General features: G+C 61.8%; 47 protein-coding genes and 1 pseudogene (2 of these 48 running past the window's edge). 29 read left to right on the plus strand and 19 right to left on the minus strand.

Features of this window, described 5'->3' with window-relative positions; all coding sequences use genetic code 11:
• On the minus strand, window positions 1-580 hold the beginning of the coding sequence (locus tag LMTR13_RS10905) for a branched-chain amino acid ABC transporter substrate-binding protein (RefSeq protein WP_065727876.1). The gene continues 656 nt to the left of window position 1, outside the view; 580 of the gene's 1,236 nt are visible here — the first part of the coding sequence; it begins with the start codon at window positions 578-580; the stop codon falls past the left edge of the window.
• A 317-nt stretch (window positions 581-897) separates the two neighbouring features.
• Here LMTR13_RS10905 and gmd point away from each other — a divergent pair, with 317 nt between their 5' ends.
• The 5 genes from gmd (at window position 898) to LMTR13_RS10930 (ending at window position 9,251) form a co-directional block, all read left to right on the plus strand.
• Window positions 898-1,983, plus strand: a complete 1,086-nt coding sequence (gene gmd, locus LMTR13_RS10910; RefSeq protein WP_065727877.1) for a GDP-mannose 4,6-dehydratase — start codon at window positions 898-900, stop codon at window positions 1,981-1,983.
• Window positions 1,964-2,917 carry a GDP-L-fucose synthase gene (gene fcl / locus LMTR13_RS10915; RefSeq protein WP_065727878.1) on the plus strand — a complete coding sequence of 318 codons (954 nt, stop codon included), beginning with the start codon at window positions 1,964-1,966 and terminating at the stop codon, window positions 2,915-2,917. The genes gmd and fcl overlap by 20 nt, the downstream gene beginning before the upstream one ends.
• 148 nt (window positions 2,918-3,065) lie before the next feature.
• Window positions 3,066-4,043 carry a Bug family tripartite tricarboxylate transporter substrate binding protein gene (locus tag LMTR13_RS10920; RefSeq protein WP_083219431.1) on the plus strand — a complete coding sequence of 326 codons (978 nt, stop codon included), beginning with the start codon at window positions 3,066-3,068 and terminating at the stop codon, window positions 4,041-4,043.
• A 165-nt stretch (window positions 4,044-4,208) separates the two neighbouring features.
• Window positions 4,209-5,612 carry an IS1182 family transposase gene (locus LMTR13_RS10925; RefSeq protein ID WP_065727880.1) on the plus strand — a complete coding sequence of 468 codons (1,404 nt, stop codon included), beginning with the start codon at window positions 4,209-4,211 and terminating at the stop codon, window positions 5,610-5,612.
• A 282-nt stretch (window positions 5,613-5,894) separates the two neighbouring features.
• Window positions 5,895-9,251 (plus strand): AAA family ATPase, encoded by a 3,357-nt coding sequence (locus tag LMTR13_RS10930; protein ID WP_065727881.1) that lies wholly within the window; start codon window positions 5,895-5,897, stop codon window positions 9,249-9,251.
• A gap of 27 nt (window positions 9,252-9,278) precedes the next feature.
• On the opposite strand, the gene LMTR13_RS10935 is transcribed toward LMTR13_RS10930, so the two are convergent.
• The 5 genes from LMTR13_RS10935 to LMTR13_RS10955 all read right to left on the minus strand — a co-directional run bounded on the left by LMTR13_RS10935 (window position 9,279) and on the right by LMTR13_RS10955 (window position 13,709).
• On the minus strand, window positions 9,279-10,571 hold the full coding sequence (locus LMTR13_RS10935; RefSeq protein WP_065732598.1) for a patatin-like phospholipase family protein: 1,293 nt from the start codon (window positions 10,569-10,571) through the stop codon (window positions 9,279-9,281).
• 98 nt (window positions 10,572-10,669) lie between these two features.
• Window positions 10,670-11,572: an encapsulin gene (locus LMTR13_RS10940; RefSeq protein ID WP_065727882.1), complete on the minus strand. Its 903-nt coding sequence runs from the start codon at window positions 11,570-11,572 to the stop codon at window positions 10,670-10,672.
• A 37-nt stretch (window positions 11,573-11,609) separates the two neighbouring features.
• Window positions 11,610-11,864 (minus strand): hypothetical protein, encoded by a 255-nt coding sequence (locus LMTR13_RS40550; protein ID WP_156795551.1) that lies wholly within the window; start codon window positions 11,862-11,864, stop codon window positions 11,610-11,612.
• 244 nt (window positions 11,865-12,108) lie between these two features.
• Window positions 12,109-12,423 (minus strand): patatin-like phospholipase family protein, encoded by a 315-nt coding sequence (locus LMTR13_RS10950; RefSeq protein ID WP_236843350.1) that lies wholly within the window; start codon window positions 12,421-12,423, stop codon window positions 12,109-12,111.
• Between the two features lie 440 nt (window positions 12,424-12,863).
• Window positions 12,864-13,709 (minus strand): uroporphyrinogen-III synthase, encoded by an 846-nt coding sequence (locus LMTR13_RS10955; protein ID WP_065732599.1) that lies wholly within the window; start codon window positions 13,707-13,709, stop codon window positions 12,864-12,866.
• A gap of 143 nt (window positions 13,710-13,852) precedes the next feature.
• On the opposite strand from LMTR13_RS10955, the gene purU reads away from it, so the two are divergent.
• Entirely contained in the window at window positions 13,853-14,716 is an 864-nt protein-coding gene (gene purU, locus LMTR13_RS10960) for a formyltetrahydrofolate deformylase (RefSeq protein WP_065727885.1), read from the plus strand.
• On the opposite strand, the gene LMTR13_RS10965 is transcribed toward purU, so the two are convergent.
• Window positions 14,713-14,991: a hypothetical protein gene (locus tag LMTR13_RS10965; RefSeq protein ID WP_065727886.1), complete on the minus strand. Its 279-nt coding sequence runs from the start codon at window positions 14,989-14,991 to the stop codon at window positions 14,713-14,715. The genes purU and LMTR13_RS10965 overlap by 4 nt on opposite strands.
• A gap of 395 nt (window positions 14,992-15,386) precedes the next feature.
• Here LMTR13_RS10965 and LMTR13_RS10970 point away from each other — a divergent pair, with 395 nt between their 5' ends.
• The 11 genes from LMTR13_RS10970 to LMTR13_RS41630 all read left to right on the plus strand — a co-directional run bounded on the left by LMTR13_RS10970 (window position 15,387) and on the right by LMTR13_RS41630 (window position 27,497).
• Entirely contained in the window at window positions 15,387-16,511 is a 1,125-nt protein-coding gene (locus LMTR13_RS10970) for an ABC transporter substrate-binding protein (protein ID WP_418219791.1), read from the plus strand.
• Between the two features lie 150 nt (window positions 16,512-16,661).
• A complete protein-coding gene (locus LMTR13_RS10975; RefSeq protein WP_065727887.1) occupies window positions 16,662-17,531 on the plus strand; it encodes a branched-chain amino acid ABC transporter permease in 870 nt (289 codons plus the stop codon).
• Between the two features lie 7 nt (window positions 17,532-17,538).
• Entirely contained in the window at window positions 17,539-18,570 is a 1,032-nt protein-coding gene (locus LMTR13_RS10980; protein WP_065727888.1) for a branched-chain amino acid ABC transporter permease, read from the plus strand.
• Window positions 18,567-19,319: an ABC transporter ATP-binding protein gene (locus LMTR13_RS10985; RefSeq protein WP_065727889.1), complete on the plus strand. Its 753-nt coding sequence runs from the start codon at window positions 18,567-18,569 to the stop codon at window positions 19,317-19,319. Before LMTR13_RS10980 ends, LMTR13_RS10985 begins: the two co-directional genes overlap by 4 nt.
• On the plus strand, window positions 19,312-20,028 hold the full coding sequence (locus tag LMTR13_RS10990; RefSeq protein ID WP_065727890.1) for an ABC transporter ATP-binding protein: 717 nt from the start codon (window positions 19,312-19,314) through the stop codon (window positions 20,026-20,028). The genes LMTR13_RS10985 and LMTR13_RS10990 overlap by 8 nt, the downstream gene beginning before the upstream one ends.
• A gap of 18 nt (window positions 20,029-20,046) precedes the next feature.
• Window positions 20,047-21,168 (plus strand): cobalamin-independent methionine synthase II family protein, encoded by a 1,122-nt coding sequence (locus LMTR13_RS10995; protein WP_065727891.1) that lies wholly within the window; start codon window positions 20,047-20,049, stop codon window positions 21,166-21,168.
• A gap of 158 nt (window positions 21,169-21,326) precedes the next feature.
• A complete protein-coding gene (locus tag LMTR13_RS11000; protein ID WP_065727892.1) occupies window positions 21,327-22,679 on the plus strand; it encodes a hypothetical protein in 1,353 nt (450 codons plus the stop codon).
• 60 nt (window positions 22,680-22,739) lie between these two features.
• Window positions 22,740-23,933, plus strand: coding sequence for a methionine adenosyltransferase (metK, locus tag LMTR13_RS11005; protein ID WP_065727893.1), 1,194 nt, complete (start codon window positions 22,740-22,742; stop codon window positions 23,931-23,933).
• Window positions 23,934-24,061: 128 nt separating this feature from the next.
• A complete protein-coding gene (gene ahcY, locus LMTR13_RS11010) occupies window positions 24,062-25,495 on the plus strand; it encodes an adenosylhomocysteinase (RefSeq protein ID WP_065727894.1) in 1,434 nt (477 codons plus the stop codon).
• Window positions 25,496-25,717: 222 nt separating this feature from the next.
• Window positions 25,718-27,184, plus strand: a complete 1,467-nt coding sequence (locus tag LMTR13_RS11015) for a flavin-containing monooxygenase (protein ID WP_065727895.1) — start codon at window positions 25,718-25,720, stop codon at window positions 27,182-27,184.
• A gap of 160 nt (window positions 27,185-27,344) precedes the next feature.
• Window positions 27,345-27,497, plus strand: coding sequence for a hypothetical protein (locus LMTR13_RS41630; RefSeq protein ID WP_197521069.1), 153 nt, complete (start codon window positions 27,345-27,347; stop codon window positions 27,495-27,497).
• 448 nt (window positions 27,498-27,945) lie between these two features.
• Here LMTR13_RS41630 and LMTR13_RS11025 read toward each other — a convergent pair whose 3' ends face one another.
• Window positions 27,946-29,043, minus strand: a complete 1,098-nt coding sequence (locus tag LMTR13_RS11025) for an IS4 family transposase (RefSeq protein WP_065727897.1) — start codon at window positions 29,041-29,043, stop codon at window positions 27,946-27,948.
• A 650-nt stretch (window positions 29,044-29,693) separates the two neighbouring features.
• Complete coding sequence (locus LMTR13_RS11030) at window positions 29,694-30,008, minus strand: EthD family reductase (RefSeq protein WP_057854156.1); 315 nt, start codon at window positions 30,006-30,008, stop codon at window positions 29,694-29,696.
• A 340-nt stretch (window positions 30,009-30,348) separates the two neighbouring features.
• Between LMTR13_RS11030 and LMTR13_RS11035 the strand changes: the two genes are divergently transcribed.
• Complete coding sequence (locus LMTR13_RS11035) at window positions 30,349-30,615, plus strand: hypothetical protein (protein ID WP_065727898.1); 267 nt, start codon at window positions 30,349-30,351, stop codon at window positions 30,613-30,615.
• A gap of 56 nt (window positions 30,616-30,671) precedes the next feature.
• Here the strand turns inward: LMTR13_RS11035 and LMTR13_RS11040 are convergent, their stop codons facing one another.
• Window positions 30,672-32,294: a GMC family oxidoreductase gene (locus LMTR13_RS11040; RefSeq protein ID WP_065727899.1), complete on the minus strand. Its 1,623-nt coding sequence runs from the start codon at window positions 32,292-32,294 to the stop codon at window positions 30,672-30,674.
• Between the two features lie 167 nt (window positions 32,295-32,461).
• Here LMTR13_RS11040 and LMTR13_RS11045 point away from each other — a divergent pair, with 167 nt between their 5' ends.
• Window positions 32,462-33,634 carry a M20 aminoacylase family protein gene (locus tag LMTR13_RS11045; protein WP_065727900.1) on the plus strand — a complete coding sequence of 391 codons (1,173 nt, stop codon included), beginning with the start codon at window positions 32,462-32,464 and terminating at the stop codon, window positions 33,632-33,634.
• 128 nt (window positions 33,635-33,762) lie between these two features.
• Here the strand turns inward: LMTR13_RS11045 and ppk2 are convergent, their stop codons facing one another.
• Window positions 33,763-34,689: a polyphosphate kinase 2 gene (gene ppk2 / locus LMTR13_RS11050; protein WP_065727901.1), complete on the minus strand. Its 927-nt coding sequence runs from the start codon at window positions 34,687-34,689 to the stop codon at window positions 33,763-33,765.
• A gap of 435 nt (window positions 34,690-35,124) precedes the next feature.
• Here ppk2 and LMTR13_RS11055 point away from each other — a divergent pair, with 435 nt between their 5' ends.
• Window positions 35,125-35,595: a VOC family protein gene (locus LMTR13_RS11055; RefSeq protein WP_065727902.1), complete on the plus strand. Its 471-nt coding sequence runs from the start codon at window positions 35,125-35,127 to the stop codon at window positions 35,593-35,595.
• A gap of 307 nt (window positions 35,596-35,902) precedes the next feature.
• Here LMTR13_RS11055 and LMTR13_RS11060 read toward each other — a convergent pair whose 3' ends face one another.
• The gene (locus tag LMTR13_RS11060) at window positions 35,903-37,291 is read right to left on the minus strand and encodes a UdgX family uracil-DNA binding protein (RefSeq protein WP_065727903.1); all 1,389 of its coding nucleotides are present in this window, start codon (window positions 37,289-37,291) and stop codon (window positions 35,903-35,905) included.
• A gap of 229 nt (window positions 37,292-37,520) precedes the next feature.
• On the opposite strand from LMTR13_RS11060, the gene LMTR13_RS11065 reads away from it, so the two are divergent.
• The 3 genes from LMTR13_RS11065 to LMTR13_RS11075 are packed head-to-tail and all read left to right on the plus strand — an operon-like array spanning window position 37,521 to window position 43,559.
• The gene (locus tag LMTR13_RS11065; RefSeq protein ID WP_065727904.1) at window positions 37,521-38,315 is read left to right on the plus strand and encodes an ImuA family protein; all 795 of its coding nucleotides are present in this window, start codon (window positions 37,521-37,523) and stop codon (window positions 38,313-38,315) included.
• Window positions 38,206-39,921: a Y-family DNA polymerase gene (locus LMTR13_RS11070; RefSeq protein ID WP_083218978.1), complete on the plus strand. Its 1,716-nt coding sequence runs from the start codon at window positions 38,206-38,208 to the stop codon at window positions 39,919-39,921. The genes LMTR13_RS11065 and LMTR13_RS11070 overlap by 110 nt, the downstream gene beginning before the upstream one ends.
• Entirely contained in the window at window positions 39,918-43,559 is a 3,642-nt protein-coding gene (locus LMTR13_RS11075; protein WP_065727905.1) for an error-prone DNA polymerase, read from the plus strand. The genes LMTR13_RS11070 and LMTR13_RS11075 overlap by 4 nt, the downstream gene beginning before the upstream one ends.
• Window positions 43,560-44,009: 450 nt before the next feature.
• Here the strand turns inward: LMTR13_RS11075 and LMTR13_RS11080 are convergent, their stop codons facing one another.
• Window positions 44,010-45,593, minus strand: coding sequence for a tetratricopeptide repeat protein (locus LMTR13_RS11080; protein ID WP_065727906.1), 1,584 nt, complete (start codon window positions 45,591-45,593; stop codon window positions 44,010-44,012).
• A 423-nt stretch (window positions 45,594-46,016) separates the two neighbouring features.
• Here LMTR13_RS11080 and LMTR13_RS11085 point away from each other — a divergent pair, with 423 nt between their 5' ends.
• Both LMTR13_RS11085 and LMTR13_RS11090 read left to right on the plus strand, forming a co-directional pair.
• Window positions 46,017-47,402 (plus strand): NfeD family protein, encoded by a 1,386-nt coding sequence (locus LMTR13_RS11085; RefSeq protein WP_065727907.1) that lies wholly within the window; start codon window positions 46,017-46,019, stop codon window positions 47,400-47,402.
• Between the two features lie 11 nt (window positions 47,403-47,413).
• Window positions 47,414-48,229 carry a slipin family protein gene (locus LMTR13_RS11090; protein WP_065732602.1) on the plus strand — a complete coding sequence of 272 codons (816 nt, stop codon included), beginning with the start codon at window positions 47,414-47,416 and terminating at the stop codon, window positions 48,227-48,229.
• A 640-nt stretch (window positions 48,230-48,869) separates the two neighbouring features.
• Here the strand turns inward: LMTR13_RS11090 and LMTR13_RS11095 are convergent.
• The 4 genes from LMTR13_RS11095 to LMTR13_RS11110 form a co-directional block, all read right to left on the minus strand.
• Window positions 48,870-49,301: an MgtC/SapB family protein gene (locus LMTR13_RS11095; protein ID WP_065727908.1), complete on the minus strand. Its 432-nt coding sequence runs from the start codon at window positions 49,299-49,301 to the stop codon at window positions 48,870-48,872.
• A gap of 93 nt (window positions 49,302-49,394) precedes the next feature.
• On the minus strand, window positions 49,395-50,312 hold the full coding sequence (locus LMTR13_RS11100; protein ID WP_065727909.1) for a hypothetical protein: 918 nt from the start codon (window positions 50,310-50,312) through the stop codon (window positions 49,395-49,397).
• A gap of 376 nt (window positions 50,313-50,688) precedes the next feature.
• Window positions 50,689-50,961: a PilZ domain-containing protein gene (locus tag LMTR13_RS11105; protein WP_065732603.1), complete on the minus strand. Its 273-nt coding sequence runs from the start codon at window positions 50,959-50,961 to the stop codon at window positions 50,689-50,691.
• A 170-nt stretch (window positions 50,962-51,131) separates the two neighbouring features.
• Window positions 51,132-51,902 carry an SDR family NAD(P)-dependent oxidoreductase gene (locus LMTR13_RS11110; protein WP_065727910.1) on the minus strand — a complete coding sequence of 257 codons (771 nt, stop codon included), beginning with the start codon at window positions 51,900-51,902 and terminating at the stop codon, window positions 51,132-51,134.
• 138 nt (window positions 51,903-52,040) lie between these two features.
• Here LMTR13_RS11110 and LMTR13_RS11115 point away from each other — a divergent pair, with 138 nt between their 5' ends.
• The 3 genes from LMTR13_RS11115 to LMTR13_RS11125 all read left to right on the plus strand — a co-directional run bounded on the left by LMTR13_RS11115 (window position 52,041) and on the right by LMTR13_RS11125 (window position 56,011).
• Entirely contained in the window at window positions 52,041-53,435 is a 1,395-nt protein-coding gene (locus LMTR13_RS11115) for a CoA transferase (protein WP_065727911.1), read from the plus strand.
• A gap of 181 nt (window positions 53,436-53,616) precedes the next feature.
• Complete coding sequence (locus LMTR13_RS11120) at window positions 53,617-55,083, plus strand: hypothetical protein (protein ID WP_236843351.1); 1,467 nt, start codon at window positions 53,617-53,619, stop codon at window positions 55,081-55,083.
• 16 nt (window positions 55,084-55,099) lie between these two features.
• The gene (locus tag LMTR13_RS11125; RefSeq protein WP_156795553.1) at window positions 55,100-56,011 is read left to right on the plus strand and encodes a methylenetetrahydrofolate reductase; all 912 of its coding nucleotides are present in this window, start codon (window positions 55,100-55,102) and stop codon (window positions 56,009-56,011) included.
• Here LMTR13_RS11125 and LMTR13_RS42375 read toward each other — a convergent pair.
• Window positions 55,999-56,168 (minus strand): annotated as a pseudogene (locus tag LMTR13_RS42375) (amidohydrolase family protein); the annotation flags it as partial. The gene LMTR13_RS11125 and the pseudogene LMTR13_RS42375 sit on opposite strands and share 13 nt — an antisense overlap.
• 58 nt (window positions 56,169-56,226) lie before the next feature.
• Window positions 56,227-56,790, minus strand: a complete 564-nt coding sequence (locus tag LMTR13_RS11130; RefSeq protein WP_065727913.1) for a P-loop NTPase family protein — start codon at window positions 56,788-56,790, stop codon at window positions 56,227-56,229.
• A 115-nt stretch (window positions 56,791-56,905) separates the two neighbouring features.
• On the opposite strand from LMTR13_RS11130, the gene LMTR13_RS11135 reads away from it, so the two are divergent.
• Window positions 56,906-57,671: the 5' end (the start) of an FAD-binding oxidoreductase gene (locus LMTR13_RS11135; RefSeq protein WP_065727914.1), read on the plus strand. 833 nt of this gene lie beyond the right edge of the window; 766 of the gene's 1,599 nt are visible here — the first part of the coding sequence; it begins with the start codon at window positions 56,906-56,908; its stop codon lies off the right edge, out of view.

A 57,671-nucleotide genomic window follows, 5' to 3' on the forward strand; every position in this document is an offset into this window, starting at 1 on the left:
CGGCGAGCATCGACTTGGCGGCGGTTCGGACGGAGTGGCCGAACGAGTAATCCTGATTGATCAGATAGACGTTCTTGATGGCGGTCGCGGTCTTCATGTAGTTGGTCAACGCCTCCATCTTGATGTCAGAGTTGGCATCCCAGCGGAAATGCCAGAAGCTGCATTTGTCGTTGGTGAGGACCGGATCGACCGCGGCATAGTTGAAGTACAGGACTTCCTTGCCCGGATTGCGCTCGTTGTATTTCGTGACGAAGTCCGACAGCGCGCCGGCGACCGAGGAGCCGTTGCCCTGGGTCAGGATCCGGATGCCTTGATCGATGGCCTTCTGGGCCTGGATCAGACTCTCCTGCGGATTGGTCTTGTTGTCGAAAGCGACGATTTCGACCTTCTTGCCGAGAACACCGCCCTTGGCGTTCAACTCCTCGGCCAGGAACTGAAAGGTCTTCAGGCCGATTTCGCCAATGCTGGCGCCGCCTCCCGACAACGGGTCGATGTAGGCGATCTTGACCGTTTCTTGCGCGATCGCAGCAGTGCCGAACATCGGCAGTGCGATGGCCGCAGCCATCATTAGTTTACGCATATCGTCTCTCCCTTTATTGGCTTTTCTTTGGTCTAGGGTGGGCTCGAATACCGAAATGGCCTGGATTTCAGCCGTTCGGCCATCAGTTTTCACGTGAGTCGATTGTGGTCCAAGGCTCCATCTCCCGCAAGCCCGATGACGTCTGGCCGGTTGCGGCCTCCCCCGGGACTAATTTGCTTGGGTGATGGGGGCATGATAGGGGCTGGGACCGTCCGGCTTGCGTCCATGGGACCGAAGTTGCCGGCCGGCCCAGCGCAATATTTTGGCGGTTTGTCGTGGTCGGGCGGCTCCTGGGTCCCCGCGTTGTTGGAGAAGAAATGGCAGTTCAGGATTCGAAACGACGCGTGGCGCTGATCACCGGCGTCACCGGGCAGGACGGCGCCTACCTGGCCGAATATTTGCTCGGCCTCGGCTATGAGGTCCATGGCATCAAGCGGCGGTCGTCCTCGTTCAACACGGCGCGGATCGATCACCTCTACCAGGACCCGCATGCCCGCAACGTGCCGTTCCTGCTGCATTACGGCGACATGACCGACTCGACCAACCTGATCCGGCTGATGCAGCAGATCAGGCCGTCCGAGATCTACAACCTCGCCGCCCAGAGCCATGTCGGCGTCAGCTTCGAAAGCCCGGAATATACCGCCAACGCCGATGCCATCGGCGTGCTGCGGCTGCTGGAAGCGATCCGGATTCTCGGCATGGAGAAGGAGACGCGGTTCTATCAAGCCTCGACCTCGGAGCTCTATGGCCTGGTCCAGGAGGTGCCGCAGAAGGAGACCACGCCGTTCTACCCGCGCTCGCCCTACGGCGTCGCCAAGCTGTACGGCTACTGGATCACGGTCAATTACCGCGAGGCCTACGGCATGTTTGCCAGCAACGGCATCCTGTTCAACCATGAGAGCCCGATCCGCGGCGAGACCTTCGTCACCCGCAAGATCACCCGCAGCGTCGCCCGCATTGAGGTTGGCCTCGACCAGGCGCTCTATCTCGGCAACCTCGCCGCCAAGCGCGACTGGGGTCATGCGCGGGATTATATCGAGGGCATGCACAAGATCCTGCAGGCGGACGCGCCCGACGATTTCGTGCTGGCGACCGGCGAGACCCGCTCGGTGCGCGAGTTCGTCGAGCTGGCGTTCGCCGAAGTCGGCCGTCGCATCGAATGGCACGGCCAGGGCGTCGACGAGACCGGGGTCGACCAAAAGTCCGGCAAGACCGTGGTGCGGATCGATCCCGACTATTTCCGGCCGACCGAGGTCGATCTTCTGGTCGGCGATGCCAGCAAGGCGCGCGAGAAACTCGGCTGGAAGCCCAAGACGTCGGTCACCGAATTGGTCAAGGAGATGGTCGCGAACGATCTGGCAGAAGCGCGGCGGGAGGTCGCCAATGGCAAGCCTGCCGTTTGAGCTGAGAGGCAAGACGGTCTACGTCGCCGGCCACCGCGGCATGGTCGGCGCTGCGCTGGTGCGCCGGCTGGCGCAGGAGGACGTCGAACTGCTGACGACGCCCCGCAATGAGGTCGACCTGCGCGATCAGGCCGCGGTCAACCGCTGGTTTGCCGCAAGGCGCCCGCAGGCGGTGTTTCTGGCCGCCGCCAAGGTCGGCGGCATCGTCGCCAACAACACGCTGCGCGCCGAATTCCTCTACGACAATCTGGCGATCGCTTCCAACGTGATCCATGCCGCGCATGTCCACGGCGCCGAGAAGCTGATGTTCTTAGGCTCGTCCTGCATCTACCCCAAACTGGCGCCGCAGCCGCTGCGCGAGGACTCGATGCTGACCGGGCCGCTGGAACCGACCAACGAGCCCTATGCGATTGCCAAGATCGCCGGGATCAAGATGGTGGAGGCCTATCGCAGCCAATACGGCGCCGACTTCATCAACGTGATGCCGACCAATCTGTACGGCCGCGGCGACAATTATCATCCCGAATACAGCCACGTCGTCGCCGCCCTGATCCGCCGCTTCCACGAGGCCAAGGTCGCCGGCGCCAAAGAGGTCGCGGTCTGGGGCACCGGCACGCCGCGGCGCGAATTTCTCTATGTCGACGACCTCGCGGATGCCTGCATCCATTTGATGAAGAACTATTCGGATAGCGAACTGGTCAACATCGGCACCGGCGAGGACATCACGATCGCCGAATTCGCCCGCGTGGTCGCGGCGACCGTCGGCTATACCGGCGAGATCGGCTTCGACACGTCGCGCCCGGACGGCACGCCGCGAAAACTGCTCGACGTCAGCCGGCTGGCAAAACTCGGCTGGCGCGCCAGCACGAAGCTCGACGACGGCATTCGTCTGGCCTATCAGGCGTTCCTGAGTGAGCACGCATTGAACGTCTAGCTCGCCGAACGAAAGCCCTGTCAGTCCGCGTTAATGCGAAGCATTTCGCCTCACCCTCACGAAAATCGGTATCCAATTTTCCCGATCATGCTTTAGGATACACGCGCCGAGCGGCCGGAAAGAGCCGCGTGTTGTCGGAGGAAGCATGATGAAATATCAGCGTCGCCAGTTCTTGCAGTTCGTCGCCGGTGCGGCTGCGCTCCACGTTACGTCAAGCATCGCAAGTGCACAGGCCTATCCATCACGACCGGTTCGCCTCGTAATCGGCTATACGCCCGGCGGCTCGGCGGATCTCACGTCGCGCCTGATGGGGCAATGGCTGTCGGAAAAGCTCGGGCAATCCTTCGTTATCGAGAACCGGCCAGGTGGTGGCACCAACATCGCCACCGAGCAGGTGCTGCGTGCCACGCCTGATGGCTACACGCTGCTGCTGGTGGCGCCGGCCAACGCCATCAACGCGACGCTCTACGACAAGCTGCCCTTCGATTTCATGAAGGAGATGGAGCCGATCGCCGGCCTCATTCGCTTTCCCAACGTCGTGGTGGTGCATCCCTCTCTGCCGATCAAGTCGATCCCCGAGCTGATCGCCTATGCCAAGGCCAATCCGGGCAAACTCAACATGGCATCGTCAGGCAACGGCTCGACGATCCACATGTCGGGCGAACTGTTCAAGATGCTGACCGGCATCAACATGCAGCACGTGCCCTACCGCGGCGGCGCTCCGGCCCTCACCGACATGCTCTCCGGCCAGATGCATGTCATGTTCGACAATCTTCCGACCTGCGCCGAGCACGTCAAATCTGGCAAGCTGCGCGGGCTTGCAGTCACCAGCACGACGCGCTCGGACGTACTGCCGGACCTGCCGCTGGTCGCCGATTTCCTCCCCGGCTACGAGGCAAGCGCCTGGTACGGCCTCGCAGCGCCCAAGGGCACGCCGCCGGAAATCATCGGTACCCTCAACAAGGCAGTGAACGAAATCCTCGCCGATCCCAAAGCAAAGACACGCTTCGCCGAGATCGGCGCCATCCTGCTGCCGGGCTCGCCCGCCGATTTCGGCAAGCTGGTAGCGGACGAGACCGAGAAGTGGGGCAAGGTGGTCAAGTTCGCCGGCGCGAAGGTGGATTAGGCGGTCATCCAACTGGCGGCGAGGTAAGCCAGTAGTGTCTGCGTGCAGGCACGGATCGGCCGCGCCGGATGTCCGCAGTAGACCCGATTGTGTTGCAAAACTCCCATTGAGGCGACTCGCGAACCGTGATTCCGTTGATGGAGAGGGCATCAGCGGGAGCGGCGCATGATGGGGCGGCGGGAGGATGGACAAGGACAGTTTTTCTATTCGTTTGATCTCGACAAGGTGGTCCCGCCCGATCATCTGGTGCGGCAGATCGACGGTCTGCTCGACCTGAGCTGGGTGCACAAGGAGTTGGCGCCCTATTACTCGCACACGGGGCGGCCCTCGATTGACCCGGTGCTGATGATCCGGATGCTGATCGTTGGCTACGTGTTTGCGCTCCGCTCGGAGCGCCGGCTATGCGCTGAAGTCCAGGTCAACCTGGCCTACAGGTGGTTCTGCAAGCTCGGCATTGAGGACAGGATTCCCGATCATTCTGTCTTCTCCCCTGCGCGGCATGAACGCTTCCGGGAGAGCGACGCTCTGCGTCGGGTCTTCGAGGGTGTCGTGGCAATGTGCATTGCGACCGGGCTGGTTGGGGGCGAAGCGTTCTCGATCGATGCGAGCCTGATCAAAGCGGATGTGGATAAGAAGAAGCGGATGCCCGGCGACCAGCCGATTGCATGGCCGAAGGTAGAGGAGGCATCTCATGCAGTTCGCGAGTACCTCGCCGCCCTCGATACCGCCCGCGGCGATGAAGACGGTAGTGGAGATGCTGGCGGTTCAGGCAAAGGCAGCGATCGACACAAGCCTCCAAAGGAAGTCTCGCTTACCGATCCGCAAGCGACATGGGTTGCGAGGCCAGGCCTGGACCCATTCTTTGCTTATGATGCGAACTACCTGATCGACAACAAGGCCGGCATTATCATCGATGCGGTGGGCACTCGGGCGAACCGAACCGTGGAGATTGCCATCACCCAGACCATGGTGGACCGTGTTGAACGCCGCTTCGATTTGCGGCCCCAGCGGCTCGCGGGCGATACGGTCTATGGCGCGGTCAGGCTGCTCAAATGGCTGGTGGATCGCAACATCGCACCGCACGTACCGGTGTGGGACAAGTCTGCACGTACAGATGGCACCTTCAGCCGGGCCGACTTCGTCTTCGATCAACAGCGTAACATCTATATTTGCCCAGGCGGTGCGGAACTGACCAGCACGGGCAATATCGATCAAGGCCACATCGTTTATTACAGGGCCAGCAAGAGCGACTGCTCGCAGTGTTCCCTGAAGCCAAAGTGCACGACCGCGACCGCGCGCAAAATCACCCGCGACCTCAACGAAGATGTGCGGGATCGTGTCCGCGCCTTGGCCGATACGGAAGCCTTCCAGCAGTCCCGCCGTGAGCGCAAGAAGGTCGAGATGCGATTTGCGCACATGAAGCGCATTTTCCGGCTCGACCGGTTCCGGCTGCGGGGCTTGAGTGGCGTCAGAGACGAAGTGCTACTGACAGCAACTGCGCAAAACCTGAGGCGGCTGGCCAAGCTTCTCTGCCATGCCCCGCCTCTGGCACAGGCCTGCCTCGCTTAGCCGCCTCGTCAAGCGTCGATAGCGTCAACAGGTCAGACAAAAGGGAGAGCTCACCCAACGAAACCCGTAAAATCCAAAAATCAGGAGCTGAAATCGAAACCAGCCGAGTTTTGCAACAGAATCGACCCCCTAACAGACATCGCGCTTGGCAGAGTCCACTTTTCGCCGGGGCCACTGCGTTACGCTGAACCAGACGTCCGGCGGTCGGCGCTTCCGTCGACAGATGTGCCTTCGCAAGGCTCTCCCATGTGCTATTCTCATTGTATACGCCATAGGTATACCATGACGGGTATTGCAGAGTGGCTAGCATCGATCGGTTTGAGCGAGTACACCGAGCGATTCCGCGAAAACGCCATCGACCTCTCAGTCGTTCGAGATCTCACGGAGCAGGATCTAAAGGACCTGGGTGTTCTGCTTGGGCATCGCCGCAAGATGCTGCGCGCGATCGCAGAACTTCAGGGAGAGGTTCCGCGAACACCTCGAACAGGCACCAAGCCGGCGTCGGCGGACAACGCCGCGCGGCGTCAACTTACAGTCATGTTTTGCGATCTGGTCGGCTCGTCGGCCCTTTCGGCTCGCCTTGATCTCGAGGACTTGCGGGCCGTAATGGGCGCCTATCACCGCTGCATCGCAGAGGTTGTCGCCCAGAATGACGGGGTTATCGCGCGGTACATGGGAGATGGCGTGCTCGCCTATTTCGGCTATCCTCAGGCGCACGAGGACGATGCCGAACAGGCGACACGCGCCGGGCTGGCGCTGGTCGATGCCGTGGCTAAGCTCCGGACGGACCCCGCCACCGAGCTGCAGGTTCGCGTTGGCATCGCTACCGGCATGGTGGTCGTGGGCGATTTGACCGGCGAAGGCTCGGCCCAAGAGCAGACGGTCATCGGCGAGACGCCGAACTTAGCTGCGCGCCTGCAGCAGTTCGCCAGTCCCGGTACCGTGCTGATTTCCGAGAGTACGCACCGACTCACTGATGGGCATTTCGAATACCGCGATCTCGGTCCTGTCGCGCTTAAAGGATGGGCGGAGCCAATACCAGCTTGGCAGGTCCTGGGAACGACCGAAGTGGAAAGCCGTTTCGAGGCACAGCACAAAACCCGATTGGCGCCGCCAATTGGGCGTGACGAGGAAATCGAGATGCTGTTGCGTCGCTGGCAGCACGCCAAGCGTGGCGAAGGTTGCGCCGTGATGCTCACCGGAGAGCCCGGTATCGGCAAGTCGCACATTGCTTTAGCGCTTGACGAGCGGCTCCACGCCGAACCGCACATCACGGTGCGCCAGTTCTGCTCGGCGCACCACACTAACAGTGCGCTGTATCCATTCATCCGCCAGCTCGAACGGGCTGCCCGGTTCGAGCGGAGCGACCCGCCGGCGGAGAAGTTCGCCAAGCTTGAAGCGCTGCTCGTGCGGTCCGGCGCTGATGCCGACCGCGTCGTGCTACCTCTGGCCAACCTTCTGTCGATACCACCCAGTGACCGTTACCGCATGCCAGAGCTGAGCCCGCAGAAGCGCAAGGAGATAACATTGGCGGCGTTTTTGACTCAGCTCAATGGCTTGGCGGCGCGACAGCCCGTGTTTGTCATTGTTGAGGATGTCCATTGGGCGGATCCGACGTCGCTGGAGCTGCTCACGATGACCTTGGAACAGGTACCGCGGCTTCGGGTGCTACTGCTCATCACCGCGAGGCCCGAGTTCGCGCCGCCCTGGCCAGGTCATGCACATGTGACGACGATCTCGCTCACGCGGCTGAACCGGCGCGACGGGGCGGCGTTAATCGAGCGCGTCACCGCCGGCAAAACGCTCCCCGGGGAGGTAATGGACCAGATCCTCGCCCGCACCGATGGCGTGCCCCTGTTCGTGGAGGAGCTGACCAAGACGGTGCTCGAAACCGGGCTGTTACATGAGCAGGACGATCACTACGTCCTCAACCGTCCTCTGCCCTCGATGGCGATTCCGACGACATTGCACGCATCGCTGATGGCGAGGCTCGATCGATTGGCTCCGGTGAGGGAGGTAGCTCAGATCGGCGCTGTGGTGGGTCGCGAGTTCTCCTACGAACTGCTGAGCGCCGTAGCTGGGTTGCCAAAAGAGAGACTTGAGGAGGCGCTTGCCCAGTTGGTTCGGTCGGAGTTGATATTCTGCCGGGGCGAGATACCCCAGGCGGTCTATACCTTCAAGCACGCGCTTGTGCGGGATGCTGCCTACTCGGGGCTCCTGAAGAGCCGACGCGCAGCGCTGCATGCCACAATCGCAGACGCCTTCGAGCAACGGTTCCCGGAAATCGTGGAGACTCAACCCGAAACTCTCGCGCATCATCTGACGGAGGCCGGGCTGTTCCAAAAGGCAGAGGCATATTGGCTGCAGGCCGGCAGGAAGGCCGCGATGCGCTCGGCCAACCTTGAGGCCATCGCGCATTTGCAACGAGGTATCGAGGCCTTGGGCCATCTGCCTGACAGCGCGCGAAAGGACAGGTTGGAACTTGACTTCCAATTCGCTCTCGGGCCCTGCCTGATCGCTACCCAAGGGCCGGCCTCGAACAAGGCGATGGCAACCTTCACCCGCGCGCGCGAGCTGTGCGAGCGCCTTGGAGACCCTCCCGAGCGACACCAGGTGATGTTCTGGTTGACCACGGCGAGCGTAATGCGCGGTGAGTTGCCGCTGGCCGAGGAAACGATCGCAGCCCTGCTCCAACTCGCCGAAGCGCGCGACGATCGACCGGCGTTGCTCAACGCGATGCGCGGGCAGGGGATGATCCGCCTTTTCATGGGACGTCTCACCGGTGCCCATGAAGCGATCGAACGGGCCTACGAAGCATTCGAGGCCAGCAGCGAGGAGGATAGGCTGGCGGCGCGTGCGGCCGGCCAGGATGCCGGCGTGGCCGATCTGGCGCTGATGTCGTGGGCCCTCTGGCTGCTCGGCCACGCCGATACGGCAATTATGCGAATGAACGCTGCCATTCAGCGTGCCAACGCCATCGGTCATCCGCATTCGCAGGCGTATGCTTGTTACTATGCATGCATTATTTACGCGCTTCGCGGCGAGTTCCTGACTGCGCAAGGTCATGCCGAACGCTGTATCGCCCTGTCGGAGGAGCATGGATTCCGGCAATGGCGCCTGGCGCGCGCCATTCGGGGCATATGCGTAGCGTCGCTCGATCCTTCACCCAGCGCACTCGGGGAGATCCGTGCCGCGCTGGACGAATATCGTAGCGCAGGTTATCAGCTGGCTACCACTGCGCTCGACGTGCTTTTGTGCCCGCCGTTGTTGATCGATCACGACTACGAGGCCGCGCTGGAATTGGTCGAGCACGGCCTCGCTACAACCAGCCGCAACAGCGAACGAATTTTGGAGGCCGAATTGTATCGGCTGAAGGCACGGGTGCTGGTCGTCCGCGGCCGACCAGACGTCGAAGCCGAAGCGCAGGCACTGCTCGACCAGGCATTAAGCACGGCAAGAAGCCAACACGCCAAGACGCTTGAACTTCGAGCCGCAACGGACCGTGCCGCGCTGTGGATCGATCAGGGCAGACGCGAGGAAGCGCTCAATTTCCTCGCGCCGATCTACGCCTCGTTCACGGAGGGCTTCGACACACAAGATCTAAAGCAGGCAGAGACTTTGCTCGACCGGTTGAGGTGACGTTACCTGGACTACAGCAATTTGGTCTTAGAGCTGCTGTTTACCTTGGCTTTGCAGAGCCGCTCGCTTTACATATTCATCATGTTTCTTGAGCAGCGCTAGCCATTCGTCCTTGTCTTTCTCTTCCGGATTTTCGTTTATAAAATATGGCTTGTTGTGCGGCTTTTCCTTTATCTCTCTGCCATACACTGCAATTGCTTGGTCCGCAGCGGCTTTCCCCAGCTTTCGCCCGTTATCCAGATTGCTGTGATTCCAGTTGAAATTGATGTGCCCCGGCACGTGAATCTCGACGACTGTGCCGTTCCATTCTTTCCCTGTTCCCGGATTGTCATACCGGACATGGTATTTGAACAGCTTGACGTCATCTTCGCCCACGGTTGCTGCAAACAATTGGCAAAGATTTGCCAAGGCATCATGAAGATTTTCCGGTTTTCGGATTTGCTTCGAATCGACGATCCTGCTCACCCATATTTCGTCTAGATTGGAGTGTTCCTCGAGTAAGCTCCAGAAGTTGACCGTATCGACCAAAGCTCCTTCGCAGTAGGTAACCCCGTCGATTTCTACGGTTCCCTCGACGAAGGGGAGAGCCGAACACGCACAAAGAGAGCGTGCATCGATAGAACCCTTGTACTCTTTCGTTTTTTTCATTTCACGATTGGAAAACAACGCGAGCTTCCGTTCGTCGAGATTCCACGCGTTGTGAAAGATGGCTGGCTTTCCTTGCTTTTCCAGCTCCGCGAAATTTATGCTCTTCATGAACTCGCTATCAGGATAGTTGATCCTGGACAGGCCGTTGACATTGGACAAGTACATCATCGATGTGAGGTAACGGACGAGGGGATTGGTCGCCATCGCTTGGTTGAGAATCCATCTATTGAAATCCCCTTCATCCAATTTTGTGAATTTCCTCTTTTGATACCGGTCAGGGAACTGATCGAAGAAAATCTTCATGGAGTCCTGGAAGACATCCATCATCTTGTAAGGGTCCCATAGGAAGTCTTTATAGTTTTCGCGGTCGGTGACGAAGTCATTCAGAGCCTTGATATTGCTGCGCCAATCCGGTCCGAAAACGGTGTTTATCGGAAAGCGCGCATAGCTTTCGTCGTCCCGAAAAACTCCATTCTTGAAGAATTGATAAGTCTTTTCGACCCTATCTTCGTTGTCACCCCACTGATTGTAAACAATGCCAACCCATGCGCCGATGCAGGACAATGCCCACACATCAAACGTTATATCGTTGTCGGCAAGAGCTTCCAGAACCCCGATGTGCAGCCCTGCTGCCGGCCCACCACCACCAAGCGCAATTGCTCTCTTCACCATTGGTTCCTCCATTTAATCTGTTGCGTGCCTCAATTTGAACGTTCTCCGATCGAGTTTTTGAACTACACGAGTTGTCGCTTGCACTGCGTTGTGTGGCGCTATGGTGGGAACAACAGCCGCACCGCGGCTTCCGGCTCCTTGCGACGCATCGCGAGCACGCCGTAGAGTCGGAAGCGGTACCGATCCTGCGCGGTCGTTTCGATGAAGCGCAGCGTTGGTTCTACAGCAACGACTCGGTCTGCAGGATCGCCTCCAACCGAAACAAGCACTCCTTCTTCCGCATCAAGCGCCGGGGAACGTCGAATGGGCGATGCCAAAAGAGGCTCTATCTGGTCCTTTGGAAGTACCAGAGCGGGTGCGTTCGGTGTGAGGGCGGCGATGAAAGCATCGCGTCCGAGAATCAGGTGATATGGCCCCATGTGTCCGGCTGCTTCCAAAATGACAATCGCTTCGGCTACAGCCGAAACGATGAGGGGGCCGTAACCGAATCCGCCCCCCGTAGCATTCACTAGCTGATGCGGCCGACGGCGCGGGCCGTAGGCGACATTGCGAGCACTACCAGCCAAGCCATCATAGTTCGCGCGGTCCTGCCCGCGTTGAATATCCGCGCGCCTTGGCAGAGCACGACCATCTGGCCGATAGCCGTTAGCAACGACTGCAAGGCCGCGAAGAAGTACCTCATCCTCGATGCGAGCAAAATCGCTCGCGGCGCGTCGAGCCAATGAAAGTGCGCGCGTGAGCTCGGGTTGCTGGACCTGCTGCTTATCCAAGAAGAACTGGACCGAGATCTCGGGTAGCGGGATCGTCGTCACGTCATCGATGGTGCGCGTCAGAGCGTCGATCCGATCAATGGCGACTGTCTTGTCGTTTGCACCGACTTTCGTCGTCGGAATCACTTGTTCCACGACCCGAACGCGTTTCACTTCCGATGCGACTGCCGCGTCGATGGCCCCCCACTGCTGCTGTGTCCAATCAACTCCCAATCGTTGAGCGTCACCCATTGTGTGCTCCTTCCTGGTCCGTCCAGAGCTATGGCTTTCACTTCTTGCCCTTCGCTTCGCCTTCCTTCTGACCAGACAGTTTCACGCGTTCTTCCTGGAGCTTCGTTTTCGCTGCTTCTTCATCGTCACAGGAATGCACGATCGTCCAGGTCCGGGGGACCCATCGCTCCCTGAAGGCCGTTTCGTCGGCTTCAAGCTCGTTCTCCGGCTCTTTATCTGGCGGTTTGCTGCCGTAAAAAATCTGGAGCTGATCTCTGTCCGTGCTCACAACGTAATATTTAAGGTTTGGCATGATAACTTGCTCCTACTCAGACGTAACGTTGACCTACAGCTCCAGGTAGCGCAGAACCTCGAAATGCTTTTGAGGATTCTTGCTCCGTCGATCAGGACGGCGGATGCTGTCCGCGTGATCAGCTCGATACGTTGATAGTCCTCCGACCTAAGCCTCTTCAGGGACATCGTTGGGTCTTCTTGCTTAGTCGGAAATGTACGGGTCCCAGAGGAAGCCTTTATAGTCGTCGCGGTCGGTGACGAAGTTATTCAGAGGCTTTATGTTGCTTGCGCCAAGCGGGCCCGAATACCGTATTGATCGGAAAGCGCTCATAGCTTTCGTCGTCCCGAAAAACGCCATTCTTGAAGAATTGATAGGTCAGCTCGGCCCTGTCTTTGTTTTCAACTTCATCGCCGAATTGATTGTAGACAATGCCAACCCAGGCGCCGATGCAGGACAATGCCCACACATCAAACGTTATCTTCGGCTTGATGTCGGCAGCGGCAATAGCTTCCAGAACCCCGATGTGCAGGCCGGCTGCGGGACCGCCGCCGCCGAGCGTAATCGCTCTCTTCACCATTGGTTCCTCCATCTAATTATCGTGTGGCTTATTCTCCGATCAGGTTTCTGAATTGCGTGAAGAGGAAGAGATTAATCGTTTTTGGGATCATTGGAAAGCGCGATGGACGTCGATGTTCGACGCTCTCCCGAACCTGGTGATCGCACTAGCGCACATCCGCCAAAGGGCCCGGGCCTGCGTACGTGCGCGTTAGTTTGGCGCCATCGTCCATTTGTGAGCCAGTTCACGTCAGATATTAATCGCTGACGGTAGTATGGAAGTAGCTGTAGTCAGTTCGTGACTTCCGTTATCGCGGGTAAGGTGGACCTTCCTTAGCCGTGTCGTCAGGTCAGCTAGCTTGGCACGTCCCGGACATGCGGAGATCAGCGCGTAATATCCGCTTTCAGCAGCAAAGCGGACGTTTTGCCGGTCGCGAGTAATCCAGATTATGGTTGAACTCGTCAGTTTCCCGCAGCCGCGCGCGGCGGATTCCTGCCAAGCTCTGCCGCCATCGCCGATATCAGCGGCCGCATGAAGAAGGCGTCCTCGGCCGGATAGATATCGGTGCGCAGGCCGTGGGATTTAAGTTCATCCGATACCGCCGGTCCGACGGAAGCGATCGGGGTGCGATCGAGCCCGGCGCGTAACCGGTCCTCGCAGCCGCGCGCGCGGGCGACTTCGATCAGGCGGCGGACCTGGCCGAGATTGGTCAGCGCGATCGCGTCGATGCGGCCAGCCGCCATCTCGTCGATCGCGCTGATGATGTTGGCGTCGGCGGCTTGCGCGTCGTAGACGTAAGGCAGCACGGTATCGACCTCGGCGCCTTGCGCTTTGACCGCGCCGATCAGTACGCTGTGATCCTTGTCGGGATAGAGTTGCAGGCCCACGCGATGGCCGCTGAGGTCTAGCCGCGACAGCATCTCGGCGACGCCTTCGGAGGTTGGCTTCTCCGTCGTCATCTGCGGCTCCAGCCCGATTTCGCGCAGCGCCTTGCCCGGCTTGGGCCCGCGGGCGAATTTGCGTGCCTTGCCGAGCGAGGCAATGAATTCCTGCTCGACGCCGATGCGCCGGACGACCTTCATCAGCCGGCGCAGGCCTTCGCCGGTCATCAGCACCAAATCGTCAAACGGCTTTTCGATCGACCGCCTGATCCAGGCTTCGATGGGCGCCGGATCCGGCGCGTCGTGGATGGTGAACATCGGACATTGCAGCACGTCGGCGCCCTGCTCGGTGAGCAGGCGGGAAAACTGCGCTTCCTCGCGCGTTTCCAGGATCAGGATGCGGTAACCGTTCAGTCTGTCAGCCATGATCTCGCTCCAACGCTTTCGCTTCGCGCTTTGTTCATCCTGACCCCGGTTTCCGGATTGGCGCAAGCGCCTCTGCGGTGATAGAGCAGGGCCGCAAATCCGAGGTTTCACCCTTCTGCCCGAATTGTAGCCAAGTCCGCGCCATGCCCGATCATCAATTCGTCCTGACCCTGTCCTGCCCGGATCGCCCCGGCATCGTTTCCGCGGTGTCGACCTTTCTGGCCCATAACGGTCAGAACATCCTGGACGCCCAGCAGTTCGACGACGTCGAGACCAAGAAATTCTTCATGCGGGTGGTGTTCACCGCCGCCGATCTCGCGGTCGAACTGCAGGCCTTGCAGACCGGTTTCACCGCGATCGCCGATCGCTTCGGCATGGAGTGGCAAATGCGCGACCGCGCTAGCCGGCGCCGGGTGATGCTGCTGGTCTCGAAGTCGGATCATTGCCTGGTCGATATCCTCTATCGCTGGCGCACCGGCGAACTCGAAATGATCCCGACCGCGATCGTGTCCAACCATCCGCGCGAGACCTATGGCTCGCTCGATTTCGGCGAGATCCCGTTCCACTATTTGCCGGTGACGAAGGAAACCAAGCGCGAGCAGGAAGAGGCGGTCTGGAAACTGGTGCAGGACACTGGGACCGATCTCGTCGTACTGGCCCGCTACATGCAGATACTGTCGGACGAAATGTCGGCAAAACTATCCGGGCGCTGCATCAATATCCACCATTCGTTCCTGCCGGGCTTCAAGGGCGCGCGGCCCTATCACCAGGCCCATGAGCGCGGCGTCAAGCTGATCGGCGCCACCGCGCATTACGTCACGCGCGACCTCGATGAAGGCCCGATCATCGACCAGGACGTCGAGCGCATCAGCCATCGCGATACGCCGGAAGATCTGTCGCGCAAGGGCCGCGACATCGAACGCCGCGTGCTGGCGCGCGCGATGCGCCATCACCTCGAGGATCGCGTCATCCTCAACGGCCGCAAGACCGTGGTGTTTATGGACTAGCGCGCCGCATCCTGGGACCCGGGAGCCGGGTTGGTCTCCTTGTCGCGCTCGGAAGCCGGCATCAGGCGTTTTCGCTCGCGCTCCCGCATGTACTCGTCATACTTCGCGGTTCCCGGGCGCGGCGGCGCGTCGGCGGGCAGGCCCCCGGCCCAGGCCGGAATGGCATCGCTGACGCCGGCTGAGACCTTCTCGTTGATGGTACCACAGCCGCTCAAGCCGCTGCCCGCGAGGGCAACGGTGGCGATCATGGCAATGTGGCGCGCGCTGGTCGGCATCGGCAGAAGGTTACGCCTTTGACGTTTAAGGATGATGGATTTAGGGCGCTGTCTTGGGGAACCGATGAGAGGCCGTTCTTTGTTGACAGGACTTCATTTGTACGATCGTACAAAATAGGCGGCAACCGCGGGACATGCGGTCAGCGACATCGGATCATATTATAGTACCATCGTGTCTTTCACGGCTATGGGCTTCATCGCTGCGACACGCCCATGGTCCGATTGACAAAAGGACGGTCAAGGACGCCATGTTGCCGTGCTACCCGGCGGAAAATTCTGGGTTATGGTGAGATCAAGGGCCGGGGACTCGGTTCGAGGCACAAGGCCGATCAGGGGGAGAGATGCTCATGTCTATTCGCAGTCAACTATTGCTGGCCGCAGCCTCGGTCGCCGCGATGCTGGCGCTTGCGCCGGCCCACGCCCAGGAAACAGTCAAGATCGGCCTGATCCTGCCGATGACCGGTGGCCAGGCATCGACCGGCAAGCAGATCGACAACGCGGTCAAGCTCTACATGCAGCAGAACGGCGATACCGTCGCCGGTAAGAAGATCGAAGTCATCCTCAAGGACGACGCAGCGGTTCCCGACAATACCAAGCGTCTCGCGCAGGAACTGATCGTCAACGACAAGGTCAATTTCATCGCGGGTTTTGGCGTGACCCCGGCAGCCCTTGCCGCCGCGCCGCTGGCGACGCAGGCCAAGGTTCCGGAAATCGTGATGGCGGCGGGCACCTCGATCATCACGGAGCGCTCGCCCTATATCGTCCGTACCTCCTTCACGCTGGCGCAGTCGTCGACCATCATCGGTGACTGGGCCGCCAAGAACGGCATCAAGAAGGTGGCGACGCTGACCTCCGACTACGCGCCCGGCAACGACGCTCTGAACTTCTTCAAGCAGAACTTCACCGCCGGTGGCGGCGAGATCGTCGAAGAGGTGAAGGTGCCGCTGCAAAACCCTGATTTCGCTCCGTTTCTGCAGCGCATGAAGGATGCCAAGCCCGATGCGGTGTTCGTGTTCGTGCCGGCGGGGCAGGGCGGCGGCTTCATGAAGCAGTATGCCGAGCGCGGGCTCGACAAGGCGGGCATCCGGGTGATTGGCCCCGGCGACGTGATGGATGACGACCTGCTCAACGGCATGGGCGACGCCGCGCTCGGCACCGTGACGGCGCATATGTACTCCGCCGCGCATCCGTCGGCCGCGAACAAGGAATTCGTCGCTGCCTACAAGAAGGCTTTCGGCCAGCGCCCGGGCTTCATGGCGGTGGGCGGCTATGACGGCATCCGCCTGATCTACGAGGCACTGAAGAAGACCGGCGGCAAGACCGACGGCGATGCGCTGGTCGCGGCGATGAAGGGCATGAAGTGGGAAAGCCCGCGCGGCCCGATCATGATCGATCCGGAAACCCGCGACATCGTGCAGAACATCTACATCCGCAAGGTCGAGAAGGTCGACGGCGAACTCTATAACGTCGAGTTCGCGACCTTCGAGGCGGTGAAAGATTCCGGCAAGACGAAGAAGTGACGGCAAAGCCGTCATTCCGGGGCGCGCAAAGCGCGAACGATGGTGCGCAATTGCGCACCTAAGAATCTCGAGGTTGTTGCAAAGAGATTCCGGGTTCAGCGCTGCTGCGCCGCCCCGGAATGACGAGTCCTAAAGGTTCTTCGGCGCCCCATGACCACGCTATTCACCATCCTGTTCGACGGTGTCGCCTACGGCATGCTGCTGTTCGTGCTCGCCTGCGGGCTGGCGGTGACGCTCGGGCTGATGAATTTCGTCAATCTCGCCCATGGCGCCTTCGCCATGACCGGCGGCTATATTTGCGCGGTGCTGGTGAACAATTCCGGCTGGCCGTTCTTCGCGGCGCTTCCGCTCGCCTTTGTCTCAGCCGCGGCGATAGGCGTGGCGCTGGAGCGCACGCTCTACCGCCACCTCTATACCCGCAGCCACCTCGACCAGGTGTTGTTCACGATCGGCCTCACCTTCATGTCGGTAGCGGCGGTCGATTACATCATGGGATCGTCGCGGATCTTCATCAAGCTGCCGGCGGCGCTGGAAGGCCAGTTCGATTTCTTCGGGGTCGGCATCGGCCGTTACCGCCTGATGATCATCGTGATCTGCGGCCTGCTCACGGTGGCGCTGCAACTGATCCTGTCGAAAACCCGTTTTGGCAGCCGCCTGCGCGCCGCGGTCGACGATCCGCGCGCGGCCAGCGGCCTCGGCATCAACGTGCCGCAGGTGTTTGCGTTCACTTTCGCTTTCGGCTGCGGCCTTGCCGGCCTCGGCGGCGCGCTGAGCGCCGAGATTCTCGGGCTCGATCCGTATTTCCCGCTGAAATTCATGATCTACTTTTTGATCGTGGTCACCGTCGGCGGCTCCTCCAGCATCACCGGGCCGTTCCTCGCTTCGCTTTTGCTCGGTATCGGCGACGTTGCCGGCAAATATTACGTGCCGAAGATGGGACCGTTCGTCATCTACACGATCATGATCGTGATCCTGATCTGGCGTCCGAACGGCCTGTTCGGCCGCGCCGCTGCGCGTTGAGTCCAAGATGACCGCAACCTCCGACGTCTCATCCCATGCCATCGCCCGCGCCCGCTGGCGCCCGGCCGAGATTGCGTTCTGGATTCTTGCCTTGTCCTGCGCGTTCCTGTTTCCGTCCCGTTATCTGATCATGACCGATATCTTGCGGCTGGCGTTGTTCACGCTGTCGCTCGATCTGATCCTCGGCTACGCCGGCATCGTCTCATTGGGGCATGCCGCGTTCTTTGGCGTTGGCGCCTATTCGGCGGGCTTGCTGGCGCTGCACGGCATCATCAACGAGCCGGTGATCGCGCTGGTCGTCGCCGGCCTCGTCGCCATGGTGCTCGGCTTCCTCACCAGTTTCCTTGTCATCCGCGGCGTCGACCTGACGCGGCTGATGGTGACGCTCGGCATTGCGCTGTTGCTCGAAGCGCTGGCGGAGCGCTTCTCCAACATCACCGGCGGCACCGACGGGCTGCAGGGCATCGAGATGCAGCCGATCCTCGGCCTGTTCGCGTTCGACATGTTCGGCAAGACCGGGTTCTTCTATTCGCTGATCGTGCTGTTCCTGCTGTTTCTGTTGGCGCGGCGGATCGTGAATTCGCCGTTCGGCCTGTCGCTGCGCGCAATCAAAAACAATCCGTTGCGGGCATCCGCGATCGGTGTGCCCGTCAACCGCCGCCTGATCGCGATCTATACGATCGCCGCGTTCTACGCCGGCATTGCCGGTGCGCTGTTCACCCAGACCACGGCGCTCGCCTCGCTCGACGTGTTCGCGTTCGAACGCTCGGCCGATCTGATGCTGGTGCTGGTGATCGGCGGCACCGGCTATCTCTATGGCGGGCTGATTGGCGCCGTCGTCTTCAAGATGCTGCAGGAACTGTTTCAGACCATCACGCCGCAATACTGGCTGTTCTGGATCGGCCTCGTTCTGGTGGTGATGGTGCTGGTCGGCCGCGAGCGCATCCATCGCTGGGTGCTTTGGGGGCCGAACCTCGTCATCCGTCAGGTCTTCGGACGCAAGGCCGTCGTTGCCGTTCCCGAGAGCGACGCGCCATGACGATCGCGCTGGAAACCAGGGGGCTGGAAAAATCCTTCGGCGGGTTGAGGGTCACGCGCGACCTGTCGCTGAAAGTAGAGCAGGGCGCCCGCCATGCCCTGATCGGGCCGAATGGCGCCGGCAAGACCACCGTCATCAATCTCCTGACCGGTGTGCTGAAGCCCAATGCCGGGCGGATATTGCTGGAAGGCAATGACATCACGGACCTTGCGGTTCACAAGCGGGTGCTCCGCGGGCTGTCGCGCACCTTCCAAATCAATCAGCTCTATGCCGATCTGACTCCGCTGGAAACCGTGGGGCTCGCGGTGTCCGAGCGGCTCGGCCGCGGCGGCGACTGGTGGCGCCGGATGGGTACGCGCGACGACGTCAACCAGGAGATCGCGGAAACGCTCGGGCGCTTTCATTTGCTCGACGTGATGAACGAGCGCACGGCGACGCTGCCTTATGGCAAGCAGCGCCTGCTCGAGATCGCAGTCGCGATTGCCACCAAACCGCGGGTGCTGCTGCTCGACGAGCCCGCCGCCGGCGTGCCCGAGAGCGAGCGCCACGATATTCTAGCGGCCGTCGCCGCCCTGCCGAGGGACGTCACAGTATTGCTGATCGAGCACGATATGGATCTGGTGTTTTCCTTTGCCGACCGGATTTCGGTGCTGGTCAATGGCGCCATGCTGGTGGAGGGACCACCGGATGAGGTGGCGCGGGATCCCCAGGTCAAGGCGGTTTATCTGGGCGAGGCGGTCCATGCCTGAGCTTCTCGCCATCGACGCCTTGCGCGCCGGCTACGGCGAAGCCGTGGTGCTGCCCTCGATGTCGCTGACGCTGGGCGAGGGCCAGGTGCTGGCGCTGCTGGGGCGCAACGGCACGGGCAAGACCACGCTGATCAATTCGATCGTCGGCATCACCCGACGCTTCGGCGGAACGATCGCGCTCGGTGGGCTGGATATCACCACGATGCGCCCGGACCAGCGGGCGCGGGCCGGGATCGGCTGGGTGCCGCAGGAACGCAATATCTTTCGCTCGCTGACGGTCGAGGAAAACATGACCGCCGTGGCCCAGCCCGGCCCATGGACCGTGGAAAAGGTCTACGAGATGTTTCCGCGGCTGAAGGAGCGCCGCAGCAATTTCGGCAACCAGCTCTCCGGCGGCGAGCAGCAGATGCTGGCGATCGGCCGCGCGCTGACCCTCAATCCCAAGGTGCTGCTGCTGGACGAGCCGACCGAGGGGCTCGCGCCCATCATCGTCGAGGAACTGCTGCGGGCGCTCGGCACCATCACCCGGGCCGGGGGCATCTGCTCTGTTATCGTCGAGCAGAACGCACAAAAGATTCTGGGGTTGGCCGATCGGGTTGTGATATTGGAACGCGGCGCAATCGTGCATGATGCGGCCAGCAGCGCGTTGAAAGCCGATCCCGCCGTGCTCGAACGCTATCTCGGCGTCGCTGGCGCCGTCGCGCATTAGATTTGATGGGAGTTGACCATGCAGAGAACAAAGCCACCGTTCCGCGCCGACGAAGTCGGCAGCCTGTTGCGGCCACAGCGCATCAAGGAAGCGCGCGCCAAGCTGGAGAAGGGTGAGATCACGGCGGAGGACCTGCGCAAGGCCGAAGACCTCGAGATCGAAAAGGTCGTGCACAAGCAGGCCTCTATCGGCCTCAAGCTCGCGACCGACGGCGAATTCCGCCGCTCCTGGTGGCATTTCGATTTTCTTAGCCAACTGACGGGGTGCGAACTCTTCCACCCCGAAACCGGCATTCAGTTCGCGGGCGTCGAGACCCGCCACGACGCCGTCCGCGTGATCGGCAAGCTCGATTTCCCCGACAACCATCCGATGCTGGATCACTTCCGCTTCCTGAAGAAGCATGCCGACACGGCGCACGTCACGCCGAAGATGACGATCCCGTCGCCGGCCGTGCTGCATTTTCGCGGCGGCCGCAAGTCGATCTCGAAGGAGGTCTACCCCGATCTCGAGGAATTCTTCCTCGACCTGGGGAAGACCTACCGCAAGGCGGTGAAGGCGTTCTACGACGCCGGCTGCCGTTACCTGCAGTTCGACGATACTGTCTGGGCCTATCTCTGCTCGCAGGACGAGCTGCAGAAGGCGCGCGAGCGCGGCGACAACCCCGACGGTCTGCAGGAAATCTATGCGCGCATCATCAACTATGCGCTGGCCGAGCGGCCGTCCGATATGGTGATCACCACCCATGTCTGCCGCGGCAATTTCCGCTCGACCTGGATTTCCTCGGGCGGTTACGAGCCGGTGGCGGAGACCATGCTCGCCGGCACCAATTACGACGGCTACTTCCTCGAATATGATTCCGACCGCGCCGGCGGCTTCGAGCCGCTGCGCTACCTGCCGAAGGGCAACAAAGTCGTGGTGGTCGGCGTCATTACCTCGAAATTCGGTGAGCTCGAAAAGAAGGACGACATCAAGCGCCGCCTCGAAGAGGCCGCCAAATTTGCTCCGCTCGACCAGCTCGCGGTCTCGCCGCAATGCGGCTTTGCTTCCACCGAGGAGGGCAACATCCTCTCCGAGGAAGAGCAGTGGGCGAAGCTGAGCCTCGCGGTGGAGGTGGCGAACGAGGTGTGGGGGAAGTCGTAGACACTCAGCCGTCATTGCGTGGAGCGTGAGCGGCGGGCGTTCGCCTCGCAACGACGGCGCTTGGGCCGGACAGGGATTCATTTCCCTCGGTGGGCAGATGGTGGTAGGACAACCGGGCCATCTCGTGCTGCCCACCGGTGCTTCCCAAACCCTCTGCCATGAAAAACGACCAGATCCTCAGCCAGATCACCGAATTCTGCCGCCAGGCCGACATGGCGGAGACGACGTTTGGCCGCCGGGCGGTCAACGACGGCAAGCTGGTGCACCGGCTGCGTGAGGGCAAGCGCATCACCATCGATACGCTGGACCGCATCCAGGCCTATATCGCGGCGTCCACCGGCGCGCTGCCGCCGCCGCGCGGCCTCGAAGTGCCGCCGGAAAAGCGCGACCCCAGGGGCAATTTCCGCTTCTTCGAGAACCGGCAGAAATACCTGCTGTTCGTCCATACCTGCAGCGAAAAGCGGGTGATTGCGGAGCGGGTGGCGCTGGAGCTCTCCAGCCTGCACCCACGGCCGCCGGCGCTGCGGGTATTCGATGCGGGCGTCGGCGACGGCACGGTGCTGGCAAGGGTGATGCGCTCGATGCACGGCCGCTTTCCCCATATGCCGTTCTACATCGCCGGCAAGGAATTGAGCCTGGAGGACGTCCGTCTCACGCTCGACAAGGTGCCGGACCGGCTGTTCGAGCACCCCGCGACCGTCGTCGTCCTGACCAACATGCATTACGCGGAGGCGCCCTGGCTGACGCCGGCTTCGCCTGCGGCAGCCGCGGGCATGCTCTGGCATGAGGTGGCTCTCCGGGGGGGCTCTTCGGGGGAATTCGAGACCCAGATCGCAGAACTGGGGCCGTTTCTGGAACAGAACTGGCGGGCCAATATCAGCCCCAAATCGGGCATGCCGATCTATGAGCGGCCGGTGGCGCTGGTGCTGTACCGGGAGGACCACCGGTTCCTGCTTGATTCGATCATCCCGCGGGCAGGCCGAACCGAGGCCAATTTCGACCTCGTGATCGCATCCCAGCCATACCGGGCGAAATCCTCTGTGAATTTCCGCGCCAAGCGGATTATCGCGCCATTGGCCCGGAGCTTGCGGGCAGGCGGCCGTTTGATTGGAATTCACTCCCACGGGCAGGATCCGGGCCTGGAAATCATCCAGGCGGTCTGGCCGGGAGAAAATCCTTTCGCCGTGAGCCGCCATGAGCTATTGCGCGCGGTGAAATACGAGCTGGGTTCGGCCGGGCGGGATCTTAACTTTAATGCCTATGCCGATAACCGTTCCATCTTCCGTTATGATATGGAAGCGCTGCCCAACGAGGTCACCGGCTCGATCGGAACCTCGACGGCCTTTGCAGCGTGGAACGCGGCGGTGTATGTCGCCCAGATCGAAGATGACCGGTTGACGGAAATGACTGAAAACAGCCGAACCCTCGATGCCACCAGAGAGGTTCTGCGCAAGCATAATGGGCTTTGGTTTTACGACGAATCCTACGTCATTTCGCGCCGTCGCGACTGACATTCCAGGATACACAACACAGACAGCCGCCGGGGTCCGGCGGGAACAAGGGGTTTGTTGATGCGCGCGTCCTATCTCTTCACCAGCGAGTCGGTTTCCGAGGGTCATCCGGACAAGGTTTGCGATCGAATCTCGGACGAGATCGTCGACCTGTTCTACCGGGAAGGTCCGAAGGCGGGCATCGATCCGTGGCAGATCCGTGCCGCCTGCGAAACGCTCGCAACCACCAACAAGGTGGTGATCGCCGGTGAAACCCGCGGCCCGGAATCGGTCACCAATGAGCAGATCGAAAGCACCGTGCGCGAGGCGATCAAGGACATCGGCTACGAGCAGGAGGGTTTTCACTGGAAGACCGCCGACATTGAAATCCTGCTGCATCCGCAATCCGCTGACATCGCGCAGGGCGTCGATGCCAAGCAGCCCAGCAACCAGGAAGAAGGCGCGGGCGATCAGGGCATCATGTTCGGCTACGCCACCAACGAAACGCCCGACCTGATGCCGGCGCCGATCTTCTACGCCCACAAGATCCTGCGGTTGATTTCCGAAGCCCGCCACTCCGGCCGCGAGAAGGTGCTGGGTCCGGACTCCAAGAGCCAGGTCACCGTGCAATACGAGAATGGCAAGCCGGTCGGCGTCCGCGAGATCGTGGTCTCGCACCAGCATCTGGTCGAGGACCTCACTTCCAGTCAGATCCGTGACATCGTCGAACCCTATGTCCGCGAAGCGCTGCCGAAGGAATGGATCAACGGCAAGACCATCTGGCACATCAACCCGACCGGAAAATTCTTCATCGGTGGTCCCGACGGCGATTCCGGTCTCACCGGCCGCAAGATCATCGTCGATACCTATGGCGGCGCAGCCCCGCATGGCGGCGGCGCCTTCTCCGGCAAGGACCCGACCAAGGTCGACCGTTCGGCTGCCTATGCCGCGCGCTACGTCGCCAAGAACATCGTCGCCGCCGGTCTCGCCGATCGCTGCACGCTGCAGCTTGCTTACGCGATCGGTGTGGCGCGTCCGCTGTCGATCTATATCGACACCCACGGTACCGGAAAGGTGCCGGAGGACCAGCTCGAGAAGGCGGCGGCGAAGGCAATGGATTTGACGCCGCGCGGCATCCGCACCCATCTCGATCTCAATCGCCCGATCTACGCGCGCACCGCGGCCTATGGTCATTTCGGCCGCACGCCCGACAATGAAGGCGGCTTCTCCTGGGAGAAGACCGATCTGGTCGAGCCGCTCAAGCGCGCGGTTTAGTTTTAACAGCGTCATTCCGGGGCACCGCGACAGCGGTGAACCCGGAATCTTTTTCCATGATTTCGAGATTCCGGGTTCGTGGCTCACGCGCGCCCCGGAATGACGAGCTCAACAGAGGGAAACTCCCCATGACCACCGCCGCCGCCAAGCAGCCCGCCTTCACCGACTACATCGTCAAGGACATCTCGCTCGCCGAGTTCGGCCGCAAGGAGATCTCGCTGGCCGAGACCGAGATGCCGGGCCTGATGGCGACGCGCGAGGAATACGGTCCGAAGCAACCGCTGAAGGGCGCCCGCATCGCCGGCTCCCTGCACATGACGATCCAGACCGCGGTCTTGATCGAGACGCTGGCCGCACTCGGCGCCGACATCCGCTGGGTGTCGTGCAACATCTATTCGACGCAGGACCATGCGGCTGCCGCGATCGCCGCCGCCGGCATTCCGGTGTTTGCGGTGAAGGGCGAGACGCTTGCCGAATACTGGGACTACACCGCAAAGCTGTTCGACTGGCACGGCGGCGGCACGCCCAACATGATCCTCGATGACGGCGGCGACGCCACCATGCTGGTGCATGCCGGCTACCGCGCCGAGCAGGGCGATACCGCCTTCCTCGACAAGCCGACTTCGGAGGAAGAGGAAATCTTCTATGCGCTCGTCAAGCGCCTCCTGAAGGAGAAGCCGAAGGGCTACTTCGCCGAGATCGCCAAGAACATCAAGGGCGTCTCGGAGGAGACCACCACGGGTGTGCACCGCCTCTACGACATGGCAAACAAGGGCACGCTCCTGTTCCCCGCCATCAACGTCAACGACAGCGTCACCAAGTCGAAATTCGATAATCTCTACGGCTGCCGCGAGTCGCTGGTCGACGGCATCCGCCGCGGCACCGACGTCATGATGTCCGGCAAGACCGCGATGGTCGCGGGCTTCGGCGACGTCGGCAAGGGCTCGGCCGCCTCGCTGCGCCAGGCCGGCTGCCGCGTCATGGTCTCCGAAGTCGATCCGATCTGCGCGCTGCAGGCGGCGATGGAAGGCTATGAAGTCGTCACCATGGAAGACGCCGCGCCCCGCGCCGACATCTTCGTCACCGCGACCGGCAACAAGGACATCATCACCATCGACCACATGCGCGCGATGAAGGATCGCGCCATCGTCTGCAACATCGGCCACTTCGACAACGAGATCCAGATCGCGGGCCTGCGTAACCTGAAATGGACCAACATCAAGCCGCAGGTCGACGAGATCGAATTCCCCGACAAGCACCGCATTATCTTGTTGTCGGAGGGCCGTCTGGTGAATCTCGGCAACGCCATGGGCCATCCGTCGTTCGTGATGTCGGCGTCCTTCACCAACCAGACGCTGGCGCAGATCGAGCTGTTCGCCAACAACAAGGACGGCAAGTACGAGAAGAGGGTCTACGTGCTGCCGAAGACGCTGGACGAGAAGGTGGCGCGGCTCCATCTCGCCAAGATCGGCGTCAAGCTGACCGAACTGCGCAAGGACCAGGCCGACTATATCGGCGTCAAGCCGGAAGGCCCGTTCAAGTCGGATCATTACCGCTACTGATTTCACGCAGGATGTGCCGTCGCGGGCGACGTCCTGAAGTAAACGCCAAGGCACTACCAAGCCCCGGAGCGATCCGGGGCTTTTTGCTGGCCGGTCGCACAACCTGCGATGGTTGAAATTCAACAGTAAATTCCGATACAGCCTGTATCGTCGCAGCAACCTGACAATGCGAGTTGCAATTTCTGCCTGCTGCCCATTACATCTGAAAGCAGGGAGATCGCCATGACCGATACGGCAGAGCATTTCGACGTCCTCATTGTCGGCGCGGGACTGTCCGGGATCGGCGCGGGGTATCACCTGCAGGAGAAGTGCCCGGGCAAGAGCTACGTGATCCTGGAGGGGCGCGACTGCATCGGCGGCACCTGGGATCTCTTCCGCTATCCCGGCATCCGCTCCGACTCCGACATGTACACGCTCGGCTATTCGTTCCGGCCGTGGACCGAGCCGAAGGCGATCGCCGACGGCCCGCGTATCCTGAACTACGTCCGCGAGACCGCAACCGACAACGGCATCGACAAGCACATCCGTTTCCACCACCGCGTCAATCGCGCGTCGTGGTCTTCGCCGGATTCGTGCTGGACGGTGGAAGCCGAACGCACCACAGGCGAGGGCGCAACCGAGATCGCGCGCTTCACCTGCAGTTTCCTGTTCATGTGCTCGGGCTACTACAAATACGAGGAGGGCTACACGCCGGAGTTTTCGGGCACCGCGGATTTCGCCGGCCAGATCGTACATCCGCAGAAATGGCCGGAGGATATCGACTATGCGGGAAAACGCGTGGTCGTGATCGGCTCGGGCGCCACCGCGGTGACGCTGGTGCCGGAAATGGCGAAGACCGCTGCGCACGTCACCATGCTGCAGCGTTCGCCGACCTACGTGGTGGCGCGGCCGGCGGAAGATGCGCTTGCCAACAAGCTGCGCCGGAATCTTTCCGCCAAGCTCGCCTATCACCTGATCCGCTGGCGCAATGTGCTGTTCGGCATGTATTTCTTCCAGCTCTGCCGGCGCAAGCCGGACCGCGCCAAGCAACTCATCCTCGGCGGAGTGAAGATGGCGCTGGGGCCGGAATACGACGTGGCCAAGCATTTTACGCCGCGCTACAATCCGTGGGAGCAGCGGCTGTGTCTGGTGCCCGACGGCGACCTGTTCAAGTCGATCCGCGACAAGCGCGCTTCCGTCGTCACCAACGAGATCGATACGTTCACCAGGCGCGGCATCAAGCTGAAGGACGGCAGCGAGCTCGAGGCCGACATCATCGTCACCGCGACCGGACTGATCCTGCAGGTGCTCGGGGGGCTTGAAGTCAGTGTCGACGGCCGCACGGTCGATTTCGCGCGCACGCTGAACTACAAGGGCATGATGTATTCGGACATCCCGAACATGGCGTCCGCGTTCGGCTACACCAACGCGTCGTGGACGCTGAAGTGCGATCTGACCTGCGAATATGTCTGCCGCCTCATCAACTACATGGACCGCAACGGCTACAAGCAATGCATGCCGCATAATGTCGACCCTGACGTCACCGAACTGCCGTCGCTCGATTTTTCCTCCGGCTACGTGCAGCGCTCGATCGCCAAACTGCCCAAGCAGGGCTCGAAGCGGCCGTGGCGGCTGTACCAGAACTACGCGCTCGACATCGTCACGCTCCGCTACGGCAAGATCGATGATGGCGTGATGCAGTATTCGTGAACTCGCATCGGCGGTGGCTGCGTCCGGACGGTTCCATGCGTTATTTCGCGTATACGTGTGTGAAGACGAATCGTCCAAAATGCCCTCACGGTTAACGCCGGATTAACCGGCGTGCCCCTACGCTGCGTGCCTTGCGGCACCTGACAGCATGAGGAAGCCCATGGACGCCCAGCGAATTGCCGTCGACGCTATCGTTGCGCTGACCGACTGCGACCGCGATGCGGCGGTCGCCTTCATCCGCAAGCTCTATCTCGCCGGCGTCCGCGACCCCAAGCGGCTCACGTTCAAGGGACTGCAGGCGCTGCGGGGGTGAGGCGGGGGCTCTGCAATTTCTGAATTGCGGTACCAACGCCGTCATCCCCCGCGAAGGCGGGGGATCCAGTACGCCGCTGGCTTCTCGGTTCAATCACTGGCGTCTCTGGGATACTGGATCGTCCGCTGGAGCCTGTCATCGGGCGCGCATTCGCGCGACCCGTTGGCGGACGATGACAACGGAGTATGACTTCGCGATCTCGCGACGCATGGCGCCCGAGCTTTGCTTTTTCTTTTCGCCCTCCGAAAACAGAGGGCGCAGGGAAGACCGCATAGGCGTTAAGGTAGCGCGAGCATCGATTGATACCGACGTTTTCGAGGAGGCTCGCGCAGGTGCCGCCCAAGCGCTCGTTTTCTGCGGCGGAAGCAACGGATGGTTGGTTGTGGAATGATCGCTTGTAGCAAGGATGCAACGAGTTGTTGCAGAATACGCCAAGCGCCAGGTGTCGTCAGGCGGCCTGCATCCAGCGGGGAGAGTCCTCGAAGTCGCGGGCAAGCGGCTCGAGCAGCAGGATGATCAAGAGGTGGGCCAGCAGGTAGGGCTTGGCGGAGCGCGGATCGGTTCCAGGTGGCGTCTTGAGACCAATCAGGCTCTTCAGTCGCTTGAAGCCAAGTTCGATGCGCCATCGCAGTCGATAGAGCGCGAGTACATCCTTGGTGGAGAACTCGTTCCGTGCGAGCGACGTGACCAGAATGACCCAATCCGCGGCTTCCAGAGTTTCTTTGGAGATGACGCGGTTTTCGTCTTGTGCGTCTCGCCGGGCTTTACGACGCGAAGCCGCGACTGCACCGGCGGGCTTCTTGACTGCGACCAGACGCATAGCCAGAGGCGCACCGTCCTTGCGTTTGATCCAAATCCTCCGATCGATCAGTCCGTGCGCCTTCGCCGCACGCAATTGGGCCATCAGATCGAACGGAAGGCCTTTGGCATCAAGCCAACGTGCGTTCTTCCAGCCCGCTCGGATCAAAACGTCTGCCCCGGCGTCGCGGACAGCGGCGATGCGGTCAGGTTGCAGATATGCGCGGTCAGCAATGCGGATCTCGTTCTTGACCACCGGTATCCGGTCAAACGTTTCGCCCTCTTGCTGATCTGTCAGCTCGAAGTGACCAAAGCGCTCATATGGCAGATCGAATGCACTATGAACGCGCCAAAGCTCACTGTTCCTGCGCGCAGCCGGTCCTGCCTGAGGCACTGTCGTCGCATCGATAATACGGATCAGGCGGCCTCGGCTCGCCTTCGGGGCTGCCGCAGCGAGCAAGCCCTCCACCAGCACTGCAAACCAATCGCCACATTGACGCAGGCGATAGAACAACGCCACGCTGCTGAGGTCGGCAAGGCCAACAGAAGCGGCCCACGCGGCTGTCGATCTCAACCCTCTTTCACCCAGACAATAGGCCAGCATCAGCCGAAGTAACGACACCGCATCTGGAATTTGGCGCCGCACGAAAGCCTTCGTCTGGCGCGCACTTATCTCAAGCTGCGCAGCCCCGCCGAGCTGCGTAACCACTCTCGTCCAGTCCTCGTTCAGAAGCGATTCGTCTGCCATCCCGTTTTGGAATCACACGTGATTCCAACACTCAAGAATAAACTTAACGCCTATGGGGAAGACCGGGTGCTTGCTGCACCCGCGGTCTCGTGTGCAATTGCGCATAGGAAGAACGCACACGAGCATACAGGTACAGCGGGAGCATCCCGGCCTTCCCTGCGCAATGGCCTTACGGCTTACTTCGTGCTCTTCCCGGAGAACGGCTCTTTTGCCTCCGTCGCCCCTGAGAAGCTTCGCTTCTTAAGGACTTAACGCCAGCACCGCGGCGCCCGAACCACACGACTTCGCCGTACGCTTCCGGCGCCTACGTCTTGCGCCTTCCGCGTCCATCGCATCTCACCGCACGTTCGTGACGATCGCGACCCGCCCCTCAATTGGGTGAGATGGGCGGAGTTATGCCGATGATTTGCTCTCGAAGTTAAGTGGAATATTTTTGTCGGAAGGGCTGGACAGACTTTTGGTGATTTGCCCGTCGTGCCAATTGGTCGCAGCCGCGCGTTGAAATTTCGCTTGGGCGCGAGGCAAATCAGCTCGCAGTCGGTAGGGTGGGCAAAGCGAAGCGTGCCCACCATCAAGGAACGCGCTCGATGACAAATGGTGGGCACGCTTCGCTTTGCCCACCCTACATCGCGAGCCGGGAGGCTGCGGCATCAGCCGACGACGACTTCGCTGATCTGGATGACCGGAGACTGATCGGTATAGTTCGGGATATCGGCCATGATCTCCTTGGCATGGGGCCCGAAGCCGGCCTGGAACGCCTCGACCGAGTCGCAGAAGATGTGACACATGCCGACATAGGTCGCTGGCGCGCCCGGCGCGCCGCCGGCCAGGCCCTTGTCGACCGTGTAGGACTTGCAGGCGTCGCCCATGCGCGCCTTCACGAGCGGCATATGCTTGTCGCGGTAGTAGTCGTGATCGAAGCGCCCGCCGGGCGTATTGGGATACATTACGCTGACCTTGATCATGGACGTGCCCTCCGATGCTCGCGTTCGCCGTTATTCTCCGGCAATGCCCGAAATCTGTGTCAGTTTTGCGGATCTTGCAACCGGAAGGCGGCGGGCCTTCATCTCATTCTGCCGCCGCACGTCTGCGCCGATAGTCCAGCGCGGGCAGGCCGGCCGATCGTTTCATTCGTAGGCAAATATTCTCCTGATGTGCCGGCGGGCGTATCTCGCGCGTTCACGCCATCGCGCGCTTTCAAGCACGGCTTTTCAAATCGCGGTGAGAGCCGTAGCACGGCTATCGGCTTTTGCGGTGCGATACCCAATTGGGTGGAGTGATTTCACGTTAAAGAGGATATCACCAATGACCAAATCTATCCCAACACTCGCCGCCGCATTTCTGATGACCGCTATCGCAACGCCCGTGTTCGCGCAAGCCGCGATCCAGGAGCCCGGCGCCTATTCCTTCTATCACCCCAATGCCGACGTGCTCAACGGCCGGCCGGCATACCGGTCGTTCAATCAGTCCAATGCGTATTACAATTCCAATGCCTATTACAACCAGGCTGTGCCCGCGCCCGAACCGCGGATGCGGCAGAGGTCGACGCGGCACTATCGCAGGGCGCAGTAGCGTGAGCGTGTAGCCCAGATGGTCCGTTGGGTCATCTGGGCTGCTTCGTCATGCAGCTATTTGCGTCTATCCTCCAGTATCATCGTCGCGCCTTTCTCCGCGATCATCGCTGTCGGCGTGTTGGTGTTGCCGGACGTAATCGTGGGCATCGCCGACGCGTCGGCGACGCGAAGGCCCGCGATGCCGTAGAACTGCAGCCGCTCGTCGACAACCGCCATCGGGTCGTTGGCGGTGCCCATCTTCGCGGTGCCGACGGGGTGGAAGATCGTGGTGCCGATATCGCCGGCGGCCTTTGCCAATGAGGCGTCGTCGTCGCCGACGCTGGGGCCGGGCAGGTATTCGACCGGGTGGTAGCGTTCGAGCCGCTTCTGCTTCATCAGCCGCCGCGTGGTGCGGATGGCGTCCGCGGCGACCTGGCGGTCATCGTCGGTCGAAAGATAGTTCGGCGCGATCGACGGCGCCTCGTCTGGCTTTGCCGAGCGGATGCGCACGGTGCCGCGCGAGGTTGGCTGCAGATTGCAGGCGCTCACGGTAATCGCGGGAAAGCGGTGCAGGGGATCGCCGAACTTGTCGAGCGACAGCGGCTGCACGTGAAACTGGATGTTGGCGCGTGCGCGGCGTGGATCGGAGCGCGTGAAGATGCCGAGCTGCGATGGCGCCATCGTCAGCGGCCCACGGCGGCGGAAGGCGTAATCGAGCCCCATCATGCCGCGCCGGACCAGCGACCAGTAGGTCTCGTTCAGCGTGCGGACGCCCTCGACCTTGTAGATCGCGCGCTGCTGCAGATGGTCCTGCAGGTTGCGCCCGACGCCCGGTCTGTCGAGCACGACATCGATGCCGAGCGGTGACAGCCAGTCGGCCGGTCCGATGCCGGAGCGGTGCAGCACCTGCGTCGAGCCGATCGATCCCGCGCACAATACGACTTCACCTTTGGTGCGGGCCTCGAACACCTCATTGCCCTGGATGAAGCGCACGCCGACGGCGCGGCCGTTCTCGATGATGAGCCGGTCGACCAGCACGTGCTTTTCCAGCCGCAGATTGGCGCGGCTCAGCACCGGCTTGAGAAAACCGCGCGCGGACGACCAGCGCCGGCCGCGCTTCTGGTTGACGTGGAAATAGCTGACGCCTTCATTGTCGCCAGTGTTGAAATCCGCAATGCGCCTGATGCCCATTTCCTCGGCGGCATCGCCGACCGCGTCGAGCACTTCCCACGACAGCCGCGGCGCCTCGATGCGCCAGCCGCCGCCAATGCCGTGATGTTCGCTTTCACCGAGAAAATGATCCTCCAGCCGTTTGAACAGCGGCTTGACGTCGTCATAGCCCCAGCCGGTCAGGCCGAGCTGCCGCCAGTGATCGTAATCGGCGGCCTGGCCTCGCATCGAAATCATCGCATTGATGGCGGAGCAGCCGCCGATCACCTTGCCGCGCGGATAGGCAAGGGAGCGACCGTTGAGACCGGGCTCCGGCTCGGTCCGAAACATCCAGTCCGAACGGGGATTGCCGATCGCGAAGAGATAGCCGACCGGGATGTGAAACCAGATCCAGTTGTCGTTGCCGCCGGCCTCCAGGATCAGCACGCGGTTTTTGGGATCGGCCGACAGCCGGTTGGCCATGATGCAGCCGGCTGTGCCAGCGCCCACCACGATATAATCGAAATCGCCTTCAAGCCGTTTCGGCATTGTCCGTTTCCACCCGTCCACGTCTTTCCGCCCTAATAGTCAGACGCCGATGGCCGGGACAAGCCCGGCATTGCCGGCGGGGCAGGATGTTCCTTGTGCGTCTTGGGTGGACCGCCGCTTGCATGCTACAGAGGTCTAACGTTCCAACCTGAGGTTCGAGAATTCCCATGCCCATCGTTAACCGCGTCGCCGATCTGCAACCCGATATTCAGGCCTGGCGCCGCGATATCCATGAAAATCCCGAATTGCTGTACGACGTGCACCGCACTGCAGCATTCGTGGCCGACCGCCTGCGCGAATTCGGCTGCGACGAGGTCGCCACCGGCCTTGGCCGCACCGGCGTCGTCGGCGTCATCAAGGGCAAGCAGCCCGGCAAGGGCGAGATCAAAGTGATCGGGCTCCGCGCCGACATGGATGCGCTGCCGATCGAAGAGGCAACCAACGTTCCTCATGCCTCCAAGACGCCGGGCCTGATGCATGCCTGCGGACATGATGGCCACACCGCGATGCTTTTGGGTGCAGCGCGGTACCTTGCCGAAACCAGGAATTTTGCCGGTGACGCGGTCGTGATCTTTCAGCCGGCCGAGGAGGGCGGGGCAGGCGCTGCCGCCATGATCCAGGACGGGCTGATGGACCGCTTCGGCATCGAGCAGGTCTACGGCATGCATAATGGGCCGGGAATTCCGGTCGGCTCCTTCGCCATCCGGACCGGCCCCGTGATGGCCGCGACCGACTCGATCGATATCAAGATCGAGGGGCTTGGCGGCCATGCCGCGCGCCCGAACAAATGCATCGATTCCGTGCTGGTCGGTTCGCAGCTCATTACCGCGCTGCAGTCGATCGTGTCGCGGACCATCGATCCCCTGGATTCGGCCGTGATCTCGATCTGCGAGTTCCATGCCGGCAATGCGCGGAACGTGATCCCGCAGACCGCCGAACTCCGCGGCACCGTGCGGACGCTGACACCGGAAGTGCGCGAAACGGTCGAGAAGCGGGTGCGTGAGGTGTGCGAGGGCGTAGCCAGGATGACCGGGGCGAAGATCGACCTCATTTACGAGCGCGGCTATCCCGTCACCAAGAATCACGCCGAGCAGACCGAGTTCGCCACGCGGGTTGCCAAGGAAGTGGCCGGCGCCCAGAACGTCCACGAGATGCCGCCGCTGATGGGTGCAGAAGATTTTGCATATATGCTGGAAGCACGTCCCGGCGCCTTCATTTTCTGCGGCAACGGCGACAGCGCAGGGCTCCACCATCCCGCCTACGATTTCAACGACGAGGCGATCGTGTACGGCACCTCGTACTGGATCAAGCTGGTCGAGAACAAGCTGGCGGCGTCGTAAGGGAGTACGTCACTTCAACTTCGATCGCACATGAAGTGCGAGGTCACATGAGGAAAGGCCTGTATCTCCAATGCAGGCCTTCATTATTTGCCGCTCGTTTCGACTGAGCATAGTCTTCGGTCCCGCGCTCAATAGCGCGACGGTACGTACATTTCGGGTGGAATCGGCCCGCGGCTATATTCCGGGTTGCGAACCCGCGGCGGCAGTACCACCGGCTCGCGCTTGATTTCCTGGTAGGGAACTTGTTCGAGCAGATGCGCGATGCAGTTCAGTCGTGCCTTCTTCTTGTCATCGGCCTCGACGAGGTACCAAGGAGCTTCCTGAATGTGGGTACGCTCCAGCATCGCTTCCTTGGCCTTGGTGTATTGCTCCCAGCGGCTGCGCGATTCGACATCCATCGGGCTGAGCTTCCACTGCTTGAGTGGATCATGGATCCGCATCATGAAGCGCAAATACTGCTCTTCGTCGGTGATGGAAAACCAGTACTTGATGAGGGTGATTCCGGAGCGCACGAGCATACGCTCGAATTCCGGCACTGACCGGAAGAATTCTTCGACGTCATCTTCGGTGCAGAAGCCCATCACTCGCTCGACGCCGGCGCGGTTGTACCAGCTACGGTCGAACAGCACGATCTCACCGCCGGCCGGCAAATGCGAAACGTAACGCTGGAAGTACCATTGGGTGCGCTCACGCTCGTTCGGCGCCGGCAGCGCCGCGACGCGGCAGACCCGCGGATTGAGCCTCTGGGTGATGCGCTTGATGACGCCGCCCTTGCCGGCGGAATCGCGCCCCTCGAAAATCACCACCACCTTGAGCTGGTGTTGCTGCACCCAGGTCTGCAGTTTTACCAGTTCACCCTGCAGACGGAATAATTCCTTGAAGTACACGCGGCGATCGATCGTCTCTTCTGCCGTATGGTCGGCAAATTCATTGGTCAGCGCATCGAGGCGATCGTCGTCGATCTCAAGTTCCAGTTCTTCATCGAAACTGTCCAGCATTTCCTCCCGAATCGGGTCGTGGATCAGCTTGGTGCCATTCGGGGGCTTTTTGGTCATGGCGGGCTCCGGCTGCAGAGCTGTTGGGTTCGCGTGATGTGTGAATGTTGGTGTCCTATCATCCTCTGTCAGGTACTTTGCGGAAAGCAGAAGGCCGCAGTTTGGTTCCGGTCTCCCGCTATCCGTCGGGCCTGCCACGGCAGCGTCCCGACCGCATCGCCGATGGCGTCAGAACAGGTTCGAGAACGGTACGTAGAGGCTCGCCGACAGCAGATCGCGCCGGCATCATGCCAGCAGGAGATTGCGAACCGTTAATGACAGTTAGGCTATCCCGGCCGCGTATGGCCAGGGATGCGCGCTGTCCGGGCCACAGGTGGTTCAGGGAAATTCCACAATATTTTTGATTGCCCCTGTCGGAACGCCGCCTCCTCCATCCGTCCTTGCCACAGAAGCGGCCGCGCGCCGGCCGGTAGCTGATGGAGAAAGGCAGCTTCGATGAAGGTCACACAGCATCTCTGGTTCGAAAAGGATATGGAGGCCGCGATCGGCTTCTACACCTCGCTGATCCGCGGCTCGTCAGTCCAGTGGGTCTCGTCGCTGCCGGCCGAGAGCCCGAGCGGCCCGCCCGGCAGCGTCAAGATCGCGGCCTTTACCCTGGGCGACCAGCGCTACATGGCGATCGAGGCGGGTCCCCTCGACCGGTTCAACCACAGTTTTTCGATCATGGTCGAATGCGACACGCAGGCGGAGATCGACCATTTGTGGGACGCCTTGAGGGAGGGCGGCAAGATCGAGCAATGCGGCTGGCTGCAGGACCGCTGGGGCCTCTCCTGGCAGATCGCGCCCAGACGGCTCGGCGAATTGATGAACGATCCCGACCCCGCAAAAGCCAAGCGTGTTGCCGAGGCCATGCTGAAGATGGTCAAGTTCGATATTGCAGAACTGGAGGCCGTGGCGAGAGCATGATCCGGAAAAGTGGGCACCGGTTTTTCGAAAAGATCATGCTCAAACAAAAAAGATAGAGCGAGATGACGATTCCAGGAAAAATCATCTCGCTCTAGCTAGGAAGAGGGTCGCGCGCTGCACGGCGCCGGGGCTGGAGGTAGGGAACCGCGCAGCGCGTCGACCATGTGGGAGCATCACAGCGTGAGCAGACGTCCCACATTCCCTTGAGAATGCGATTGTGTCTTTCATCAATTAATGGTTGCGGGCAGGATTGTCAATTTTTCCCGTTATATTTCACCAGAAATTGCGCCTGCCGGATTGGCGGAATTCAGGCCGCATGTGCTGATTTTCGCAGCACGCCGGCGGCGATTTTGAGATCCTGGACGAAGCGCCGGTATTCGCGCGCCTTGGCATCGGCGTCCGGCAATCGCAGCAGATAGGACGGGTGCACCGTGACCAGCGCCCTGGTGCCATCGGCGAGATCGATCGGGTGGCCGCGGTTCTTGTTGATCGGCGTGATTTTCCCGAACACGCTTTGCGCTGCGGTTGCGCCCATCGCCACCACCAGGTCGGGTTTGATCGCGGCCAGCTCGCGCTCGTACCACTGCCGGCAGGCCTTGATCTCAGGTGTGTTCGGCTTCTGGTGCAGGCGGACCTTTCCGCGCGGCACGAACTTGAAATGCTTCACAGCATTGGTGACGTAGACCGTGCGGCGGTCGATGCCGGCTTCTTCCAGCGCGCGGTCGAGCATTTGCCCCGCGGGTCCGACGAACGGCTTTCCGGCGAGATCTTCCTTGTCGCCAGGCTGCTCGCCGACCAGCATGATCCGCGCGGTTTGCCGGCCTTCGCCGAACACGGTTTGCGTCGCATTCTTGTAAAGAGGGCAGGCGCGGCAATCGGCGGCTTCTTCGCGCAGCGTCTCAATGTCGTCCTGAACTCTTCTGCGCACCATGGGCGGCTCCGGCCGTTTTGGCGCCTGATATGGTTCCGTAGCGTCGCGTTCCGCACGCTTGACTGCAGGCTTAATCATTGAACCCTCTTGCAGGTTCCTCGTCTTCACAGTCAGCCGTGCTGGATTGAAGATGCTGGCGTAATCGCGCCGCCAGATTTCGTCCAGCCGGTCCGCGCTGGGGGCTTCGCTTCTGCTGACGCCCGGCGTGAACGAGACGACATGGCCGTCCCAATGCGCGCAGAGATCAGGCGTCAGGATCGACCAGGGCATGTCGGCGAAACGGCGCGCGAAGAACGGGGCGGCCAGTTCGACGATGTGGTGCTCCGGCTCGAACCAGGCGACGAAGTGCGATTTCTGTTCGCGACCTATTTCGCGGAAGCGGACAAAGACATGCATCTTGTGCTCGTCGCGGCGCACGGACTTGGCCATCGCGGTGATTTCAGCCACGTCAGGATCGGTCGCGAGTTCAAGTAGATCGTGATGCGTTCGCAACCGCCATAGCAGGCGATAGAGCAGGGCGAAGCGCTCGGGGTTGCGATGCAGGATCGCAACCTCCGCCAGTTCAACGAATCTGGCCGGTACGTTGAAGGTGCCCTGTGGCGGTTCGAGCGGTGGCGCGGTCGGCTCGAACAGTTCGGGCTCATCATCATCATCAGCCACGCGCCAGCTCACGTCGGACGGTTTCACATCATTCAGCGCCAGCGTGCGGGCCGCTTTACGCCAGCCATCGAAATCAGTTTGGCTGTCGAGGGTGATGTGGTGCATGTGCTTACTCCACACTCTCCGCCGGCATCTCCGCGCAACGGCTTCGCCGTTGTCGCTGGGGAGTCGCGTATCACTTTGATTTCGCTCATGAATCGGCAAGGCGATCGATCTCGATTGACTCTGCCGGCGCTGTTAGCTTTATATTAGAACATATCATGAACAAATGAGCCAGCCGCGCGTTCACTTAGGGAAGAAGCGGTAAAGGCCAATTTTCTGAAAGGAACGGCGGATGAGCACCGCACGCACGAGCACGCTTGCGAGTTTGCGCGGAAGCATCGAGCGCCTGGAGGCGCATGGCGATGCGCATGACCTCAACAAGATTGCGCTTGGCCATAAGGCGGCGGATGCTGTGCTGCAGGGTGGGCTTGCGCTCGCAGCGGTGCATGAAGTGTTCGCCGAGGGACACCAGAGCGCGACCGCAACCGGCTTCATCGCAGGGCTGGCGGGAAGGGTATCGCCGCGCCGGCCGCTGGCCTGGGTGCGGCAGGATTTTTCGGAAATTGAATCGGGTGCGCTGTCGATGAGCGGGCTCGCCGAACTCGGGCTCGATCCGCGGCTGCTCGTCACCGTGCGCGCCACCGACACCGACGCTGCGTTGCGGACCGCCGCCGACGCGCTGGCCTGCGATGCGCTCGGCGCCGTGGTGCTGGAAGTCTGGGGGCAGGCGCGTCAGCTCGATCTCGTCGCCAGCCGCAAGCTCACGCTAGCCGCTCAAGCCTCCGGCGTCACCGCATTGCTGCTGCGGACAGCGGCGGAGCCGCGTCCCTCGACCGCGGAGACAAGATGGATCGTGCGTGCGGCGCATTCGCCGCCTGGATCACCGTCGCACGCGTGGGGCGCACCCGTCTTCGACGCGCAGCTCGTTCGTAACCGTCATGGCCCGGTCGGCCGCTGGATCATGGAATGGAATTGTGATGAGTGCCTGTTCAGTGAACCGTCGGCGTATCCTCAGCCTCTGGCTGCCACGCCTGCCCATCGACCGCATCAAGCGCAAGCTTTCGCCGGCCAGCGCCGCGCAAGCTGAAAATTCCAAGATCGTTTCAAGCGACGCTGCTCGCGACACGGCCGGTGCGCTCCCTCTCCCGCTTGCGGGGGAGGGCTGGGGTGGGGGTGCCGCCGCGAGTCGCACTCTCGAGATGACGCAAACCTACCCCTCCGTCGTCGTCGCCAAGCAGCACAATGCCATCCTGATCCACTCCCTCGACGATCTTGCCGTTCAGGCCGGTCTCTCGATCGGCCTGCCGCTCGCCAATGCGCGCGCGATCTGCCCCGAGCTGACGGTGTTCGACGCGGATGAAGTCGCCGATCGCAAGACGCTCGAAGACATCGCCGACTGGTGCGATCGCTTCACTCCGCTGGTGGCGCTCGATCTGCCGTACGGGCTCTATCTCGACATCACCGGCTGCGCCCATCTGTTCGGCGGCGAGCGTGCGTTGCTGCAGATCGTCAGCGGTGCGCTGAGCCGCCGCGGCTTTGCCGTCAGCGCCGCGATCGCGAGCACTGCGATCTGCGCCCGCACGCTGACGCGCCAGACTTCCGGAAAAATCGTTGCCGAGGGCGAGGAGGCCGAAGCCGTCGCTTCGCTGCCGGTATCCGCGCTCGGCGCCGGCGATGCCATCACCGCCGGCCTGCGCCGGGCTGGGCTAAAGGCCATCGGCGACGTCGCCTCGCGCGGGCGCTACGAAATCACGGCACGGTTCGGTGCGCCCTTCACGGCATTATTGCAGCAGGCGCTGGGGCAGGGCGACGCGCCGATCAGCCCGAGAAAACCGCTGCCGGATTACATCGTCGAGAAACGTTTTCCCGAGCCGGTCGCCACCGACACCGTAATCGCGATGAACCTGTCCGCGCTCGCCGGCATGCTGGTCACGGCGATGGACAGGCAGGGCAAGGGCGCGCGGCGGCTGGAGGCGAGCTTTTTCCGCACCGACGGCGCGGTGCGCACGATCTCGGTCGATACCGGACGTCCGGTGACGAAGCCAGAGATGATCGACCGCCTGTTCCGCGAGCGGCTCGATGCGCTCAACGATCCCCTCGACCCCGGCTTCGGTTTCGATCTCATCAGATTGTCCGCCAGCCGCACCGAAATCGTGGTGCAGCAGCAGCGCGACCTCGACGCCAACGTCCATGACAATGACGAACTGTCCGCACTGATCGACCGCATTGCTGCGCGCATCGGCGGAAAACGCGTCGTCGTGCATCTGCCGGAGGATACCCACATCCCCGAACGCGCGGTGCTGTCGGTGCCAGCGCAGCATCATCTGGCGGCAGCCGCCCAGGCCGCCTGGCCGGAGCGCATCGAGGGCGAGCCGCCGCTGCGCCCCTTGCGGCTGTTCGACAAGCCGGAGCCGATCAAAGTGCCATTCGCAACGGTGCCCGACGGCCCGCCGCATCAATTCACCTGGCGGCGCGTCACGCACGCGGTGGTGCGGGTGGAGGGACCTGAGCGCATCGCCATGGAATGGTGGAAACAAAATGGCGATGGCCCAACGCGGGACTATTTTCGTATCGAGGATGAAGCGGGCCTGCGTTTCTGGATCTTCCGCGACGGCTTCTATGAGAGCGAACCGGTGGACGAGGAAGGCGAACCCGCGCCAGTCCGGTGGTTCGTGCATGGATTGTTCGCATGAAAAGCCCTGTGCCCGACTATGCCGAAATCGGCATCACCACCAATTTCTCGTTCCTGCGCGGCGGCTCGGACCCGCGCGCCTATGTGCATCAGGCGAGCGAGCTTGGTATTCCCGTGATCGGCATCGCCGACCACAACACGCTGGCCGGCGTGGTGCGCGCCTGGAGCGAGCTCGACAACCCTGCCGTCACGCATAAACCAAAGCTTCTGATAGGCGCGCGGCTCGTCTTCATCGACGGCACGCCTGACATTCTGGTCTATCCGCGCGACCGCGCGGCTTACGGCCGGCTCTGCCAGTTGCTCACCCGCGGCAAGCGCGGCGACGACATCACGCGGATCGAAAAGGGCGAATGCCATCTGAAATGCGATGACCTCCTCGATTTCGCCGAGGGTCAGCTTCTGGTGCTGGCGCTGCCGCATCGTTTTGATGCGGCGAACGCGCAGGCAACGCTGGAGCGCCTGAAGAGTAGCCGCGCCGATGGCGTGTGGCTCGCCGCGAGCCTGCTCTACCGCGGCGACGACAAACGCCGGCTGGCGCGGCTGCATCGCTTGGCGCTTGCCGCCAAAGTCCCGCTGCTGGCGACCAACGAGGTGCTGTACCACCATCCCGCCCGCCGGCCGCTGCAGGACGTGCTGACCTGTATCCGGGAAAAGACCACGATCGATGCGATCGGCAGGCGGCTCGAAGCCAATGCCGAACGCTATCTCAAGCCTGCGCACGAAATGGCGCGGCTGTTTCGCGATCTGCCCGAGGCGATTGCGGAAACCATGCGCTTTGCGGAGCGCATTTTGTTTTCGCTCGACCAGCTCAAATACCAGTATCCGGACGAGCCGGTGCCGCCAGGCAAGACCGCGCAACAGCACCTGGAAGACCTGACCTGGGCCGGTGTCGACAAATATTTCGGTGGCGTAATCGACGACAAGCTGCGCGCCACGTTGCGGAAAGAGCTCGATCTGATCGCCGAGCTGAAATACGCGCATTATTTTCTTACCGTACACGACATCGTCCGCTACGCGCGCAGCCAGAACATCCTGTGCCAGGGCCGGGGCTCGGCGGCGAACTCCGCGGTCTGCTACGTGCTCGGCATCACCTCGGTCGATCCGACCAAGGTCGACCTCTTGTTCGAGCGCTTCATTTCCAAGGAGCGGCTGGAGCCGCCCGACATCGATGTCGATTTCGAGCATTCGCGGCGCGAGGAGGTGATGCAATATGTCTACCGCCGCTACGGCCGTCACCGCGCCGCGATCATTGCGACCGTCATCCATTATCGTCCGCGTAGCGCGATCCGCGACGTCGGCAAGGCGTTGGGGCTGACGGAAGACGTCACCGCAGCCCTCGCCGATACGGTGTGGGGAAGCTGGGGCAAGGGTCTCAACGAGATGCAGGTCCGGCAGGCCGGGCTGGACCCTGCGAATGCGATGGTCGAACTCGCGGTTGCGCTGGCCTCCGAGCTGATCGAATTCCCTCGCCATCTGTCGCAGCATGTCGGCGGCTACGTGTTGACGCAGGATAGGCTCGACACCTATGTGCCGATCGGCAACGCCGCGATGGACGACCGCACCTTCATCGAATGGGACAAGGACGACGTCGACGCGCTCAGCATGATGAAGGTCGACGTGCTGGCGCTGGGCATGCTGACCTGCATCCGCAAGAGTTTTGATCTGATCGCGGAGCATAAGGGTGAGCGCTGGGAGCTGGCGACGATTCCCCAGGACGAGAAGCCGGTCTACGACATGCTGTGCCGGGGTGAATCGCTCGGCGTCTTTCAGGTCGAAAGCCGCGCCCAGATGAACATGCTGCCGCGGTTGAAGCCGCGGACCTTTTACGATCTCGTCATCGAAGTCGCGATCGTCCGCCCGGGGCCGATCCAGGGCGACATGGTGCATCCCTATCTAAAACGCCGAAAAATGAAGCCTGAGGATATCCAGTATCCCTATCCAAAGGGCGGCAACAAGGATGAGCTGCGCAACGTTCTGCACAAAACCCTTGGCGTGCCGCTGTTCCAGGAACAGGCGATGCGTATCGCGATTGAGGCCGCGGAATTCACCTCGGAAGAAGCCAATGGGTTACGTCGTGCCATGGCGACGTTCCGCAACGTCGGCACCATCGGAAAATTCGAATCCAAGTTGATCGGCAATATGGTCCGGCGCGGCTACGATCTCGAATTCGCCAAAAACTGCTTTGAGCAGATCAAGGGTTTTGGCTCTTACGGCTTTCCGGAAAGCCACGCCGCAAGTTTTGCGCAACTCGTCTATGTCTCGTCATGGCTAAAGCATCACCATCCCGATGCCTTCTGCTGCGGCCTGCTGAATTCACAGCCGATGGGTTTTTACGCTCCCGCACAGATCGTCGGCGACGCCCGCAAGAACGGCGTCGAGGTGCGCGAGATCGACGTGTCCTACAGCTTTGCCCAGAATACATTGGAGGAGGGCGAGGGGAAGTACTGCGCCGTCCGTCTCGGCTTCCGCCAGATCGACGGGTTTCACTGGCTCGATGAGGACGAGGAGCGGTTGAAACGAATGCAGTCGTCGTTCCGGGGTGGTGCGTTAGCACCAGACCCGGAACCTCGAGATTCTCGGATGTGCAATTGCGCATCGGAGAATGACGTAACCAGCCGCACGGGGACAGTGCTCCCTCTCCCGCTTGCGGGGGAGGGCTGGGGTGGGGGTGCCGCCGCGAGTCACACTGCCCGTGTGGAGAGAGCTTCCCCCACCCGGATCGCATCTATCGATGCGATCCGACCTCAGAGCGAGCTTCGCTCGTCTCGGCCCCCGCAAGCGGGAGAGGTGAAGCATGCCCGCGGACCAGCCGTTGTGGAAGCAACCGACTGGGCCGACCGCATCATAGCCGCGCGAAACCGCCGGCCCTTCACCTCGCTGGAAGAATTCGCCCGCGACACCGGCCTGCCCAAGCGCGCGCTGATCCTGCTCGCCGACGCCGATGCCTTTCGCTCGATCGGGCTCGATCGTCGCGCAGCACTCTGGGCGGTGCGGCGGCTGCCCGACGACGTGCCGCTGCCGCTGTTTCAGGCCGCGATCGCCCGCGAGCAGCCCGACGAGAACGCCAAGCCACTGCCCCAGATGCCGCTGCCGGAGCAGGTGGTCGCCGATTACCAGACAATACGGCTGTCGCTGAAGGGCCATCCGATGGAATTTTTGCGCGAGCGGTTCACGAAGGAGCGCGTCGTCGCCTGCAAGGATGTCAATCACAAGAACGACAAGCGCCGCGTCCGCTGCGCCGGCGTGGTGCTGGTGCGGCAGCGGCCAGGCAGCGCCAAGGGCGTCGTCTTCATGACGCTGGAGGACGAGACCGGCATCGCCAACATCGTGGTGTGGCCCAAGGTGATGGAGCAGTACCGGAAAGAGGTGATGGGTGCCCGCCTGATCCTGGTCGAGGGCTACATCCAGAGCAGCCCGGAAGAGGTGACGCATCTGGTGGCGCAGCGGATGTTCGACCGCTCCCCCGACCTGATCGGCCTCGCCAATGATGCGTCAAGCCGCAAGCATCCGGTGCCTGCAGGGCCCGCGCTGGTCGAGCCGCTCAACGACGACCGTCGCGACCACGCCGATACGCCTGCGCAAAAAATCCGCCACCCGCGCGACGTACGCATCCTGCCGCCGTCCCGCGATTTTCATTGACGTTGACGGCGTCGGTACTACGCGGCACGTGACGCCGGTCTTGCTATTTCACCCAGAGCTTGAGGGGAACGCCCTGTCGACCAGGACAGTTCATCGTACCGGTATATGAGTCTGATAATTGTCCGCTATAAGTGCACTCGACTCCGGCAACCGATATTGTTGCATTCAATCTTGACGATGAGGCGGATATTCGAAACCGCAGCGCACCTGTTTTCTCCTCCGGGCCATCCTGGGTACAGATGCCGACGTGCTTCATGGTCAACGGCCCGGCGTATTCCGTTGCCGAGCCGGGAGCCGTTTCCGTAACCGTTGCGGTCAACTCCCACTCGCCGAGATGACCTGAGTATCCGATCACCTGGAGCGGCTGGGCAGCACCGGCCGGTATCACTAGAATCCCCAACAGGATTGGCAGAAAGTATGCTTTCATAACGTGCTGCCCTGCCTTCCACCTCAGTGCTTTTGCAGGAAGGCCTGCGCCTCGGTAACTTCAGTGCGCTCCTTGTCGGCACCCTCGGCGATCGCGACGACCTTGCCGTAATACTCCCGCGCCTTGGTGAGGTCGCCGGACTTTTCGGCAGCCATGGCCGCACCCGCATAGGCCCCGAGTCGATTGGGCTCCTTCCTGAGCGTCGCGTCGAAAGCGGCGAACGCTTCCTTGGGCATGCCACGCTCAAGCAGCATGGAGCCGTACAACTCGCGCGCCGGCTTCGGAACGCCCGGAGTCACCGGATGCTTTTCTGTCTTGTCCTCGGCATTGGCGGCCGCGCTCATCGCGGCCAGCGCGTCGTCCTGCCTGCCTTCGGCATAGAGAACCCAGGCGGCCGCGACCTGCCTCTGGATCTCCGCCTGCTCCGACCAATAGGCGTCCTTTGCCGCACGCAACTTGTCGCGCAGCTCGACGAGCTTGGCGATGTCGGCCTTGGCGGCTTCGGGATCGCCCGAGCGGGCCGCCCCGAGCGCACGTACGCCATGGGTAATCGCCTGTACCTGAGCCAGCGGGCTGGGGCGGACCTGAAGATTCGCAGCCGCCTTCCAGTCGCCGCGTTCCACCGCGTAACGTGCCGGCGAGATCGCCAGCGCGTAAGGCCCGGGCAGGAAGGTCTCGGTAAAGCCGGTGATCGCCGTCATTTCGTTGATGATGGCCTTGGCTTTGTCGTCCTGCCCGAGCTGCAAGTAGGCATAGACCTGATAGTCCATGGCGTGCAACTGATCGTGGAGGTCTCCGGACTCTTTGGCCACGCGCGCGGCCTCGGCGTTCGATGCGATCGATTCAGTCCAATAGCCGACGCGGGTGAAAATGTGCGACGGCATATGCTGCGCATGGGGCGAAGCCGGCGCGATTTTGGCGTAGCGCCGCGCTGCATTGAGGCCTTTCTCGGCAATCGGCGGATAGTCGTAAAGATGGATCAGGTAATGCGAGACGCCGGGATGTTGCGGCTGACGTTCTGCAATCGGCTCCAGGATCGCGGCGCCCTTGAGCTGGCTGGCGTAGGTCTTGTCGGCAGGCGATGCCGAAGTATTGAGCGCGAGGGCATAATGGATCTGTGCCTCGTCGTCGCTGGGATAGCGCTGCGCCAGTTGCTCCATCGCCTTCGCATAGGCCTGAATGCGGGTACGGTGATCGACCTTCTCGTGGTCGGCATACATGACGGCGAGCGCGTCGATATAGTCACGCTCGCGTTGGGTCTTGACGCCGACGGCCTTGCCCTTCGCGATCATGGCCGCGCCATCGGCGAGATTCTTTGCGGGCGGCGAAACGTGGGGATTCCACAGCAAGCTTAGCGCGATGCCCCAATAGGCAATGCCGCATTCGGGGTCGGCCTTCAGCGTATCTTCGAACACCTTTTGCGAGGCGCGATACCAGAACGAGTGCTGATAGAGCATCCCCTGGTTAAAGAGCTTCTGCGCTTCCGGTTTGCACGATGTTTCGAAATTCACCGTACCGAGCTTGTCGTCTGATTGTGCCAATGCGGGGTGCGCGAGCGAAAATCCAGCCGCCGCTATGGCGGCAACCGCGAATGATGTTTTGTTCATGATAAAGCTCCAAGGCAGGATTAAATACCGACAGAGCACGCTCAGAGATTATGCGGATTTCATGAGGCCTGCCATGCTTTTCTATCTGGCACTGCAGGGCACGTCAGGGATGCTTACACTTGTTGGGGACGCTTGAGGACGAGACCAGCATCCTCAACATCGTGGTGTGGCCAAGGTGATGGAGTAGTACCGCAAAGAGGTGATGGGCTGCCCTTTTGAAGTGATCCGATTGAGGGAACCGGGATTTCGGATGCGCGTTCACTTCATATGACCTGCGGAGCGCGCTTTGCGCATCAGGGCTTCCGATTACGTCAACGCTGCCCGGCACCGGATCCTGCGCTCCAGCCGTAACAGTCAGGTTCACCTGCGAGTGGGCCGCCTGGTTGTGACTGTTTCGTCGCGCGAGCCTTTGAGCGACTTACCATGGTGCACTTTCTTTACAGGCTCATTATCGTAGCATTGCTCGCCCTCGGCTCCGGGGCAGCACTTGGACAAGCGAGCGAGCCGGCGAATGTCGCCATTCTTCTGGATGTGAATGGAGCGATTGGGCCAGCGACTTCTGAATATATCCGCAATGGATTTGAGGAGGCGCGTGGGCGCCAGGCGAAGCTCATCGTGCTGAGACTGAATACGCCTGGTGGTCTCGACCCCTCAATGCGCGAGATCATAGGAGAGATACTTAAGTCCCCCATTCCCGTGGTCTCCTACGTAAGCCCGAGCGGTGGGCGAGCTGCCAGCGCCGGCACCTACATTGTTTATGCCAGCCACCTGGCCGCGATGGCGCCGAGCACGCATCTCGGTGCCGCCACGCCTGTCCAGCTTGGCGGCGGTGGCTCCATCTGGCGCCCCGATGACAAGAAAGACGATGACAAGAAAGACGGCGACAAGAAAGGAGCTCCGTCGCCGGCCAATGCAGGCGAGGCGAAGGCGATCAATGATGCGGTTGCCTACATCAGGGGACTGGCAGAGCTGCGGGGAAGAAATGCTTCCTGGGCGGAGAAAGCCGTCCGGGAAGCCGCCACTCTCACCGCGAGCGAGGCCCAGTCGCAGCGTGTCATCGAGATTGTTGCGAAGGACTTATCCGATCTGTTGTCCCAGGCCGAGGGCCGAACCGTAACGATCAACGATCAACAGGTCGGGCTGCATACCGGGAGCCTGAGCACAACGGCAATCGAGCCCGATTGGCGCAACCGCATTCTGGCCACGATTACCAATCCTAACGTCGCTTACTTACTTATGCTGATCGGACTCTACGGACTTCTATTCGAGTTCATCAGTCCAGGCGCCGTTTTCCCGGGAGTGATCGGCGGAATCGCTCTGCTGGTCGGTCTCTACGCCTTGAATCTCCTGCCAATCAGCTACGCCGGTGCCGGCCTGCTGCTGCTCGGCATTGCGCTGATGGTTGCAGAAGCGTTTCTCCCCTCGTTTGGCGTGCTCGGAATTGGCGGCGTGATCTCGTTCGCTGTTGGCTCGCTGTTCCTGTTTCGCGGCGACGTGCCGGGTTTCCAGCTCTCGTGGCCGGTCGTCATCACGGCCACCGCCGCCAGTGCCGGATTTCTGGTGATTGCACTCGCCGCCGCCTGGCGGGCGCATCGGCGCGACGTGGTCACGGGCGAGGGGGTTCTGCTGCGCAGCGCGGGGCAGGTGCTGTGGTGGGCGGACGGCAAAGGCGAGGTCCTAGTCCTGGGAGAACGTTGGGCAGCGAAATCGAAAAGCGAGTTCACCCCGGGCGATCGCGTGCGTGTTCTCGAACGTCAAAACCTGAAACTGCTCGTCGAGCCGGATTCTGATGCCCCACGGAAATCATGAGGAGTGAAACCATGCCGACATTCGTAACAGACACCCTCCCGTTGATCGTGATCGGAGCCGTGATCATTGCGGTGGTCCTGTCGGCGATTCGGATCATGCGGGAGTACGAGCGTGCGGTGGTCTTCACATTGGGGCGCTTTTCCGGCGTGAAAGGTCCCGGGCTCATCATATTGGTGCCGATCGTCCAGCAGCTTGTTCGAATAGATCTTCGTACACTCGTGCTGGATGTTCCAAGCCAGGACGTGATTTCTCGAGACAATGTCTCGGTAAAGGTCAATGCGGTTATCTACTTCCGCGTGGTAGATGCGGACAAAGCCGTTATCCAGGTAGAAAACTTCATGGCGGCTACCAGCCAGTTGGCACAGACCACGCTCAGGTCCGTGCTCGGCAAGCACGAACTGGATGAAATGCTGGCAGAGAGGGACAAGCTCAATCGAGACATTCAGGAAATTCTCGACAGCCAGACCGATGCGTGGGGCATCAAGGTCGCGAATGTCGAAATCAAGCACGTCGATATCAACGAGAGCATGATTCGTGCCATCGCTCGTCAAGCCGAGGCCGAGCGGTACCGCCGCGCACGAATCATAGGCGCCGAAGCCGAGCAGCAGGCCGCCGAGAAACTGGTGGAAGCAGGCGAGATGCTCGCAAGGAGGCCGGAGTCCATGCAATTGCGTTACCTGTCGACGCTGCAGGACATTGCGGGCGAGAAGAATTCGACGATCGTGTTCCCGGTGCCTGTGGAGTTTCTTCAAGCCCTGGCAGCGCCGGCGAGAATACAGCGCGAAACCGCAAATCGCCGGCGGGGATCAGAAGCTGCCCAGGCGTGACGCTCTTCCGGTTCGCCCGAGATCGGAAGCCAACCCTGGCGGCCTCTTTCGCTTGGATACGTCCGCCTACCAGTAGATCAATCCGCTTCGCGCCGTCCCGGCTCCGCTTTTCGCAAATGCTGCTGCAAGTCTCTGCTTTTCGGCGCAGTGTGCAGCGAGCGTTTCGTACAGCCTTGCCTCCACGAATGGGGCGTGTTCCCTGGGGCTGGATGCCGCATTAGCGGTCGCTGATATCAGGGCACTGATTTGGCGTATCAGCAGATCGTCTGTCGATGGCTGCATGTCCTCTTCCCTCGATCTTGATCCCGATTGAATTCCCGATGTCGGTTCACGGCAAGTCACACGCCTTAGATGTTGGCTGCGACAGACTGCTCGCGCCACTGGTGTTCAGTGCGAGAGGTGAACCCTGCGCATGTCCTTTAACCGCGCCAGGCAATATTCCCTATACAGTATGTTGATGAGGTTCCACATGATCGAACTCCAGGTTTGATCATTGCGTTACTTTACTATCATGTTGTTTCCGGATTTTTTCGTCAGCCCGGAAAATGACTTCGCCAGAGGGTGGAATAACGCGGGCAACGAAATACCTTCACGGCGCCGTGACTGTTATTCCCGTTTGCGCCCGCAGCGCCCCCGGCCCTCAATCCATCTTGGTATCTTTTTCATCCTTAACCAGCGTCAGCAGCGTCAACGTCAGGAACGTAAGCACCGCGATCGTCACCGCGACGTCATAGCTGCCTAACCCGACGGAGAGGCCGATCGCGCCGGTGGCCCACAAGCTCGCAGCCGTCGCCGTGCCTTGCACGGTCGTGCCGTGCTTGAGGATCGCGCCGCCGCCAATGAAGCCGATGCCGGTGATCACACCCTCGATCACCTTCGACATGCCATCGGGAGAATTCACCATCAACTGTTCGCTGGCCTGCACGAAACCGCAGCTTGCCAGCGCCACTAGCGGGAACGTTCGCAGGCCTGCGCTGCGCGCCCATTTTTCGCGATCCCACCCGATCGGTATCGCCAGCACGAACGCCGCTGCCAGCGTGAGAAAATGGATGCCTATCTGAGTCCAGTCCAAAACACGCCCTTCTGAAAACAAAAGCCGGGCTACCCGCGACGCATGCGGGTAACGCGGCAATGCGGCGTAAAGTTTCAGCGCGGCGCGGTTGTGCTACCGGGTGCTGCCGAGGACGGCCGTGCCCGGCGCTGCGCTCGTGATCGCGGCTTCGGTCCGGTACTGCGGCAAACGATGTTCGAGCGAATAGAAGACGCACAGCGCAAGGCTGGACCAGACGGCCAGGCTGAAATAGAGCGACATCCAGGCAATCTCGTCCTTCCACTCGGCAAGGTCGTGCGTCACGACCCAGCGCGTGCTGACGTCGCGCAGGCCTTCGCGCGGCGTCAGGCGCTTGTCGCCATCGGCGTCGCCGGTCCGCCAGCGCTTCAGGTACATCGGGACGTCGATCGTCATCAGAAACGCCAGGAAGCCGACAATGCCCGCGATGGCGACGGCCAGGCCCACGCGAATCGCGCCGTTGAATTCCGGAAGCAGGCGACAAAGGCCGACGCCGATGGCGAAGAAGGCGACCGCCCACAGTGAATTTTCGATGGCATTGCCGAGATAATTCCTGGTCAGCACCGCATACCACGAGAGGCATTCGGCGATCAGGATCAGCGGGACGATCACCCACGCGACATTCACGGCCGTTTCCGCGCCGGTCATCGTGCCGAGCTGGTGCAGGATAATGGCCCATTGCGCCACGAAGCAGATCTCGGCCACGGTCGCCACGGAACGTCCGACCATGACGCTCGACAGCCAGGTGTCGAACAGGCAGATCCGCTGAACGTCGGCGCGCGGCAGGAACGACCTGAAGGCGCAGCCGAACACATAGGCCGCACAAAACAGCAGCATGATCCCGATACTGGACGTGCCGCCGGCAGCGCTGGTGGGCTGGACGGGCAGCTCGCGATACAGCACGAACCACACGGCGATGTTGACGCCGCTCACCAGCGTCAGCAGGCCCCACCACCAGGACACGGGATTTGACCAGGCAAGGGAACCTGACCGTGCTTGCCATTCCAAGCTCATTCACCGCTCCGCCGTAATCGAACTGACATGTGAATGTAATAATACAGTCACATACCGAAGCCAAGGCGACGAGAGTAAGGCGGGGCGGGATGGCACCCCGGCGGCGAGGAGGGCCATGAGGCGACAGACGGGCCTGCATCCTTCGAGACGCGGCAAAGCTCCTCAGGGATGAGGTCCTATGCTGGTGTTGGGGGCAAGATTTAACGCGCGGCTGCGGAATCTCCCCTCATAGTGAGGAGGCGCCAACGGGTCCGCGCGTGGCGCGGCCCGATAACAGGCTCCGCGCCGTCTCCGGACGATGCTTCGCATGGCCGGGAGAACCAATGAGGCCACGGCGGGAGCCGGATCTCTGGAGTTGCGGCGGAGACGCCGCTTCTCAAGACAGGAATTTCACACCGTAGGTCTTGCCTCGGCGCCAGACCACCTCGCATGACTGGCGCGTCGTATGTTCGGGCACCAGCGCCAATTCAAAGCTGTCCCTGACGTCGAACGCGGCATCGGTCGCGATCTTGGCGCCGCCCGGTGAGACGTCCAGGACAAAGCATTCGATCTTCGTCATCCCGTTGTCGATCGTCATCCATGTCGGCCGTTTGCGCAACTGGCGTCGCGGTTCGCGCTGCACTTTTGTCCTTTGCTCGTCGACAATCATCGTGGCCATCCGTCATTGGACCCAGGGGTCATCAAAGCCGACGCCAGAGTGACGGTAAGTTCGTAAGGTTCCCTTAGCATATCGATTCAAATTGACCGGTTCGGTTCGCGGGTTGTAAGCCGAGCTCTCGCAACCCTGCCAGCCCAGTTTGCTGGCGCTTACTAGCGTCCTCAAAAATTCACGCGGTTCGAAATCGCGCCGTCGACGACGAGGTTCGAGCCGGTCGTGAACGAGGAGGCAGGGCTCGCCAGGAACACGGCTGCATTGGCGATTTCCTGCGGCGTCGCCATGCGGCCGGTCGGGTTGCGCGCCAGCGCATCCTGGTATCGCTTCGGCCTGTTCTGCTCGACCATGTTCCAGATGCCGCCCTTGAAATAGACCGTGCCCGGCGACACCACATTGACGCGGATTTTCTTATCCGCATATTGCCGCGCCAGTCCCTTGGCCATGTGGATCAGCGCCGCCTTGATCGGGCCATAGGAGCTGGCGCTATCCGCCTGCGCCGCCGAGATCGATGAAATGATGATGAAGGCCGCGTCGCCGGTCTTCTGCGCGCTCGCTTCGAGGAACGGCCGTGCCGCCTCGAATGCGTTGACCGCGCCGAGCACGTCGAGCCGGAAATTCTGCTCCCATGAGGCCGGATCGCCACCCTGCGCCATGGCGCCCGCATTGGAAAACAGCATGTCGATGCTGCCGAGCTCCCCGGCTGCGTCCGATACCCATGATTTCAGCGCGGCCGCGTCGGTGACGTCAACCGGCGCGCCGATCGCGCGCACGCCAAGCCCTTTCAACTCGGTAACGGTGGCCGCGACCTGATCCGCATTGCGGGCGCACACGGCGAGGCCCGAGCCTTCGCCGGCCAGCGTGTCCGCAATCGCCCGTCCGATGCCGCGCGTGCCGCCGAGCACGACGGCGTTTCTGCCCTTCAAACCCAAGTCCATTTTGTTTTTCCTTATGTGATCCGGCTATATTGTAGCGGCGACCGAGGTCACGACGAAAGCTCAAACCGAGGAAGACTCTCCCTTTCCGTCGTTCCGGGATGTTGGCAACAGGCTCGCACTGACGGGAGAGACACGCCGATGCAAAGCCCCAGAGAAATCCTTTCCGATATCTGGACCTCCATCGGCGGTAGTCCGTCCGCGCTCGGTGCGCTCACGTTGACTGGCGACGAACCGCAGTTGCCGTCGTCGTTTCGTGTCGCCGCCGCGGCGCAGGTCAGCGTCGCCGCAACCGGGCTTGCAGCCGCCGAGATCTGGAGAATGCGCAGCGGAGAGGCGCAGGACGTCGCGGTGGACTTGCGCCATGCCGTGGTCGAATGCCGCAGCGAACGTTATCTGCGCGTCGACGGCAAGCCACCGCCGCCGGCCTGGGACGCCATCGCCGGTGTCTATAAGACCCGCAATGGCTTCGTGCGGCTGCACACCAATTTTCCCCACCACCGCGACGCCGTCTGCAAGGTGCTGAACTGCAAGCCGGAGCGTGACGCGGTGCAGGCCGCGTTGCTGCAATGGGATGGCGAGGCGTTCGAGACCGCGGCGTATGCGAGTGGCGGGGTCGTCGCCGTCATGCGCTCGCATGACGAATGGCTGGCGACACCACAGGCCAAGGCGCTCGCCGGCTTGCCGCTGATCTCAATCACGAAGATTGGCGAAGCGCCGCTAAAGCCGTGGCCCGCAGGCGAGCGGCCGCTCGCAGGTATCCGTGTGCTTGATCTGTCGCGCGTCATCGCTGGTCCCGTTGCGGGGCGAACGCTCGCCGCACATGGCGCCGACGTGCTCTTGATCTCGGGGCCCGATTTGCCGGCGATCCCCTGGCTCGTCATCGATACCGGGCGCGGCAAGCTGACGAGCTTTGTCGAACTCAAGAGCGAGCAGGGGCGGGCGACCTTGCGCGATCTGCTGGTGCAGGCGGATATCTTTTCGCAAGGCTATCGGCCCAGCGCACTCGCCGCCCTCGGCTTCTCGCCAAAGGATGCCGCGCGCATCAATCCCGGTATCATTTACGTCACGTTGTCGGCCTATGGTCATGCCGGGCCGTGGGCGGAGCGTCGCGGCTTCGACTCGCTGGTGCAGACCGCCACCGGATTCAACCATGCCGAGGGGCAGGCGGCCGGTGTTGACGGGCCGAAGGAATTGCCGGCGCAGATGCTCGACCATGCCACCGGTTACTTCATGGCATTCGGCGCGATGATGGCCAAGGCGCGCCAGGCGCGAGAGGGCGGCAGTTGGCACGTCCAGGTGTCGCTGGCGCAGACCGGACGCTGGCTGTGGAATCTCGGGCGCGTCGCCGACGGTCTTGCGATCGAGGATTTGAAGGGGGAAGCGGTGAAGCCGTTCATCGAGGAGATGGGCTCCGGCTTCGGGCCGCTGCGGTACGTGACGCACTCGGCGCTGTTGTCGAAAACGCCAGCCTTCTGGGCGCGCCCGGCAATGCCGCTCGGCAGCTACCCGCCGCAATGGCCCGTACGCGAGTAGGAGGTCCCGCTCGCTCAGGCTGCCTCTCCAAACTGCAATCGCGTCCGATACGGTATTTTCGCTTCTTGGTGATCCCGCTAGATGTGGGCACACGCCCATGTTTCCTGCCCACTCGGTTTGTGGTTGACGCAATCCGGCGGCCGTTCCTTGATAACGGCAGGGATAACCGCAGGAGCAAGCCATGCGGATCGAGGAAAGCCAAGGAACTGGCCAAGGATCTGCGGGGCAACAAAACGGCCACGCGCCGCCGGCGAAATCGGCGCCTACAGCCGAGCAGATCCTCGGAGAGATCCGCGACTATTGCCGCCAGACGCGCACGGCCGAATCGACCTTCGGGCGGCTGGTGGTCAACGACGGCAAGCTGGTGTCGCGGTTGCGCGACGGCGCCCGGATCACGACCGGCACGCTCGACAAGGTCCGTGCCTACCTGTCCGAGCATCGACCCGCTTCGGCCGCTGCGGCGGGCCAGCCGGGGGAGACCTCCAAACCACTGAACGGTGCGGTCGCCGCCAATGCGGTCGCGCCGCCCGGCTTCCGATTCTTCGACAACCGCCAAAAGTACCTGCTGTTCGTCTCGACCTGCAGCGAGAAGACTGAGGTCGGCAACCGCATTTCACTCGAGCTCGGCAACCTGCAGCCGGCGCCGCCGGCGCTACGCATCTTCGATGCCGGGGTCGGCGACGGCACGGTGCTGTCGCGGGTGATGCGGGCGGTGCATGCGCGATTTCCCACCATGCCGCTCTATGTCGTGGCGAAGGAAATCAGTTACGAAGACGTCCGCCTGATGCTGGAGAAGATGGCGGACCGCCTGTTCGAGCATCCGGCCACGGTGCTGGTCGTCACCAATCTCTATTACGCCGAGGCGCCGTGGCTGACGCCGCGTTCGGTGACGTCAGCGCAAGGCCTGATCTGGAAGGATGTCACGCTATCAGGCAACACGGCGCACGGCTTTGCCGAGCAGATCGGCGAACTCGAAAGCTTCCTCGCCGAGAACTGGCGCGCCGGCATCAGCCCGACCACGGGCAACCCGGTCTATCAGCGCCCGGTGATCCTGACGCTGCGGCGCGAGGATCATTCGTTCCTGCTCGATCCGATCATGCCGCGGCCGGGCCGGGTGATGGCCGACTACGATCTGGTCATCGCTTCGCAGCCTTACCGGGCGCGGGCGAGCGTCGAGTTCAAGGCCTCGAAAGTCGTGACGCCGCTGGTCAAATCGCTGCGGCCGGGTGGGCGGCTGATCGGCATCCATTCGCACGGCAAGGATCCCGGCATCGAGATCATCGATCAGGTCTGGCCGGGCGACGATCCCTTCAAGACCGACCGCTACGCGATCCTGCGCCAGGTCAAGCACGAGCTTGGCGCGGCAGCTCGCCACTACAATTTCAACGCCTCCTCCGACGCGCGCTCAATCTTCCGCTACCACATGCACACGCTACCGGACGAAGTCAGCGGCCCGATCGGGACCTCGACGCTGTTCGCCGCCTGGAACGCGGCGATCTATGTGGCGCAGATCGAGGACAACAGGCTGTCGGAAGTGGTTCGCGATGGCCGCTATCTCGAAGCCACCGATCGTGTGCTGAAGAAACATGGCGGCCTCTGGTTCAACGACGAAACCTATGTGATCTCGCGCCGCCGTGCGCCGGCATGACAAGGGGGAGGCGCCCGTGACCGTCTCCGATCAGTCATCCCCCAGATTGGCCGCGCTGCTGCCATCGGCCTCCGTCGAAATCTCCTCGCGCGGGCATCAGATCGCGGAACTGCGCGATCATTTCGCAGCCGGCACCGACGTTACAATTACATTCCTGCCCGGCGATAACTATCGCCACAACATTGAGACGGCTGCCGCGCTGCGTCGAGCCGGATACAATCCGGTGCCCCATATCGCGGCGCGCGAAATGCCCTCGCGGGAAGCGCTCGACGATTTCCTGGCGCGGGCACGCGGCGAAGCCGATGTCTCGCGCATCCTCCTGATCGCCGGCGATGTCGCCGCTGCAAGGGGCCCGTTCAAATCGACGCGCGAGGTTCGTGCCAGCGGCTTGCTCGAGGCGCACGCGATTGCATCCGTCAGCATTGCCGGTCATCCCGAGGGCCACCCTTATTTCGAACTGCCGGACGCACTGAACGGCCTGAAGGCGTGGCGCGACTGGGGACAGCAGTCGGGAACGCGGGTCGATGTCGTCACTCAATTCTGCTTCGAAAGCACGCCGATCCTGCAATGGCTCGGCGCCCTCGATCGCGCCGGCATCGATCTGCTTGTCATCGTCGGCCTGGCTGGTCCGGCAACGCCGGCGACACTGACGAAATTCGCGCTCCGCTGCGGCATCGGCAATTCGATGCGCGCGCTGCGGGCCCAGATCGGCCGGTTCGGGCGGCTGTTGACCGACACCGGGCCGGACGATGTCGTCAGGGGATTGCGCTGTGCGTCTTCGGCTGCGACCGCGCCGATCGCGGGTTTCCACCTGTTCCCGTTCGGCGGACTGCGCAAGGCCGGCGTGTGGCTGCGCGAATGCGATCACGATTCGCTCCGGCCGGCGGAGCGGGTCGCGGTCTCACGCGCCGGGCTTCAGAACCCGTAAAGCTGCGTCGGGATTGTCGACCAAAATCTTCTTGCGGATCGCCGCATCCGGCGCCGGGAAGCTGGTCGAGTAGCCGTCCGTCGTCGATCTGGAACAGCGGCGTGACGTCGGTGATCTTCTTATCCGGCGGCGTGACCGAGTTCGGGTGCGGCCAGTCTGCCTCGCGGTCTGTGCAAGAAGATATCGGGAGAACCGGGCTGTGAAGAAGGCACCCATCACTCGGGGCCGTCACCGTGGCCGCCGATCATTCCGCGAACTTCCGCGACCAGTTCGGGCAACGGCCGCGATCCATCCATCCGCAAGACGGGACAGGCCAATTCGGCTAGCCAGGCCTGATGCTTTGCTTGAGTGCGGCTCACGTTGCCTTCCTCATAGCCTGAGGCCCATTCGATGAATTCCTCGGTCTCTGCATGCCGCCAGCCACCGGGCGCCACCGCCTCAGTGCCGAACAGGGTGGCCTCGCGCGCACGCAGCCGCTGCAACCGTATCTCGCGAGGCGTTGTGAGGAAGACCACCACGTCGAAATTTGGGATCAGCACGTCACCCCAACCGTTAAGCGATCCGCTCAATACCCAGGCCGCGCGCGGCAGGAAGACGTCCTGCATCAGCTTCAGGCGCTCCGCGACGTCGCGAATATGCCGGTAAGGCGGATCGGTCGGCAGCCAGAAGTAATCGTCGGTGTCGTGATGCGGGACGGCCAGCGTGCTGGCGAGAGCGCGGCCGAGGCTGGTGACGCCCGCGCCCGGTGCTCCCATCACATGTATGCGGCAGCTCTGCATTTGTTCGCCCCGGTTTATCGCTTCGGTAACGCAACCGGTCTATCGAACCAGAAACCGCCCAAATTTGACTAAAGATCCGCCCGCCCGGAATATCTCGCATCCTTGGAATCAATTCATGCAGAAATTTTCGCAAAAGTTCAAAACCGGCGTCTCCGTGGCTGCCGTGGTCGTTGTGTTGCTCGGCGTCTACAGCTATCGCAAACTACAGGCGCTGGCGGCCGATCCCGCTGGCGAGAAGGATTGCGGCCCCGCGGTCGGTGGCGGCGAGCAGGCGAAAATCGATCTGGAGCGGATCAAGGCGATTGCGCCGCTCAAGGACGTGAAATGGTCGCAGCTCGGCGGCAGCATCAATGATGCGAGCTGCCTCAACAAGACCGAAATCTACGGCGTGGTCGAGGTACGCAGCGTCGAGGATATTGCCAAGACGCTCGCCTTTGCGCGCGACAACAAGCTTTCCGTCACCACTGCCGGCGTACGCCACAGCATGGGCGGGCACGCCTTCCGTAAGGGCGGCATCGTGCTGGACATGCGCGGCTTCAACAAGATCGTGCTGAACGAGAGCGCGCGATCGGTTACCGTGCAGCCGGGCGCGACCTGGCACGACATCCAGAACGTCCTGCATCCGCGCTTTGCGGTGCGCGCCATGCAGTCGACCGACATCTTTACCGTCGGCGGCTCAATCTCGGTCAATGCCCATGGCATGGACCATCAGGCCGGCGCGCTCGCGAAATCGATCAAGTCGATGAAGGTGATGCTGGCGGACGGTTCGCTGCGCACGGTTTCGTCGACTGAGAATGCGGATCTGTTCAACCTCGTGGTCGGCGGCTATGGCCTGTTCGGCGTGATCGTCGAGGCCGAGCTCGATATTGCCGACAACCTCG

This window comes from Bradyrhizobium icense (genome assembly GCF_001693385.1).
Taxonomy (GTDB): Bacteria; Pseudomonadota; Alphaproteobacteria; order Rhizobiales; family Xanthobacteraceae; genus Bradyrhizobium; species Bradyrhizobium icense.

Bases quoted from the DNA above. Each gene is read 5' to 3' on its own strand.
- LMTR13_RS41630 (WP_197521069.1), top strand. From the start codon at position 27,345: ATGGACGCCCAGCGAATTGCCGTCGACGCTATCGTTGCGCTGACCGAC.
- LMTR13_RS10950 (WP_236843350.1), bottom strand. From the start codon at position 12,423: ATGGTGAAGAGAGCGATTACGCTCGGCGGCGGCGGTCCCGCAGCCGGC.
- LMTR13_RS11065 (WP_065727904.1), top strand. From the start codon at position 37,521: ATGAGCACCGCACGCACGAGCACGCTTGCGAGTTTGCGCGGAAGCATC.
- LMTR13_RS11110 (WP_065727910.1), bottom strand. From the start codon at position 51,902: ATGGACTTGGGTTTGAAGGGCAGAAACGCCGTCGTGCTCGGCGGCACG.
- LMTR13_RS11130 (WP_065727913.1), bottom strand. From the start codon at position 56,790: ATGCAGAGCTGCCGCATACATGTGATGGGAGCACCGGGCGCGGGCGTC.
- LMTR13_RS11015 (WP_065727895.1), top strand. From the start codon at position 25,718: ATGACCGATACGGCAGAGCATTTCGACGTCCTCATTGTCGGCGCGGGA.
- LMTR13_RS10985 (WP_065727889.1), top strand. From the start codon at position 18,567: ATGACGATCGCGCTGGAAACCAGGGGGCTGGAAAAATCCTTCGGCGGG.
- LMTR13_RS11060 (WP_065727903.1), bottom strand. From the start codon at position 37,291: ATGCACCACATCACCCTCGACAGCCAAACTGATTTCGATGGCTGGCGT.
- LMTR13_RS11070 (WP_083218978.1), top strand. From the start codon at position 38,206: ATGAGTGCCTGTTCAGTGAACCGTCGGCGTATCCTCAGCCTCTGGCTG.
- LMTR13_RS11000 (WP_065727892.1), top strand. From the start codon at position 21,327: ATGAAAAACGACCAGATCCTCAGCCAGATCACCGAATTCTGCCGCCAG.
- LMTR13_RS11045 (WP_065727900.1), top strand. From the start codon at position 32,462: ATGCCCATCGTTAACCGCGTCGCCGATCTGCAACCCGATATTCAGGCC.
- LMTR13_RS10930 (WP_065727881.1), top strand. From the start codon at position 5,895: ATGACGGGTATTGCAGAGTGGCTAGCATCGATCGGTTTGAGCGAGTAC.
- LMTR13_RS11025 (WP_065727897.1), bottom strand. From the start codon at position 29,043: ATGGCAGACGAATCGCTTCTGAACGAGGACTGGACGAGAGTGGTTACG.
- LMTR13_RS10955 (WP_065732599.1), bottom strand. From the start codon at position 13,709: ATGGCTGACAGACTGAACGGTTACCGCATCCTGATCCTGGAAACGCGC.
- LMTR13_RS10935 (WP_065732598.1), bottom strand. From the start codon at position 10,571: ATGGTGAAGAGAGCAATTGCGCTTGGTGGTGGTGGGCCGGCAGCAGGG.
- LMTR13_RS10940 (WP_065727882.1), bottom strand. From the start codon at position 11,572: ATGGGTGACGCTCAACGATTGGGAGTTGATTGGACACAGCAGCAGTGG.
- LMTR13_RS10990 (WP_065727890.1), top strand. From the start codon at position 19,312: ATGCCTGAGCTTCTCGCCATCGACGCCTTGCGCGCCGGCTACGGCGAA.
- LMTR13_RS10965 (WP_065727886.1), bottom strand. From the start codon at position 14,991: ATGCCGACCAGCGCGCGCCACATTGCCATGATCGCCACCGTTGCCCTC.
- LMTR13_RS10995 (WP_065727891.1), top strand. From the start codon at position 20,047: ATGCAGAGAACAAAGCCACCGTTCCGCGCCGACGAAGTCGGCAGCCTG.
- LMTR13_RS11105 (WP_065732603.1), bottom strand. From the start codon at position 50,961: ATGATTGTCGACGAGCAAAGGACAAAAGTGCAGCGCGAACCGCGACGC.
- LMTR13_RS11055 (WP_065727902.1), top strand. From the start codon at position 35,125: ATGAAGGTCACACAGCATCTCTGGTTCGAAAAGGATATGGAGGCCGCG.
- LMTR13_RS11120 (WP_236843351.1), top strand. From the start codon at position 53,617: ATGCGGATCGAGGAAAGCCAAGGAACTGGCCAAGGATCTGCGGGGCAA.
- LMTR13_RS11115 (WP_065727911.1), top strand. From the start codon at position 52,041: ATGCAAAGCCCCAGAGAAATCCTTTCCGATATCTGGACCTCCATCGGC.
- LMTR13_RS11080 (WP_065727906.1), bottom strand. From the start codon at position 45,593: ATGAACAAAACATCATTCGCGGTTGCCGCCATAGCGGCGGCTGGATTT.
- LMTR13_RS11040 (WP_065727899.1), bottom strand. From the start codon at position 32,294: ATGCCGAAACGGCTTGAAGGCGATTTCGATTATATCGTGGTGGGCGCT.
- metK (WP_065727893.1), top strand. From the start codon at position 22,740: ATGCGCGCGTCCTATCTCTTCACCAGCGAGTCGGTTTCCGAGGGTCAT.
- LMTR13_RS10920 (WP_083219431.1), top strand. From the start codon at position 3,066: ATGAAATATCAGCGTCGCCAGTTCTTGCAGTTCGTCGCCGGTGCGGCT.
- LMTR13_RS10970 (WP_418219791.1), top strand. From the start codon at position 15,387: ATGCTGGCGCTTGCGCCGGCCCACGCCCAGGAAACAGTCAAGATCGGC.
- LMTR13_RS40550 (WP_156795551.1), bottom strand. From the start codon at position 11,864: ATGCCAAACCTTAAATATTACGTTGTGAGCACGGACAGAGATCAGCTC.
- LMTR13_RS11075 (WP_065727905.1), top strand. From the start codon at position 39,918: ATGAAAAGCCCTGTGCCCGACTATGCCGAAATCGGCATCACCACCAAT.
- fcl (WP_065727878.1), top strand. From the start codon at position 1,964: ATGGCAAGCCTGCCGTTTGAGCTGAGAGGCAAGACGGTCTACGTCGCC.
- LMTR13_RS10975 (WP_065727887.1), top strand. From the start codon at position 16,662: ATGACCACGCTATTCACCATCCTGTTCGACGGTGTCGCCTACGGCATG.
- ahcY (WP_065727894.1), top strand. From the start codon at position 24,062: ATGACCACCGCCGCCGCCAAGCAGCCCGCCTTCACCGACTACATCGTC.
- LMTR13_RS11030 (WP_057854156.1), bottom strand. From the start codon at position 30,008: ATGATCAAGGTCAGCGTAATGTATCCCAATACGCCCGGCGGGCGCTTC.
- gmd (WP_065727877.1), top strand. From the start codon at position 898: ATGGCAGTTCAGGATTCGAAACGACGCGTGGCGCTGATCACCGGCGTC.
- LMTR13_RS11035 (WP_065727898.1), top strand. From the start codon at position 30,349: ATGACCAAATCTATCCCAACACTCGCCGCCGCATTTCTGATGACCGCT.
- LMTR13_RS10925 (WP_065727880.1), top strand. From the start codon at position 4,209: ATGATGGGGCGGCGGGAGGATGGACAAGGACAGTTTTTCTATTCGTTT.
- LMTR13_RS11090 (WP_065732602.1), top strand. From the start codon at position 47,414: ATGCCGACATTCGTAACAGACACCCTCCCGTTGATCGTGATCGGAGCC.
- LMTR13_RS11085 (WP_065727907.1), top strand. From the start codon at position 46,017: ATGGTGCACTTTCTTTACAGGCTCATTATCGTAGCATTGCTCGCCCTC.
- ppk2 (WP_065727901.1), bottom strand. From the start codon at position 34,689: ATGACCAAAAAGCCCCCGAATGGCACCAAGCTGATCCACGACCCGATT.
- LMTR13_RS10980 (WP_065727888.1), top strand. From the start codon at position 17,539: ATGACCGCAACCTCCGACGTCTCATCCCATGCCATCGCCCGCGCCCGC.
- LMTR13_RS11100 (WP_065727909.1), bottom strand. From the start codon at position 50,312: ATGAGCTTGGAATGGCAAGCACGGTCAGGTTCCCTTGCCTGGTCAAAT.
- purU (WP_065727885.1), top strand. From the start codon at position 13,853: ATGCCCGATCATCAATTCGTCCTGACCCTGTCCTGCCCGGATCGCCCC.